Origin of the sequence: Agrococcus sp. UYP10, assembly GCF_040547205.1 — a bacterium.
Lineage (GTDB): Bacteria > Actinomycetota > Actinomycetes > Actinomycetales > Microbacteriaceae > Agrococcus > Agrococcus jenensis.
On the sequence record NZ_JBEPPG010000001.1, the window covers coordinates 2,228,726 to 2,284,684 of the forward strand.

Annotated in this window: 53 protein-coding genes and 3 tRNA genes (2 of these 56 only partly in view); 41 read left to right on the forward strand and 15 right to left on the reverse strand. The window is 72.6% G+C overall.

All coding sequences use genetic code 11. The features are described from left to right. A protein-coding gene (locus ABIB37_RS10970; RefSeq protein ID WP_354260343.1) for a purine-cytosine permease family protein crosses the window boundary here: on the forward strand, positions 1–230 show its 3' portion. Its footprint begins 1,150 nt before the window's first position; only the last 230 of its 1,380 coding nucleotides appear in the window; the start codon falls outside the window, past its left edge; the stop codon is at positions 228–230. Beyond that, positions 220–876: a cyclase family protein gene (locus tag ABIB37_RS10975; RefSeq protein WP_354260345.1), complete on the forward strand. Its 657-nt coding sequence runs from the start codon at positions 220–222 to the stop codon at positions 874–876. The genes ABIB37_RS10970 and ABIB37_RS10975 overlap by 11 nt, the downstream gene beginning before the upstream one ends. 660 nt (positions 877–1,536) lie before the next feature. Here ABIB37_RS10975 and rpsT read toward each other — a convergent pair. Then, positions 1,537–1,797: a 30S ribosomal protein S20 gene (rpsT, locus tag ABIB37_RS10980; RefSeq protein WP_123698118.1), complete on the reverse strand. Its 261-nt coding sequence runs from the start codon at positions 1,795–1,797 to the stop codon at positions 1,537–1,539. 252 nt (positions 1,798–2,049) lie between these two features. On the opposite strand from rpsT, the gene lepA reads away from it, so the two are divergent. Genes lepA through hemW form a run of 3 tightly spaced genes read left to right on the forward strand, consistent with a single transcriptional unit; the run spans position 2,050 to position 5,775 of the window. After that, complete coding sequence (gene lepA / locus ABIB37_RS10985; RefSeq protein WP_354260347.1) at positions 2,050–3,900, forward strand: translation elongation factor 4; 1,851 nt, start codon at positions 2,050–2,052, stop codon at positions 3,898–3,900. A 31-nt stretch (positions 3,901–3,931) separates the two neighbouring features. Beyond that, the gene (locus tag ABIB37_RS10990; protein WP_354260349.1) at positions 3,932–4,567 is read left to right on the forward strand and encodes a DUF1990 domain-containing protein; all 636 of its coding nucleotides are present in this window, start codon (positions 3,932–3,934) and stop codon (positions 4,565–4,567) included. A 2-nt stretch (positions 4,568–4,569) separates the two neighbouring features. Then, positions 4,570–5,775 (forward strand): radical SAM family heme chaperone HemW, encoded by a 1,206-nt coding sequence (hemW, locus tag ABIB37_RS10995; protein WP_354260351.1) that lies wholly within the window; start codon positions 4,570–4,572, stop codon positions 5,773–5,775. Positions 5,776–5,784: 9 nt separating this feature from the next. On the opposite strand, the gene ABIB37_RS11000 is transcribed toward hemW, so the two are convergent. Next, positions 5,785–6,654 carry a DUF4870 domain-containing protein gene (locus ABIB37_RS11000; RefSeq protein WP_354260353.1) on the reverse strand — a complete coding sequence of 290 codons (870 nt, stop codon included), beginning with the start codon at positions 6,652–6,654 and terminating at the stop codon, positions 5,785–5,787. A 181-nt stretch (positions 6,655–6,835) separates the two neighbouring features. On the opposite strand from ABIB37_RS11000, the gene hrcA reads away from it, so the two are divergent. Genes hrcA through era form a run of 8 tightly spaced genes read left to right on the forward strand, consistent with a single transcriptional unit; the run spans position 6,836 to position 13,739 of the window. After that, positions 6,836–7,849 carry a heat-inducible transcriptional repressor HrcA gene (hrcA, locus tag ABIB37_RS11005; RefSeq protein WP_354260355.1) on the forward strand — a complete coding sequence of 338 codons (1,014 nt, stop codon included), beginning with the start codon at positions 6,836–6,838 and terminating at the stop codon, positions 7,847–7,849. After that, entirely contained in the window at positions 7,850–8,938 is a 1,089-nt protein-coding gene (locus tag ABIB37_RS11010; protein WP_354260357.1) for a DnaJ C-terminal domain-containing protein, read from the forward strand. It begins immediately after the preceding gene. After that, positions 8,938–9,663 carry a 16S rRNA (uracil(1498)-N(3))-methyltransferase gene (locus ABIB37_RS11015; protein WP_354260359.1) on the forward strand — a complete coding sequence of 242 codons (726 nt, stop codon included), beginning with the start codon at positions 8,938–8,940 and terminating at the stop codon, positions 9,661–9,663. The genes ABIB37_RS11010 and ABIB37_RS11015 overlap by 1 nt, the downstream gene beginning before the upstream one ends. A 25-nt stretch (positions 9,664–9,688) precedes the next feature. Continuing rightward, positions 9,689–10,036 (forward strand): histidine triad nucleotide-binding protein, encoded by a 348-nt coding sequence (locus tag ABIB37_RS11020; protein WP_123698110.1) that lies wholly within the window; start codon positions 9,689–9,691, stop codon positions 10,034–10,036. A gap of 34 nt (positions 10,037–10,070) precedes the next feature. Continuing rightward, entirely contained in the window at positions 10,071–11,045 is a 975-nt protein-coding gene (locus ABIB37_RS11025; protein WP_354261599.1) for a PhoH family protein, read from the forward strand. Then, positions 11,045–11,521 (forward strand): rRNA maturation RNase YbeY, encoded by a 477-nt coding sequence (gene ybeY / locus ABIB37_RS11030; RefSeq protein WP_123698109.1) that lies wholly within the window; start codon positions 11,045–11,047, stop codon positions 11,519–11,521. Before ABIB37_RS11025 ends, ybeY begins: the two co-directional genes overlap by 1 nt. Then, entirely contained in the window at positions 11,521–12,798 is a 1,278-nt protein-coding gene (locus tag ABIB37_RS11035; protein WP_354260361.1) for a hemolysin family protein, read from the forward strand. The genes ybeY and ABIB37_RS11035 overlap by 1 nt, the downstream gene beginning before the upstream one ends. Beyond that, complete coding sequence (era, locus tag ABIB37_RS11040; protein WP_354260363.1) at positions 12,798–13,739, forward strand: GTPase Era; 942 nt, start codon at positions 12,798–12,800, stop codon at positions 13,737–13,739. The genes ABIB37_RS11035 and era overlap by 1 nt, the downstream gene beginning before the upstream one ends. A gap of 152 nt (positions 13,740–13,891) precedes the next feature. Here the strand turns inward: era and ABIB37_RS11045 are convergent, their stop codons facing one another. Beyond that, positions 13,892–14,668: an FkbM family methyltransferase gene (locus ABIB37_RS11045; protein ID WP_354260365.1), complete on the reverse strand. Its 777-nt coding sequence runs from the start codon at positions 14,666–14,668 to the stop codon at positions 13,892–13,894. 164 nt (positions 14,669–14,832) lie between these two features. Between ABIB37_RS11045 and ABIB37_RS11050 the strand changes: the two genes are divergently transcribed. The 8 genes from ABIB37_RS11050 (at position 14,833) to ABIB37_RS11085 (ending at position 23,344) form a co-directional block, all read left to right on the forward strand. Further along, the gene (locus ABIB37_RS11050) at positions 14,833–16,044 is read left to right on the forward strand and encodes a sensor histidine kinase (protein ID WP_354260367.1); all 1,212 of its coding nucleotides are present in this window, start codon (positions 14,833–14,835) and stop codon (positions 16,042–16,044) included. Beyond that, on the forward strand, positions 16,041–16,691 hold the full coding sequence (locus ABIB37_RS11055) for a response regulator (protein WP_123698103.1): 651 nt from the start codon (positions 16,041–16,043) through the stop codon (positions 16,689–16,691). The genes ABIB37_RS11050 and ABIB37_RS11055 overlap by 4 nt, the downstream gene beginning before the upstream one ends. A gap of 81 nt (positions 16,692–16,772) precedes the next feature. Next, a complete protein-coding gene (locus tag ABIB37_RS11060) occupies positions 16,773–17,594 on the forward strand; it encodes an ABC transporter ATP-binding protein (RefSeq protein WP_354260369.1) in 822 nt (273 codons plus the stop codon). Then, positions 17,591–19,042 carry an ABC transporter permease gene (locus ABIB37_RS11065; RefSeq protein ID WP_354260371.1) on the forward strand — a complete coding sequence of 484 codons (1,452 nt, stop codon included), beginning with the start codon at positions 17,591–17,593 and terminating at the stop codon, positions 19,040–19,042. Before ABIB37_RS11060 ends, ABIB37_RS11065 begins: the two co-directional genes overlap by 4 nt. Positions 19,043–19,213: 171 nt before the next feature. After that, the gene (gene leuA, locus ABIB37_RS11070; RefSeq protein ID WP_354260373.1) at positions 19,214–21,001 is read left to right on the forward strand and encodes a 2-isopropylmalate synthase; all 1,788 of its coding nucleotides are present in this window, start codon (positions 19,214–19,216) and stop codon (positions 20,999–21,001) included. Beyond that, positions 21,001–21,732 carry a DNA repair protein RecO gene (recO, locus tag ABIB37_RS11075; protein WP_354260375.1) on the forward strand — a complete coding sequence of 244 codons (732 nt, stop codon included), beginning with the start codon at positions 21,001–21,003 and terminating at the stop codon, positions 21,730–21,732. Before leuA ends, recO begins: the two co-directional genes overlap by 1 nt. Further along, entirely contained in the window at positions 21,729–22,505 is a 777-nt protein-coding gene (locus tag ABIB37_RS11080) for an isoprenyl transferase (RefSeq protein ID WP_354260377.1), read from the forward strand. The genes recO and ABIB37_RS11080 overlap by 4 nt, the downstream gene beginning before the upstream one ends. After that, positions 22,505–23,344, forward strand: a complete 840-nt coding sequence (locus ABIB37_RS11085) for an endo alpha-1,4 polygalactosaminidase (RefSeq protein ID WP_354260379.1) — start codon at positions 22,505–22,507, stop codon at positions 23,342–23,344. Before ABIB37_RS11080 ends, ABIB37_RS11085 begins: the two co-directional genes overlap by 1 nt. A 102-nt stretch (positions 23,345–23,446) precedes the next feature. On the opposite strand, the gene ABIB37_RS11090 is transcribed toward ABIB37_RS11085, so the two are convergent. Then, positions 23,447–24,046, reverse strand: a complete 600-nt coding sequence (locus ABIB37_RS11090; RefSeq protein WP_354260381.1) for a nucleotidyltransferase domain-containing protein — start codon at positions 24,044–24,046, stop codon at positions 23,447–23,449. Between the two features lie 203 nt (positions 24,047–24,249). Here ABIB37_RS11090 and ABIB37_RS11095 point away from each other — a divergent pair, with 203 nt between their 5' ends. Genes ABIB37_RS11095 through dnaG form a run of 4 tightly spaced genes read left to right on the forward strand, consistent with a single transcriptional unit; the run spans position 24,250 to position 29,903 of the window. Next, positions 24,250–25,629, forward strand: coding sequence for a glycine--tRNA ligase (locus ABIB37_RS11095; RefSeq protein ID WP_123698096.1), 1,380 nt, complete (start codon positions 24,250–24,252; stop codon positions 25,627–25,629). Continuing rightward, on the forward strand, positions 25,626–26,780 hold the full coding sequence (gene dusB, locus ABIB37_RS11100; protein ID WP_354260383.1) for a tRNA dihydrouridine synthase DusB: 1,155 nt from the start codon (positions 25,626–25,628) through the stop codon (positions 26,778–26,780). Before ABIB37_RS11095 ends, dusB begins: the two co-directional genes overlap by 4 nt. Continuing rightward, positions 26,770–28,044 carry a deoxyguanosinetriphosphate triphosphohydrolase gene (locus ABIB37_RS11105; RefSeq protein WP_354260385.1) on the forward strand — a complete coding sequence of 425 codons (1,275 nt, stop codon included), beginning with the start codon at positions 26,770–26,772 and terminating at the stop codon, positions 28,042–28,044. Before dusB ends, ABIB37_RS11105 begins: the two co-directional genes overlap by 11 nt. Positions 28,045–28,052: 8 nt before the next feature. Continuing rightward, positions 28,053–29,903 (forward strand): DNA primase, encoded by a 1,851-nt coding sequence (dnaG, locus tag ABIB37_RS11110; protein WP_354260387.1) that lies wholly within the window; start codon positions 28,053–28,055, stop codon positions 29,901–29,903. A gap of 31 nt (positions 29,904–29,934) precedes the next feature. On the opposite strand, the gene ABIB37_RS11115 is transcribed toward dnaG, so the two are convergent. Continuing rightward, positions 29,935–30,624 carry a hypothetical protein gene (locus ABIB37_RS11115; protein ID WP_354260389.1) on the reverse strand — a complete coding sequence of 230 codons (690 nt, stop codon included), beginning with the start codon at positions 30,622–30,624 and terminating at the stop codon, positions 29,935–29,937. A gap of 110 nt (positions 30,625–30,734) precedes the next feature. Here ABIB37_RS11115 and ABIB37_RS11120 point away from each other — a divergent pair. Beyond that, positions 30,735–30,807, forward strand: a tRNA-Asn gene (locus tag ABIB37_RS11120). Between the two features lie 164 nt (positions 30,808–30,971). On the opposite strand, the gene def is transcribed toward ABIB37_RS11120, so the two are convergent. Next, on the reverse strand, positions 30,972–31,535 hold the full coding sequence (gene def / locus ABIB37_RS11125; protein ID WP_354260391.1) for a peptide deformylase: 564 nt from the start codon (positions 31,533–31,535) through the stop codon (positions 30,972–30,974). 41 nt (positions 31,536–31,576) lie between these two features. On the opposite strand from def, the gene ABIB37_RS11130 reads away from it, so the two are divergent. The 7 genes from ABIB37_RS11130 to ABIB37_RS11160 all read left to right on the forward strand — a co-directional run bounded on the left by ABIB37_RS11130 (position 31,577) and on the right by ABIB37_RS11160 (position 36,931). Next, complete coding sequence (locus ABIB37_RS11130; protein WP_354260393.1) at positions 31,577–32,518, forward strand: DMT family transporter; 942 nt, start codon at positions 31,577–31,579, stop codon at positions 32,516–32,518. After that, positions 32,515–33,714, forward strand: a complete 1,200-nt coding sequence (locus ABIB37_RS11135) for a glycosyltransferase (RefSeq protein WP_354260395.1) — start codon at positions 32,515–32,517, stop codon at positions 33,712–33,714. Before ABIB37_RS11130 ends, ABIB37_RS11135 begins: the two co-directional genes overlap by 4 nt. Before the next feature lie 26 nt (positions 33,715–33,740). Further along, positions 33,741–33,814, forward strand: a tRNA-Ile gene (locus ABIB37_RS11140). A gap of 164 nt (positions 33,815–33,978) precedes the next feature. Beyond that, a complete protein-coding gene (locus ABIB37_RS11145; RefSeq protein ID WP_354261601.1) occupies positions 33,979–34,821 on the forward strand; it encodes an NAD-dependent epimerase/dehydratase family protein in 843 nt (280 codons plus the stop codon). 206 nt (positions 34,822–35,027) lie between these two features. After that, positions 35,028–35,858 (forward strand): phosphatase PAP2 family protein, encoded by an 831-nt coding sequence (locus ABIB37_RS11150; RefSeq protein ID WP_354260397.1) that lies wholly within the window; start codon positions 35,028–35,030, stop codon positions 35,856–35,858. A gap of 94 nt (positions 35,859–35,952) precedes the next feature. After that, positions 35,953–36,147, forward strand: coding sequence for a hypothetical protein (locus ABIB37_RS11155; RefSeq protein WP_354260399.1), 195 nt, complete (start codon positions 35,953–35,955; stop codon positions 36,145–36,147). 109 nt (positions 36,148–36,256) lie between these two features. After that, positions 36,257–36,931 (forward strand): DUF6338 family protein, encoded by a 675-nt coding sequence (locus ABIB37_RS11160; RefSeq protein WP_354260401.1) that lies wholly within the window; start codon positions 36,257–36,259, stop codon positions 36,929–36,931. A gap of 13 nt (positions 36,932–36,944) precedes the next feature. Here ABIB37_RS11160 and ABIB37_RS11165 read toward each other — a convergent pair whose 3' ends face one another. Then, complete coding sequence (locus ABIB37_RS11165) at positions 36,945–38,288, reverse strand: APC family permease (RefSeq protein WP_354260403.1); 1,344 nt, start codon at positions 38,286–38,288, stop codon at positions 36,945–36,947. A 133-nt stretch (positions 38,289–38,421) separates the two neighbouring features. Here ABIB37_RS11165 and ABIB37_RS11170 point away from each other — a divergent pair, with 133 nt between their 5' ends. Continuing rightward, a complete protein-coding gene (locus ABIB37_RS11170) occupies positions 38,422–40,971 on the forward strand; it encodes a hypothetical protein (protein ID WP_354260405.1) in 2,550 nt (849 codons plus the stop codon). A 60-nt stretch (positions 40,972–41,031) separates the two neighbouring features. Beyond that, the gene (locus ABIB37_RS11175; protein WP_354260407.1) at positions 41,032–42,108 is read left to right on the forward strand and encodes an alanine racemase; all 1,077 of its coding nucleotides are present in this window, start codon (positions 41,032–41,034) and stop codon (positions 42,106–42,108) included. Here the strand turns inward: ABIB37_RS11175 and ABIB37_RS11180 are convergent. Beyond that, on the reverse strand, positions 42,105–42,941 hold the full coding sequence (locus tag ABIB37_RS11180; RefSeq protein WP_354260409.1) for an LLM class flavin-dependent oxidoreductase: 837 nt from the start codon (positions 42,939–42,941) through the stop codon (positions 42,105–42,107). The genes ABIB37_RS11175 and ABIB37_RS11180 overlap by 4 nt on opposite strands. A gap of 70 nt (positions 42,942–43,011) precedes the next feature. On the opposite strand from ABIB37_RS11180, the gene ABIB37_RS11185 reads away from it, so the two are divergent. The 3 genes from ABIB37_RS11185 to ABIB37_RS11195 all read left to right on the forward strand — a co-directional run bounded on the left by ABIB37_RS11185 (position 43,012) and on the right by ABIB37_RS11195 (position 46,185). Then, positions 43,012–43,836 (forward strand): DUF1684 domain-containing protein, encoded by an 825-nt coding sequence (locus ABIB37_RS11185; RefSeq protein ID WP_354260411.1) that lies wholly within the window; start codon positions 43,012–43,014, stop codon positions 43,834–43,836. 73 nt (positions 43,837–43,909) lie between these two features. After that, positions 43,910–45,550, forward strand: coding sequence for an HNH endonuclease signature motif containing protein (locus ABIB37_RS11190; protein ID WP_354260413.1), 1,641 nt, complete (start codon positions 43,910–43,912; stop codon positions 45,548–45,550). Positions 45,551–45,657: 107 nt separating this feature from the next. After that, positions 45,658–46,185, forward strand: coding sequence for a DUF3145 family protein (locus ABIB37_RS11195; RefSeq protein ID WP_354260415.1), 528 nt, complete (start codon positions 45,658–45,660; stop codon positions 46,183–46,185). A 120-nt stretch (positions 46,186–46,305) separates the two neighbouring features. On the opposite strand, the gene ABIB37_RS11200 is transcribed toward ABIB37_RS11195, so the two are convergent. The 6 genes from ABIB37_RS11200 to aceE all read right to left on the reverse strand — a co-directional run bounded on the left by ABIB37_RS11200 (position 46,306) and on the right by aceE (position 53,833). Continuing rightward, entirely contained in the window at positions 46,306–47,541 is a 1,236-nt protein-coding gene (locus ABIB37_RS11200; RefSeq protein WP_354260417.1) for a beta-ketoacyl-[acyl-carrier-protein] synthase family protein, read from the reverse strand. 64 nt (positions 47,542–47,605) lie between these two features. Continuing rightward, a complete protein-coding gene (locus ABIB37_RS11205; RefSeq protein ID WP_123698076.1) occupies positions 47,606–47,857 on the reverse strand; it encodes an acyl carrier protein in 252 nt (83 codons plus the stop codon). Between the two features lie 36 nt (positions 47,858–47,893). After that, on the reverse strand, positions 47,894–48,880 hold the full coding sequence (locus ABIB37_RS11210; RefSeq protein ID WP_354260419.1) for a beta-ketoacyl-ACP synthase III: 987 nt from the start codon (positions 48,878–48,880) through the stop codon (positions 47,894–47,896). 5 nt (positions 48,881–48,885) lie between these two features. Continuing rightward, positions 48,886–49,806, reverse strand: coding sequence for an ACP S-malonyltransferase (locus ABIB37_RS11215; protein ID WP_354260421.1), 921 nt, complete (start codon positions 49,804–49,806; stop codon positions 48,886–48,888). 5 nt (positions 49,807–49,811) lie between these two features. Next, positions 49,812–50,975, reverse strand: a complete 1,164-nt coding sequence (locus tag ABIB37_RS11220; RefSeq protein ID WP_123698073.1) for a PucR family transcriptional regulator — start codon at positions 50,973–50,975, stop codon at positions 49,812–49,814. Positions 50,976–51,061: 86 nt separating this feature from the next. Then, positions 51,062–53,833: a pyruvate dehydrogenase (acetyl-transferring), homodimeric type gene (gene aceE / locus ABIB37_RS11225; protein WP_502914046.1), complete on the reverse strand. Its 2,772-nt coding sequence runs from the start codon at positions 53,831–53,833 to the stop codon at positions 51,062–51,064. 65 nt (positions 53,834–53,898) lie between these two features. Here aceE and ABIB37_RS11230 point away from each other — a divergent pair, with 65 nt between their 5' ends. Next, positions 53,899–54,366 (forward strand): peroxiredoxin, encoded by a 468-nt coding sequence (locus ABIB37_RS11230; protein WP_354260425.1) that lies wholly within the window; start codon positions 53,899–53,901, stop codon positions 54,364–54,366. A 134-nt stretch (positions 54,367–54,500) separates the two neighbouring features. Here the strand turns inward: ABIB37_RS11230 and ABIB37_RS11235 are convergent. Continuing rightward, positions 54,501–54,573, reverse strand: a tRNA-Val gene (locus ABIB37_RS11235). 92 nt (positions 54,574–54,665) lie between these two features. Between ABIB37_RS11235 and ABIB37_RS11240 the strand changes: the two genes are divergently transcribed. Both ABIB37_RS11240 and ABIB37_RS11245 read left to right on the forward strand, forming a co-directional pair. After that, positions 54,666–55,442, forward strand: coding sequence for an SDR family NAD(P)-dependent oxidoreductase (locus tag ABIB37_RS11240; RefSeq protein ID WP_354260427.1), 777 nt, complete (start codon positions 54,666–54,668; stop codon positions 55,440–55,442). 42 nt (positions 55,443–55,484) lie between these two features. After that, positions 55,485–55,959: the 5' portion of a Nif3-like dinuclear metal center hexameric protein gene (locus ABIB37_RS11245; protein ID WP_354260429.1), read on the forward strand. Its footprint extends 362 nt past the window's final position; 475 of the gene's 837 nt are visible here — the first part of the coding sequence; its start codon is at positions 55,485–55,487; its stop codon lies beyond the right edge, outside the window.

The following is a 55,959-nucleotide window of genomic DNA, read 5'->3' on the forward strand; positions in this document are numbered from 1 at the left end:
GCCGCTACTGGTACTGGGCGGGCGTCAACTGGGTCGCGGTCGTCGCCTGGGCGATCGGCGCGACGCTCGCCTACGTCTGGGCGTACGTCTGGCCGCTGCCGATCGGCGCGACCGTGCCGGCGTTCATCGCGACGTTCGTCATCTACCTCGCGCTCTCGCTGCCGTTCCGCGGCAAGGTCGCGCCGGCGCCCGCCCGGCACCTGGCGGATGCGTCGTCGGATGCACGCTGACGCCCCGCGGCTCGTCGACCTGAGCCACCGCGTCCGCGACGGCATGCCGGTCTATCCCGGCGACCCCGAGGTGTCGATCGGGCCGGCGCTCACCGTCGACGCCGACGGGGTCGACGTGGCGGGCATCCGGATGGGTTCCCACACCGGCACGCACGTCGACGCGCCGTCGCACACGGTCGTGGGCGGCCGCACGATGGCCGACGTCGGGCTCGACGAGCTCGTCGGCGACGCGATCGTGCTGCGGGTGCCGGGGCTCGCCGACGGCGAGGTCTACGGCTGGGACCGGCTCGAGGCGCGCGGACCGCTGCCGGAGCGGCTGCCGTCGATCGTGCTCATCGACACCGGCTGGGCGCGCTGGTTCGACGACGAGCGGCGCACGCGGCATCCGGCGCTCGCCGCAGGCGCGGCCGAGGAGCTGCTGCGGCGCGGCATGCGCGTGCTCGGCGTCGACACGCTGAGCCCGGACCCGACGGCAGGCGGGGGAGCGGCGTTCCCGGTGCACGAGGCGGTGCTCGGGAGCGGCCGGCTCATCGTCGAGAACGTGACCAACCTGGATGCCGTGCCCGACCGCGTGCGCGTCGGCTTCTTCCCGCTGCGCCTCGCGGGCGACGGCGCTCCCGTGCGCGCGGTCGCCTTCCTCGACTGATCGCCGTGCGGCTGAGTGGTCACTCCGGCACGTGAGTGGTCACTCCGGCGCGTGAGTGGTCGCTGCGGTGGGTGAGTGGTCACTGCGGTGGGTGAGTGGTCACCGCGGTGGGTGAGTGGTCACCGCGGCAGGTGAGCGGTCACTCTGCGAGGTGAGCGGTCACTGCGGGAAGTCAGTGGTCACTCCGGCACGTGAACCGCGAGTCTGCAGGGTGAGTTGCGTGGGCGGTGCGTGCGTCACATCCGGGAGGTGGAAACGTCTGCGCGGTCGCCGGACAATGCCGTCCCTGATGCGCCGCTCATCGGCGCCGGTGACCTCTCGCGCGCGGAGCGACCGCTCAGCTGCGGGAGTGACCGCTGAGCTGCGGGAGTGACCGCTCAGGCGCGGGAGCGACCGCTCGCGCGCGGGAGTGACCGCTCGCGCGCGGGAGTGACCGCTCGCGCGCGGGAGTGACCGCTCAGGCGCGGGAGCGACCGCTCGCGCACGGGAGTGACCGCTCGCGCGCGGGAATGACCGCTCAGGTGAGGGAGTGACCGCTCGCGCGCGGAAATGACAACTCAGGCGCGGGGGTGACCACTCGGGTGCAGGAGGCTCCACCCGCCCGCGCCCAGCAACGACGAAGGGGACCCCCTCGGGGGTCCCCTTCGTGCAGCGGTCAGCTCAGAGCGACGCGGCAGCCTTCGTGATCGACGACTTGCGGTTCGCAGCCTGGTTGCGGTGGATGACACCCTTCGACACGGCCTTGTCGAGCTTGCGGCCGGCGATCGCGACCTTCTCCTGCGCGACGGCCTTGTCGCCGGCGGCGATGGCCTTGCGGGCCTCGCGCACGGCGGTCTTGAGCTCGCTCTTGACGGCGCGGTTGCGGAGCGTCGCCTTCTCGTTGGTGAGGATGCGCTTGATCTGCGACTTGATGTTCGCCACGTGGTGTCCTGTTCTGATTCGAAGAGTGGTTGGCGGCGGCTTCTGCTCGCCTGAGCCGCCGCGACCCGCCCTCGCGCGACGGGCGCGCAGAAGAAGGGGAAGCCAGCGAATGACTCTACCAGCGCGCGGTGGCCGGGCGCAACGCGGCCCCGCCCCTCCGCTGTGGGAGAATGGACCCTTCCGCACCGCACCCCTGCACCGCGTCACCGCGACCGCAGCGGCGCGGCGATCCCCAGCCGACGAGAAGGACCCGTGAGCCCCCGAGCGACCAAGGCACTCGAGCCAGCCTCCACCGATCCGGCGAAGATCCGCAACTTCTGCATCATCGCCCATATCGACCACGGCAAGTCGACCCTCGCGGACCGCATGCTGCAGCTCACCGGCGTCGTCGACGACCGGTCGATGCGCGCGCAGTACCTCGACCGCATGGACATCGAGCGCGAGCGCGGCATCACGATCAAGTCGCAGGCCGTGCGGATGCCGTGGGAGCTCGACGGCGAGACGTTCGCCCTCAACATGATCGACACCCCGGGCCACGTCGACTTCACGTACGAGGTCTCCCGCTCGCTCGCCGCGTGCGAGGGCGCGATCCTGCTCGTCGACGCTGCGCAGGGCATCGAGGCGCAGACCCTCGCCAACCTGTACCTGGCGATGGACAACGACCTCGAGATCATCCCGGTGCTCAACAAGATCGACCTGCCGGCCGCCGACCCCGAGAAGTACGCCGCCGAGATCGCGCGCCTCATCGGCGGCGACCCCGACGACGTGCTGCGCGTGAGCGGCAAGACCGGCATGGGCGTCGACGCCCTGCTCGACCGCGTCGTGCGCGCCGTCCCCGCCCCGACGGGCGACGTCGACGGCCCTGCCCGCGCCATGATCTTCGACTCCGTCTACGACGCCTACCGCGGCGTCGTCACCTACGTCCGGATGGTCGACGGCACGCTGCGCCCGCGCGAGCAGGTCGTGATGATGTCGACCGGCTCGAAGCACGAGGCCCTCGAGGTGGGCGTCTCGAGCCCGGAGCCGCTGCCCTCGAAGGGCCTCGGCGTCGGCGAGGTCGGCTACCTCATCACGGGCGTCAAGGATGTGCGCCTGTCGAAGGTCGGCGACACCGTCACGACCGTGAAGTCGCCCGCCACCACGCCGCTCAAGGGCTACGCCGACCCGAAGCCGATGGTCTTCTCGGGGCTCTACCCGATCGACGGCAGCGACTACCCGGTGCTGCGCGAGTCGCTCGACAAGCTCAAGCTCTCGGATGCCGCGCTCGTCTACGAGCCCGAGACCTCGGTCGCGCTCGGCTTCGGCTTCCGCTGCGGCTTCCTCGGCCTGCTGCACCTCGAGATCATCTCGGAGCGGCTGGAGCGCGAGTTCGGCCTCGACCTCATCGCCACCGCGCCGAGCGTGCCGTACCAGGTGCAGACCGAGGACCGGCAGACGCACGTCGTCACGAACCCGAGCGAGTTCCCCGAGGGCAAGATCCTGTCGGTCGTCGAGCCGATGGTGCGCGCGACGATCCTCGCCCCCAAGGACTACGTCGGCGCGATCATGGAGCTCTGCCAGACGCGCCGCGGCACGCTCGGCGGCATGGAGTACCTCTCCGAGGACCGCGTCGAGCTGCGCTACCGGATCCCGCTCGGCGAGATCGTCTTCGACTTCTTCGACCAGCTGAAGTCGCGCACGCAGGGCTACGCCTCGCTCGACTACGAGGTCGACGGCGAGGAGGAGGGCGACCTCGTCAAGGTCGACATCCTCCTGCAGGGCGAGCAGGTCGACGCGTTCAGCGCGATCGTGCACCGCGACAAGGCCTACGCCTACGGCGTGCTCATGGCCGGCAAGTTGCGCGAGCTCATCCCGCGCCAGCAGTTCGAGGTGCCGATCCAGGCAGCGATCGGCGCGCGGATCATCGCGCGCGAGACGATCCGGGCCATCCGCAAGGACGTGCTCGCGAAGTGCTACGGCGGCGACATCACCCGCAAGCGCAAGCTGCTCGAGAAGCAGAAGGAGGGCAAGAAGCGCATGAAGATGGTCGGTCGCGTCGAGGTCCCCCAGGAGGCGTTCATCGCCGCGCTCTCGACCGGCGAGACGAAGAAGGACGCCAAGTGACGGCGGCAGCCCACGCGAGGAGGACAGCACTGTGAAGCCGATCGGCGAGCGCTCGACGAACTACGGCGCCGTGGGCGCCACCGCGCACTTCGACTTCCACCGGTTCCCGCCGAAGGGCTTCGAGGTCGTGCAGAAGCGCGCCCGCATCGGGCACGGCCGGCCGCGCTACGACGCGGCCGTCGCGGCGCTCCGCACCTGGAAGATCCAGCGGCTCTCGGGCATCGAGGTCGACGTCGTCGGCACCGAGGAGGGCACCGTCTACCGCCCGGTGGGCTTCGAGGGCACCGAGGCGACGCGCGCGGCGAGCATCGAGCTGCAGCAGGACTTCGGTCCCGACGGCGAGCCGTTCCTGCAGCCGGGCGACTCCGTCGACCAGCGCATCCGCGTCGCCGGCATGCAGATCCACGCCCCGATGCGCGTGATCGCGGTCGAGGAGGAGCCGAGCACGCACGTCGTCATCGTCGGCTCGCTCGAGGGCCACCCGCTCGCCGGCGAGGAGCGCTTCACCGTCGAGATCGCCGAGGACGAGACCGTCTTCCTGCACTTCCGGGCCATCGTCCGGCAGGACGTCTGGTGGGCGCGGCTCGGCACGCCGTTCGCGCGCGCGCTCCGGCGCCGCTACCACGACCGGTTCATGGACGTGCTGCGCTCGATCGACGTCCGCTGACGATGGGGCGGCTGCCGGAGGGCGAGGCCGCGCCGACGGACGGCCGGCTGCCGGCGGGCACCGCTGTCGACGGCCCGTTCGGCGTCTACCTGCACGTGCCGTTCTGCTCGGTGCGGTGCGGCTACTGCGACTTCAACACCTACACGGCCGACGAGCTGCGCGGTGCGACGCGCGCCGGCTACCCCGACGACGTCGCCGCCGAGATCGCGCTCGCCGCGGCCTTGCTCGCCGAGCTCGGCCCGCTGCGACCTGCGCAGACGGTCTTCTTCGGCGGCGGCACGCCCACGCTGCTGCCGGCGGGCGACCTGCTCACGATGCTGGCGGGCGTGCGGGATGCCTTCGGGCTCGCCCCGGATGCGGAGGTCTCGGTCGAGGCGAACCCCGACTCGATCGACGCCGCCGGGCTCGCGCAGCTGCGCGCGGGCGGCGTCACGCGCGTCTCGTTCGGGATGCAGTCGGCCGTGCCGCACGTGCTCGCGGCCCTCGACCGCACGCACGACCCCGAGCGCGTGCCGCTCGTCGTCGGCTGGGCGCGCGACGCCGGCCTCGAGGTCTCCGTCGACCTCATCTACGGGGCGCCGGGGGAGTCGCTCGACGACTGGCAGCGGTCGCTCGACGCCGCCGTCGCGATGGAGCCGGACCACATCTCGGCCTACGCGCTCATCGTCGAGGACGGCACCGCGCTCGCCCGGCGCATCCGCAAGGGCGAGCTGGTCGCGCCGGACGACGACCTGCAGGCCGCCATGTACGAGGCGGCGGATGCGACGCTCGGCGCCGCCGGGTTCGACTGGTACGAGGTCTCCAACTGGGCGCGCGGCGACCGCGTCGCCCGCCACAACCTCGCCTACTGGCGCGGCCAGGACTGGTGGGGCTTCGGGCCCGGCGCGCACAGCCACGTCGGCGGCGTGCGCTGGTGGAACGTGAAGCATCCGGCCGCCTACCGCGACCGGCTGCTCGCCGGCGCCTCGCCCGCGCTCGCGCGGGAGGTGCTCGACGACGAGACGCGTCGCGTCGAGCGCGTGCTGCTCGAGTCGCGCATCGTCGACGGGCTGCCGATCACGCTGCTCGAGCCAGAGGGGCGCCGCGAGGTCGCCGGCCTCATCGCCGACGAGCTCATCGACGGAGGAGCCGCCCTCGCCGGCCGGGTGGTCCCGACGCTGCGAGGGCGGCTCCTGGCCGACGCGGTGGTGCGGCGGCTGCTGCCCTGAGGCTGCGGCCTACTTCACGAGCCGCCAGTTGAACGGGTAGCGGTACGAGCCGCCGCTGTTCACGCGCATGGCACCGACGATCGAGAAGATCACCTGGAGCAGGCCCGGCACCCACCAGAGGATGAGCAGGATGAAGCCGATCCCGACGAAGCTCAGGATGGTGCCGACGACGAGCAGTCCGACGGTGACGATCGTCATGAGGATGCCGAAGTTCAGCGCCTCCTTCGACTCCTGCCTCGCGAATGCGCTGCGGTCCTTGTAGATCATGTAGACGATGAGCGGCCCGACCCAGCCGCCGTAGCCACCGGTGACGATCGTCGACAGGCCGGAGAGGTGACCCCACATGCCGGCGTTCTTCTCGTCGACGGGCGACATGGGCGCGGCCGCCGCGTACTGCGGCTGCCCGGGAGCGCCGTACTGCGGCTGCTGGCCGTACTGCTGCGGGCCGCCGTACTGCTGGCCCGACTGCGGCTGGCCGTACTGCGGCTGGCCGTAGGGAGGCTGACCCGGCTGACCCGGCTGCGCCTGGCCGTACTGGCCCTGCCCGTCCTGCCCCTGTCCGTACTGGCCCTGGCCGTACTGCGGGGCGCTCGACGCGGCGCCGCCGAAGGGCTGCTCGCCGGGGCGGGGCGCGGCCGATGCGCCGCCGGACGAGTGCTGGCCCTGCTGCCACTCCTGGCCGGCCTGCGCGGCGCCGCCGAACGCCGGCTGCCCGGGCACGTCGCCGGGGGAGGAGAAGGACTGCGCGGGCTGGCCCACGCCGGGCGCGGGCGCCGCAGGAGCGCTCGGGGCGGCGTGCTGCTCATCGGTGACGTCGAAGCCCTCCGGGTGCTCCGGGGGAACGGGCTGCTCCCCGCGGGGAGCGTTGGGATCGGTCATGGCATGCCTTTCGTGTCGGCCTCGCGGCGCGCGGGGCGTCGCGGGCCCATTGTGCGCCTGATCGGCTGTGCATGGCATCCAAGACTTTTCGCCGCTCGCGATAGGATTGGCAGTCAGACGACGGGAGTGCCAAGGGGTGCGTCCACAGCGGATGCGTCCCTACCGGACGAGAGGAGCGCGGATGGTCTCGGATCGCGGCCTCGATGTGCTGCGGGCGATCGTGCAGGACTACGTGGCCATGCGCGAGCCCGTGGGCTCCAAGTCGATCGTCGAGCGCCACGCGTTCGGCGTCTCCGCCGCCACCATCCGCAACGACATGGCGCTCCTCGAGGAGGAGGAGCTCATCGTCGCACCGCACACGTCCTCCGGACGCGTGCCCACGGACAAGGGCTACCGGGTGTTCGTCGATCGGCTGCAGCGCATGCAGCCGCTCACGGCCGCGCAGCGCGTGGCCATCACGCGCTTCCTCGACGAGGCCGTCGACCGCGACGACGTGCTCGCGCGCACCGCCCGACTGCTCTCGAGCCTCACGAACCAGGTCGCGCTCGTCCAGGTGCCGATGCGCCGCCCCGCGGGGGTGCGCCGCGTCGAGCTCGTCGCGGTCGCCGAGACGCGGCTGCTCGCGGTGCTCATCCTCGACTCCGGCCGCGTCGAGCAGCGAGTGCTCGACGCGCAGCAGCGCATCGAGCCCGAGCAGGCCACCGCGCTCGGCCGCGCCTTCACCGAGACCACCGCGGAGCTGCCGCCGGCCGAGGCCGTCCAGCGGCTGTCGTCGGCAGCCGCATCCGCCCCGCCGTCGCTGTACGCGGCGACCTCGGCGGTCGCGACCGCGCTGACCGAGATGCTGCAGGCCGCCGGCGGCGACCGCATCGTGATGGCGGGCGCCTCGCACCTCGTGCGCGAGGAGCGCGACTTCCACGGCCGGGTGACCCCGGTGCTCGACGCGATCGAGGAGCAGGTCACCCTGCTGCGCCTCTTCGACGAGATGGGCGCGGAGGGCGAGGTCGCGACCCGCATCGGGCGCGAGCTCTCGGGCCCGCTCGGCGAGGCGGCCGTCGTGGCGTCGACCTACAGCGACTCGAGGCTCGAGGGGCATGTCGGCGTACTTGGCCCGACCCGGATGGACTACGCAGGGAACATGGCCGCGGTGCGCGCAGTTGCGCGCTACCTGACGCGGCTGCTGAGCGAGGACTGAGTGACTGACCACTACGAGACCCTCGGCGTCGCGCGCGACGCCGGCCAGGACGAGATCAAGAAGGCGTACCGCCGACTGGCTCGCGAGCTGCACCCGGACGTGAACCCGAGCGCCGACGCGGCGGAGCGGTTCAAGACCGTCACGCACGCGTACGACGTGCTCGGCGACGCCCAGTCGCGCGCGGAGTACGACCGCGGACCCTCGGCGGGTGCCGGAGCCTTCGGTTTCGGCGACATCTTCGAGCAGTTCTTCGGCGGCGGCGGCCGCTCGCAGGGGCCGCGGTCGAGGCGGCAGCCGGGGCAGGACAGCCTGCTGCGCGTCGACCTCGACCTCGCCGACGTCGTCTTCGGCGTGCACCGCGAGCTGCGCGTGCAGACGGCCGTGCTGTGCGAGACGTGCGGCGGGGCGTGCACGGCGCCGGGCACGAGCCCCGAGCGCTGCACGATGTGCGGCGGCTCCGGCCACGTGCAGCGGCAGGTGCGCTCGCTGCTCGGCAACGTCGTGACGAGCCAGCCGTGCGCCGTCTGCCAGGGCTACGGCAGCGTCATCCCCGAGCCCTGCCCGACGTGCGCGGGCCACGGCCGCGTGCGCGCCGAGCGCAGCATCCCGGTCGACATCCCCGCGGGCGTCGACACCGGCCTGCGCATCCAGATGCCCGGCCAGGGCGAGGTCGGCGAGGCCGGCGGACCGGCAGGCACGCTCTACCTCGAGGTGAACGTGCGCCACCACGACGTCTTCAGCCGCTCGGGCGACGACCTGCTCGGCACCCTCGAGGTGTCGATGCCGGATGCGGCGCTCGGCGCGCGCGCGACCGTCGAGGCGATCGACGGGCCCGTCGAGGTCGAGGTGCGGCCCGGCACGCAGTCCGGCGACGTCATCACGATCGGTGACCGCGGTGTCACGCGCCTGCGCGGCGCCGGCCGCGGCGACCTGAAGCTCGGCGTGCAGGTGGTGACGCCGCAGCGCGTCGACCGTCGCACCGAGGAGCTGCTGCGCGAGCTGCGCGACCGCACGAAGGCGCCCGCGCCGCACCTCGCGCAGTTCAAGCAGGGGCTGTTCGCGAAGATGCGCGACCGCCTCCGCCTCTGATGGCCCACTGCTACTGGCACGACGAGCTCGAGGGCTCGGTCGCCGGCGACGTGGTGACGCTCACCGGCGAGGAGGCGCACCACGCCGCCGTCGTCTCCCGCATGCGACGCGGCGAGCGCGTGCTCGTGAGCGACGGCCGCGGCACGCTCGCCGAGGGCGTGATCGACCGCGCCGAGAAGGACGGGGTCGACGTGGTGCTGCACCGCATCGAGCACGTGCCGCCGCCCACGCCCCGCATCGCGCTCGCGCAGGCGCTCGCCAAGGGCGACCGCGCCGAGCTCGCCGTGCAGGCGTCGACCGAGCTCGGCGTCGACGTGATCGTGCCGTGGCAGGCGCGCAGGAGCGTCGTGCAGTGGAAGGGCGACCGCGGCGAGAAGTCGCTCGACCGCTGGCGCCGCGTGGTGCGCGAGGCGGGCAAGCAGGCGCTGCGCCCGCGGCTGCCCGAGGTCGTGCCGGTCGTGGACGCCGACGGGCTCGCGCAGCTCGGCTTCGCGTGGCGCCCGGTCGTGCTCGACCCCACCGCGGAGGCGTCGCTCGCCGACGTGCCGCTCGACCGCGACATCCTGCTGATCGTCGGGCCGGAGGGCGGCATCGACCCGGCCGAGATGGAGCGGCTCGAGGCCGCGGGCGGCGTGCGGGTGCGGATGGGCGACCACGTGCTCCGGACGTCGACGGCGGGGCTCGCGGCGATCGCGGCCCTCAGCGTGCGACTCGGCCGCTGGTGAGCGGCGCGAAGGTAGGCTGACTGCCATGGCTGAGCCCACCGTCTTCGAGAAGATCATCGCCCGAGAGATCCCCGCAGAGATCGTGCTCGAGACCGATCGCATCATCGCGTTCACCGACATCCACCCCCAGGCGCCCATGCATGTGCTCGTCGTGCCGAAGACGCCTGCGTACCGCGACGTCGTCGAGCTCGCGGCCGCCGAGCCGGAGCTGCTCGCCGAGATGATCCAGGCCGCGCAGGCCATCGCGCGCGAGCGCGGCGACGGCGGCGACTTCCGCCTCGTGTTCAACACCGGCGAGCTCGCCGGCCAGACCGTGTTCCACGCCCACGCGCACGTGCTCGCGGGCTCCTTCGGAGAGGGCTCGCTTGCCTGACGCATCACAGTCCATCGAGATCGACGGCATCGAGATGGTGCGGCTGCTGGGTCCGCAGGACCGGCTGCTGACGCGGCTCGAGCACGAGCACCCGGACGTGCGCGTCGCCGTGCGCGGCAACCTGGTCACGCTCGAGGGCCCGGAGGACGACGTGCTCGTCGCGGGCCGGCTCGTGCAGGAGCTCGTCGACATGCTGCGCCAGGGCGCCGACCTCAGCCAGACCGAGGTCGCCGAGGGCACGCGCATCCTGCGCCAGGACTCGACCCACAGCCTGTCGGACGCGATGGGCGAGGCGATCCTCACGTCGCGCGGCAAGTCCGTGCGGCCGAAGACGGAGGGCCAGCGCGCCTACGTCGACGCGATCGATCAGCACACGATCGTCTTCGGCATCGGCCCGGCCGGCACCGGCAAGACCTACCTCGCGATGGCGAAGGCCGTGCAGGCCCTCCACCGCAAGGAGGTCGACCGCATCATCCTCACCCGGCCAGCGGTCGAGGCGGGCGAGCGGCTTGGCTTCCTGCCGGGCACGCTCACCGACAAGATCGACCCCTACCTGCGGCCGCTCTACGACGCCCTCAACGAGATGATGGACCCGGAGCTCGTGCCCAAGCTGCTCGCGACCGGCGTCGTCGAGGTCGCGCCGCTCGCCTACATGCGCGGCCGCACGCTCAACAGCTCGTTCATCGTGCTCGACGAGGCGCAGAACACCAGCCCCGAGCAGATGAAGATGTTCCTGACCCGCCTCGGCTTCGGCTCGCAGATGGTCGTCACCGGCGACGCGACGCAGGTCGACCTGCCGGCGGGCACCTCCGGGCTGCAGGTCGCGCAGCAGGTGCTGGGACGCATCGACGACATCCACTTCTCGATGCTCACGAGCGCCGACGTGGTGCGCCACACGCTCGTCGGCGAGATCGTCGACGCCTACACCGAGCACGACCAGAAGCAGATGGCGAAGCAGGCCCGCAAGGCGCAGGGGCCGCACCACCAGCAGCGCGGACGGGGTCGCTGATGGCGATCGACCTGCTCAACGAGACCGAGGCATCCGTCGACGAGGCGCAGCTCGTGCGGCTCGTCGCGTTCGACCTCGAGCGGCTCTTCGTGCACCCGGATGCCGACGTGTCGATCGTGCTCGTCGACGTCGCGGCGATGGAGCAGCTGCATGTGCAGTGGATGGACGAGCCCGGCCCCACCGACGTGCTGTCGTTCCCGATGGACGAGCTGCGCCCCGGCGCGCACGACCGCCTGACGCCGGCCGGCCTGCTCGGCGACATCGTGCTGTGCCCCGAGGTCGCGCAGGCGCAGGCGACCGAGGCGGGGCACAGCCTCATGACCGAGCTGCGGCTGCTGACGACCCACGGCCTGCTGCACCTGCTCGGCTTCGACCACGCCGAGCCCGCCGAGCGCGACGAGATGTTCACGCTGCAGGACAAGCTGCTCGCGGGCTTCGAGGAGCACGACGCCGGGACGCCCGGCCGCACCCCCTGATGTTCGAGATCCTGCTCTTCCTCGCCGCGGCCGTGCTCATCGCCTTCGGCGCCTGGCTCGCCGCGGCGGATGCCGCGCTCGGCGTCGTCTCGCGCGCCGAGCTGCAGGAGGCGGCCGTCACCGCCCGTCGCGGCTCGGCGATGCTCTCGATCGCCGACGACCTCCGCGGTCACGTCATGACGCTGCAGTTCGGCCGCATCATGTGCGAGACGATCGCCGCGGTGCTCATCACGCTCGGCGTCGACTCGCTCGTCACGGAGTGGTGGATCACGCTGGCCGTCGCGGCCGGGGTGATGATCGTCGTCTCGTTCGTGCTCGTCGGCACGAGCCCCCGCGCCGTGGGCCGCACGCACGCGATCGCGCTGCTGCGCGCATCCGCCCGATTCCTGCGCTTCTGGCGCGTGCTCATGGGTCCGATCGCGAGCCTGATCGCGAGCGTCGGCGACAAGATCACGCCGGGGCGCCAGCGCGAGACCGCGTTCACGACCGAGGCGCAGCTGCTGTCGATGGTCGACGCGGCCGCCGAGTCGGACGTGCTCGAGGACGACGATCGCGAGCTCATCCACTCGATCTTCGAGTTCAACGAGACGCTCGTGCGCGAGGTCATGGTGCCGCGGCCCGACATGATCACCGTCGACCGCGACGCGACCGCGAAGGATGCGCTGCGGCAGTTCCTCGACAACGGCCTGTCGCGGATGCCGGTGGTGGGGGAGTCGACCGACGAGATCCTGGGCATCCTCTACCTCCGCGACGTCGTGCGGAGCCGCACCTGGCGGCCGGAGGCGACCGAGACTGCCGAGGAGCTCGCGCGCCCGGCCATCCTCGTGCCCGAGTCGAAGAAGGGCGACGACACGCTCGCGCTCATGCAGGCCGAGCGCGTGCACGTCGCGATGGTCGTCGACGAGTACGGCGGCATCGCCGGGCTCGTGACGCTCGAGGACCTCGTCGAGGAGCTCGTCGGCGAGATCCGCGACGAGCACGACCGCGGCCGCGCCGAGGTCGTCGACGAGGGCGAGGGCGTGTGGCGGGTCTCCGCCCGCCTGCAGATCGACGAGCTGGGCGACCTGTTCGACCTGTCGCTCGACGACGAGGACGTCGACACCGTCGGCGGCCTCGTGCAGAAGGAGCTGGGGCGCATCGCTGAGGTGGGCGACGTCGTGCACGTCGGCGACCTGCGCATCGCGGTGCGCTCGATCGACGGCCGGGGCCGCAACGCCGGCGAGATGGAGGTCTCGCGCATGGTGCGCGCCGACCACGAGGCCGAGGGGGCCGCTTGATGGACGACACCGCAGACCCCGGGTTCGACTCCGGCGCGCAGGGCCAGCGCGACGCCGCGCACCGCAGCGGCTTCGTGACGTTCGTCGGCCGCCCGAACGCGGGCAAGTCGACGCTCATGAACGCGATCGTCGGCGAGAAGATCGCGATCACGTCGTCGAAGCCGCAGACGACGCGGCACGCGATCCGCGGGGTCGTGCACCGCGACGACGCGCAGCTCGTGATCGTCGACACCCCGGGCATGCACAAGCCGCGCACGCTGCTGGGCAAGCGGCTCAACGCCGTCGTCCAGACGACGCTCGGCGATGTCGACGTGATCTGCCTGTGCGTGCCGGCGAACGAGTCGCTCGGGCCGGGCGACCGCTTCATCGACCAGCAGCTCGAGGGGTTCCCGAGGGCGAAGAAGGTCGCCGTCGTGACGAAGACCGACGCCGCGTCGAAGCAGCGCGTCGCCGAGCAGCTACTCGCGGTCACGGAGCTGCGCGAGTGGGACGCGGTCGTGCCGCTGTCGTCGCTGCAGGGCACCCAGCTCGACGTGCTCGTCGACACGCTCGTCGGCCTGCTGCCGCAGGGACCGCCGCTCTATGAGGCCGAGACGACCACCGAGGAGCCGCTCGACATCCGCATCGCCGAGCTCATCCGCGAGGCTGCGCTCGAGGGCGTGCGCGACGAGCTGCCGCACTCGATCATGGTGACGATCGACGACATCGTGCGGCGCGAGGATCGCGAGCTCACCGACGTCTACGCCAACCTGTGGGTCGAGCGCGACAGCCAGAAGGGCATCGTGATCGGCAAGGGCGGCTCGCGGCTGCGCCAGGTGGGGGCGGATGCGCGCGCCGAGATCGAGCGCATCGTCGGCACGCAGGTGCACCTCGACCTGCGCGTGAAGATCGCGAAGGAGTGGCAGGGCGACCCGAAGCAGCTCGGCCGCTTCGGCTTCTAGCCCCCTCGCCGGTCGAGCAGCCCGCGAAGCCCTCTGCGCTGGTCGAGCAGCCCGCGAAGGCCTCTGTGCTGGTCGAGCAGCACGTGAAGCCCTCTTGCTGGTCGAGTAGCACGCGAAGCGCGCGTATCGAGACCACCCCCGGCGAACCGCCCCTACGCCACCCGGAACAGGTAGTTCCGCGTGCCCAGCACGACTCGCTCCGAGGCCCGCCATCCACCGTCGCGCCACGTCTGCATCGCGTAGCCCCGCTCGCGCATCATCCCGGTCACCTCGTCGGCCGTGCGTCCGTAGCGGCCGAGGTGGCGGTCCTCGATCTCGAGCAGCAGCGCGGGCATGTCGCGCTCGAGCACGCGCGCGGCGCCGTGCAGCACCTCGGGCTCGAAGCCCTCGACGTCGGCCTTGATGAAGTGCACGCGGTCGATCGCGTGCTCGGCGCAGACGTCGTCGATCGTCGTCACCGGCACGTGGATGCGCCGCGGTGCGGGCCCGGCGGTCGCGGCCGGCACGGCGAGGCGGTCCGCGAGGTGCGCGTGCCCGCTGATCCGCACGCCGTAGCGCGACGGCAGCACGAGCGGCAGGTGGCCGGCGCGGCGGCCCATCCCGTGGTCGGACAGCCGCACGTGCGCCGCGCCCACCGCGCGGCGCATCGCCGCGAGCACCGCGCGAGGCCGCGGCTGCGGCTCGAAGCTGTGCACGGCGCCGTGCGGCCCGACGAGCTGCGCCAGCGGGAAGGTGTACATCCCGTAGGCGGCGCCCACGTCGAAGCACACGTCGCCGGCGCGCACGAGGTGATGCAGGCCGCGGATCTCGGGCTCGACCATCCGCAGCCGCGCCGCGGCCCGCAGCGATGCAGCGGCGAGGGCGAGCCGACCGCGGCCGGGCTCGCGCTCGGCGCGTCGCGGCGACGTCTCGACGGTGATCTCGTCCACGGGGCCTCGGTCCTCTGGTGGTGGCTGCGCCGGTGCAGAGGCCGAGCATATCCATGCGGATGCATGCGCCCGTGATGGCGCCGCCTCGCGACGGCCTCCGCCGAGCGGATGATTCCCGGGCGCCGCGCGCGCCCCGCGCGTGCCGCCGACCTACGCTGGATCGCGTGACCACCCTCCCGATCGCCGATCCGACCGCGCCCGCCGCGGCGCCGGCGATCGAGCACGGGTCGCTCCGGTCCGACGCGATCATCGCCGCCGTCACGGCGCTCGTGCTCGCGGTGCCGACGCTCCTCCTCGGCACGGTCGGCTACGGCTGGCACTGGATCATGGCCGGCGTCGTCGCGCTCGCGATCCCCGGCGCGATCCTGCTGCGCCGCTCGCGGCCGGTGCTGGCGATCGCCGGGCTCACTGCGCTCGCCGCCGTGCACGTCGCGGTCGCCGCACCGATGTTCCCGATGTGGTTCGGCGTGCTCGTGCTGCTGTACTCCGCCGGCCGCTTCTCGCGCTGGTCGGGGCGGCTCGCCGCTTTCGGGCTGTCGCTCGTCGCGTCGGTGCTCGCGGCCTACTGGATCACGACCACCGGCGGCCTCGCGGGCTTCGCTCCGGGGGAGCCGGTCCCGCTCGGCGAGACCGTGCGGCTCGTCGCGTTCCTGTGGATCCCGCCGATGCTGCTGTTCTCGATGACGATCCTCGTCGGCTGGGGCGTCGCCGCCGCGGCGCGCACCGAGGCGGCGACCGTCGTCGCGCAGGTCTCGCTGCAGCGCGCCGACCAGGAGGAGGAGCGCGCCGCCCTCGCCCGCGACATGCACGACGTCGTCGCCCACTCGCTCGCCGTCGTCATCGCCCAGGCCAACGGCGCGCGCTACACGGCCGATCCCGCCGCGAAGGACGCATCCCTCGAGACGATCGCCGGCACCGCCAAGCAGGCGCTCGGCGACGTGCGGCTGCTGCTCGCGCAGCTGCGCCACAGCGAGGCGCCGGATCCGGTGGCATCGCTCGACGACGTCGACGCGCTCATCGAGCGGATGCGCGACAGCGGCCTCGACGTGCGGCTCGAGCGGGTGGGCGCGCGGTTCGCGCTGCCGCGCACGGCGGACATCGCCGCCTACCGCATCCTGCAGGAGGCGCTCACGAACGCGCTCCGCCACGGCGACCGGACCGGTCCGGTCCACGTGCGGATGCGTGGCGTCTCGTTCCCAGGCGGGACGGGCATCGTGGTCGACGTGCACAACCGCGTCCTCAGCACGCCGGGCATCGCCGGCCACGGCGTGCGCGGCATGCACGAGCGCGCCCGGCTCTCCGGCGGCGAGCTCTGGACCGGCATCGAGGACGGCTGGTTCCGCGTGCGCGCGGCCTTCCCGGCGGGCGTCGCATGATCCGCGTGCTCATCGTCGACGACCAGGCGCTGTTCCGCGGCGGCATCCGGATGCTCGTCGAGTCGCAGCCTGACCTCGTGTGCGTCGGCGAGGCCGCCGACGGCGCGCAGGCGGTGCGCCTCGCGGAGGAGCAGCAGCCCGACGTCGTGCTCATGGACGTGCGGATGCCGGTGCTCGACGGCATCTCGGCGACCGACCGGATCGTGCGGGCGAATCCGGGCATCCGGGTCGTGGTGCTCACGACGTTCGACCTCGACGAGGCGGCGGCGCGGGCCATCCGGGTCGGCGCCTCCGGCTTCATCCTCAAGGACGCGGAGCCCGAGCTCGTGCTCGCGGCGATCCGCACCGTGCACGCCGGCAACGAGGTCGTCGCCGCGAGTGCGACGCGCGCGCTGTTCAAGGCGTTCGGCCGTCAGCGGCGGACGGCCCCCGCGGCGTTCGGCGAGCTGACCGACCGCGAGCGCGAGATCTTCGCGCTGGCGGCGAAGGGGCTCTCGAACACCGAGATCGCACGCTCTGAGTTCGTGTCGGAGGCGACCGTCAAGACGCACATCTCGCGGATCCTCGCGAAGCTCGGGCTGCGCGACCGCGTGCAGCTCGTGGTCTTCGCCTACGAGCACGGGCTCGTGGGCGACCAGCAGGCCTGAGGGCGGATCATCCGCTCGGATGACCGGGAGTCGGCCTGCAGCCCGACGACGCGGCGCGCGCCGCCGCGTTGACTGATGAGCATGCACCAGCACGCACTCCGGCTCCGCGCCGTCACGAAGCGCTTCGGCCTCGGCGACGCATCCGTCACCGCCCTCGACCACCTCGACCTCGAGATCGCCCCCGGCACGCTCACCGCCGTCATGGGGCAGTCCGGCTCCGGCAAGTCGACCCTCCTCCACCTCGCCGCAGGCCTCGACGCGCCCACGTCCGGCGACGTCGTCATCGGCGGCACCTCCGTCGTCGGGCTCGACGACGACGCGCTCACCGCGCTTCGCCGGCGCGAGGTCGGCGTCGTCTTCCAGTCGTTCAACCTCGTGCCGAGCCTCACCGCGCTCGAGAACGTGCAGCTGCCCGCGCTGCTCGCCGGCCACGAGCCCGAGCACGAGCGCATCCGCACGCTGCTCGACGACCTCGGCATCGCGGGCCTCGCGGCCCGTCGCCCGCACGAGCTCTCGGGCGGTCAGCAGCAGCGCTTCGCCATCGCCCGCGCGCTCGCGCACCGCCCGGCGATCGTGCTCGCCGACGAGCCGACCGGCGCGCTCGACAGCGCCACCTCGCTTGAGGTGCAGGAGATCCTCGTCGCCCAGGCCGCCGCCGGTCAGGCGATCGTCGTCGTCACGCACGACCCCGCGGTGGCCGCTCGCGCCGAGCGCGTCGTGCTGCTGCGCGACGGCCGCATCGACGACGACCTGCCGGCGACGGATGCCGCCACCATCGCCCAGCGGATGCTGCGGCGCGCCGACGCCATGGACCCCGTCCCGGCTGCTGGACCCCAGATCTCGGGTCCAGCAGCCGCAATCGGGTCCGCCAGCGACCGCGCCATCGACGGCGGCTCGCGATGACCGCGACGCTCGCGCCGGCCGAGGCACCCGCGGCCGCGCCCCGCACCACGCGCGCGGCGACCGCGTCCTCGCGCACCGGCGCGGTGCTCGCCTTCGCGGTCGCCGCGCTCGCCGCCGCCTTCGGCACCGCGCTCTCGACGCTCATGGAGCACGCTGCGCTCGCCCTCTACGGCGAGCGGATGGTCGCCGAGAGCGAGACGGCGCGGCTGCTGCTCGCGCTCGCCGGCACGCTGCTCATCGGCGTCTCGGTCGTCGTCGCGGCGATCGTCGTCCGCCAGGCGCTCACGAGCGCCGTCGAGGACCTGCGCGGCGAGATCGCGCTGCGCCGCCTGCTCGGCGCCACCGCGCGTGCCGAGCGGCGACGGATGCTCGGCCGCTTCGTCGGTGTCGGCGTGGGTGGCGCCGCGCTCGGCTGGGGCGTCGGCGTGCTCGCCGCGATCCCGGTCGAGGCGCTGCTCTCGCAGCTCTCCGGCGGCTTCGAGCTCGTCGGCATGCCGCCGGTCATGCCCGCCGCCATCGTGCCGGCCGCGGCGGTGGCCGTCGCCGCCGCCGTCGCCGCGTGGCTCGCGACCGGCGCGGTGCTCGCCGTCACCCCGCTCGAGGCGCTCCGCGGCTCGGGCGTCGATGCCGAGACCACCGGGCGCCGACCGCGCCGCGCCGTCGCGCTCTCCGCGCTCGTCATCGGGGCGCTGCTGCTCGCGGGCGCCGTGCTGCTCGGCGCCGTTACGCCGCTCGCGGTGCTCGTCGGCTTCGCCGGTGGCGTCGTGCTCGTCATCGGCATCGTCGGCATCGCCCCGGTCGTCGCCCCGCCGCTCGTCGCCCTCGCCGGCCGTGCGATGGGCCGCTCGGTGCCCGCGCGCGTCGCCGCCGGGACGCTCGCGACGCATCCCGGCCGCACGGCATCGCTCGTGCTCGCGCTCTTCGTCGGTGCCGCGATCGTCACGATGATGGTGACCGCCGGCGCATCGCTCACGACTGCCGTGCTCACCATCGAGCGCGACCCGGTGTTCCGGGCCGAGCTCGAGGCGCTGCTCACCGGCGTCACGACCGTCGTCACGGCGATCGTCGGGTTCTCGGCGGTGCTCGGCGTGCTCGGCTTCGTCGCCGCGATGCTGCTGTCGGTGCGCCGCCGCACCCGCGAGATCGGCCTGCTGCGGATGCTCGGCATGCGTCGCGCGCACACCATGCGGATGCTGCTGGCCGAGGCGGGCGCGATCACGATCGTCGCCGTGACGACCGGCTTCGGCATGGGCGTGCTGCTCGGGTGGATCGGCGTGCAGTCGATGGTGGGCTCGGTGATCGGGGTCGTCTCGACCGCGCCGACGATCCCGTGGCAGCTGCCGGTCGCGCTCGCGGTCGCCGGACTCCTCGTCGCCGCGACGGCGAGCTGGCCCGCGGGCCGGCGAGCGTCGCGGATCGCGCCGCTCGCCGCCGTCGCGGCCGACTGACGCGCCGCGGCGCCGCCACCCCCGCCCCACCCTGCCCGGGAGGGGCGGGGGTGTACGCTGGCCCCATGCAGAGCGCGCTGCTCCTTCGTCGCCGCGACGAGGCCTGACCCCGGGCTTCCTCGTCGCGGAGGCCGTCCTGCCCGGACACGAGAGCAGCGACAGGAGCGAACGATGAAGAACATGCAGCAGCCGAGCGGGATGCCGGCGCACCGCTACACCCCGTACCACGAGCAGATCCGGGTCGACCTCCCCGACCGGACGTGGCCGTCGAAGCGCATCGAGCGCGCGCCCCGCTGGTGCGCGGTCGACCTCCGCGACGGCAACCAGGCGCTCATCGACCCCATGACCCCCGACCGCAAGCTGATGATGTTCCAGCTGCTGGTGCGGATGGGCTACAAGGAGATCGAGGTCGGGTTCCCGTCCGCGAGCCAGCTCGACTTCGACTTCGTGCGCAAGCTCATCGACGAGGACCTGATCCCCGACGACGTCACCATCCAGGTGCTGACGCAGTGCCGCGACCACCTCATCCGCCGCACGTTCGAGTCGATCGACGGCGCCAAGCAGGCGATCGTGCACATCTACAACTCGACGAGCGTGCTGCAGCGCGACGTCGTCTTCCGCTCCGACCGCGAGGGCGTCAAGCAGATCGCCGTCGACGGCGCGAAGCTGTGCCTCGAGCTCGAGGGCATGCTCGAGCGCACGCAGGTCTTCTACGAGTACAGCCCGGAGTCGTACACCGGCACCGAGCTCGACTACGCCGTCGAGGTCTGCAACGCGATCATCGAGACGTTCGACGCGCGCCCCGAGCGCCCGGTCATCATCAACCTGCCTGCGACCGTCGAGATGGCGACGCCCAACGTCTACGCCGACTCGATCGAGTGGATGCACCGCCACCTCGCGCGCCGCGACTCCGTCATCCTGTCGCTGCACCCGCACAACGACCGCGGCACGGGCATCGCGGCGGCGGAGCTCGGCTACATGGCCGGCGCCGACCGCATCGAGGGCTGCCTGTTCGGCAACGGCGAGCGCACCGGCAACGTCGACCTCGTCGCGCTCGGCCTCAACCTGCTCACGCAGGGCATCGACCCCGAGATCGACTTCTCCGACCTCGACGGCATCCGCCGGGTCGCCGAGCACTGCAACCAGCTCAAGGTGCACGAGCGCAGCCCCTGGGCCGGCGACCTCGTCTACACCGCCTTCTCGGGCTCCCACCAGGACGCCATCAAGAAGGGCTTCGAGCGGATGGCCGACGACGCGGCCGCGCAGGGCAAGAGCGTTGACGAGATCACCTGGGCCGTGCCCTACCTGCCCATCGACCCGAAAGACGTCGGCCGCAGCTACGAGGCCGTCATCCGCGTGAACTCGCAGTCGGGCAAGGGCGGCGTCGCCTACCTGCTGAAGGCCGACCGCGGGCTCGACCTGCCGCGCCGCCTGCAGATCGAGTTCTCGAACATCGTGCAGGGCCGCACCGACAGCGAGGGCGGCGAGGTCACGAGCGACGCGATCTGGACGATCTTCAGCGACGAGTACCTGCCCAACCCGTCGCGCGAGGCGGAGGACCAGTGGGGCCGCTTCGAGCTGCGCGAGGTCGGCTCGTCGTCGTCGCTCGGCGGCGAGACGCGCCTGACGGTCGTGCTGCGCGACGAGCAGACGCTGCGCGACGTCGAGTCGGCCGGCAACGGCCCGATCGATGCCCTGCTGTCGCTGCTGCGCGCCGAGGGCGTCGAGGTCTCGCTCATCGACTACGTCGAGCACACGCTCGCCGAGGGCCAGGACGCCCAGGCGGCGTCCTACGTCGAGCTCGAGCTGGGCGGGGTGCGCTACTGGGGCGTCGGCATCGACCACTCGTCGACGAACGCGTCGCTGCGGGCGATCGTCTCGGCCGTGAACCGCGGGCTGCGCGCCGCGGGCCCTGTGCAGGCGGAGGAGCGCGCGACCGCCGAGCACGTCTCCGCCTAGTGCCCACGTACCGCGACGAGGGGGTCGTCCTCCGCACCCACCAGCTGGGGGAGGCCGACCGCATCGTCACGCTGCTGACGCGCGAGCACGGCAAGGTCCGTGCCGTCGCCCGCGGCGTGCGGCGCACCTCGTCGCGGTTCGGGGGGCGGCTCGAGCCGTTCATGGTCGCCGACCTGCAGCTCGCGGTCGGCCGGAGCCTCGACATCGTCACGCAGGCGGTGACGCTCGGCAGCTACGCGCCGGTGATCGTCGCCGACTACCGCAGCTACACCGCGGCGGCTGCGATGGTCGAGACGGCCGACCGGCTCACCGACGAGGACGCCTCCCGGCAGCAGTACCTGCTGCTCGTCGGCGCCCTGCGGTCGCTCGCGCGTCAGGAGCACGACCCGTCGCTGACGCTCGACTCCTACCTGCTGCGGGCGCTCTCGGTCGCCGGATGGGCGCCGTCGTTCGGCGACTGCGCCGTCACCGGCGCGCCGGGTCCGCATCGCGCGTTCGTGCCGCGGCTCGGCGGCATGGTCGCCGACCAGGCGGCGCCTCCTGGGTCGCTGCGCATCGACGAGCCGACGCTCGACCTGCTGTCGGCGCTGCTGACGGGCGACTGGGCGCACGCGGAGGCCGCACACCAGGGCGTGCGCACCCGCGCATCCGGTGCCGTCGCCGCCTACGTGCAGTGGCACCTCGAGCGCGGTCTGCGCAGCCTCGAGCACGTCGATCGCGGCGTGCAGTGAGCGAGCCGCTGCGGCCCGTCGACTGGACGGGCGAGCACCCGCCGGCCTACGAGCCGGGCACCGTGCCTGCGCACGTCGCGATCATCATGGACGGCAACGGCCGATGGGCGAACCAGCGCGGGCTCACGCGCACGCAGGGGCACGCCGCCGGCGAGGCCGTGCTGCTCGACGTCGTCGCGGGCGCGCTGCAGGCGGGCGTGCAGCACCTGTCGGTCTACGCCTTCTCGACCGAGAACTGGAAGCGCAGCCCCGACGAGGTGCGCTTCCTGATGGGCTTCAACAAGGACGTGCTGCGCCGCCGCCGCGACCAGCTCGACGCCTGGGGCGTGCGCGTGCGCTGGGCCGGACGCCGGCCGCGGCTCTGGACCTCGGTGATCCGCGAGCTCGAGGAGGCGGAGCGCCGCACGGCCGGCAACTCGACGATGACGCTGCAGATGTGCGTGAACTACGGCGGCACGCACGAGATCGCGGATGCGGTGCGGTCGATCGCCGACGACGTCGCGGCCGGGCGCCTCAAGCCCTCCGGCGTGACCGACCGGCTCGTGCGCAGCCGCATGTACAACCCCGACGTGCCGGACGTCGACCTCTACATCCGCTCGTCCGGCGAGCAGCGTATCTCCAACTTCCTGACCCTGCAGGGCGCCTACGCCGAGATGGTGTTCCTCGACCGGCTGTGGCCCGACTTCACGCGCCGCGACCTGTGGCGGGCGCTCGACGTCTACACCGGACGGGACCGCCGCTTCGGCGGCGCCGTCGACGCGCCCAAGGCGTGATGCGCCGCGCGATCGCCGCCGCGGCGGCCGTGCTGCTCGCGGTGATCGGATGCGCGCAGGCCGATCCCGAGCCGGCGCCGGCGGGCGCGTTCGACGAGGCCGCCTTCGCGGCGCTCTGGGCCGAGGCCGAGGCGGGCGCGCTCGACTACCAGCTCGGCGGCGCGTACGAGCCGGGCGACGGCGTGACCGTGGTCGTGCGCGACCGCGAGGCGGCGCCCGCGGGCGTCGCCATCGACGTCTGCTACGTGAACGGCTTCCAGACGCAGCCGGGTGAGCTCGACTGGTGGCTCAGCGAGCACCCCGAGCTGCTGCTGCGCAGCGACGACGGCGAGCCGGTGGTCGATCCCGCCTGGCCGGACGAGCGCATCCTCGACACGTCGACGGCCGCCGCGCGCGACGCGGTCGCCGGCGTCGTCGGCGGCTGGATCGACGGCTGCGCCGACGCCGGCTACGAGGCGGTCGAGCTCGACAACCTCGACTCGTGGACGCGTGCCGATGGCCTCGACGCAGAGGGCAACCTGGCGCTCGCCGCGCTGCTGACCGCCCGCGCGCACGCGGCGGGCATCGCGGTGGCGCAGAAGAACGCGCTCGAGGCGGGAGACGCCGGGCCCGCCGCGGGCTTCGACCTCGTGGTCACCGAGGAGTGCGCGCGCTTCGACGAGTGCGACGACTACGGCGCGCTCTACGAGCGCCACCTCGCGGTCGAGTACGAGGGCGAGCTGCCCGAGGGCGGCTTCGCGGCCGTCTGCGAGCGCGCGGACCAGCCGCCGCTCACCGTCCTCCGCGACCTCGACCTCACCACGCCGGACGACCCGGCCCACGTCGTCGAGCGCTGCTGACCGACCTCGTCCGCCGAAGTTCCCCGAACTCGGGGTTTTCGAGCCGAGAACTCGCAGTTTCGGGAAGCTCGGCGCTCCGCACTCGGCGGGCCGGGCGGTGCGTCAGGTGAGGCGGGCGCGCCAGGGGTGGTCGTCGGCGAGGCGCTCGGCGAGCCACGCGCGCGCGTCGGCGTCGAGCGAGGGCAGCGCCTCGTCGAGCCACGCGACGTCGGCGTGCTCTGCCGCTGCGTAGGCCAGCACGATCTGCGGCTTCGCGAACCGGATGCCGTCGACGGTCACGAGCGCGTCCTCGAGCGGCATCGTCACGGCCGTGTCGCGGCGGAACCGCCACGACTCGCTGTCGCTCGGGTCGAGCAGCACCTCGTACTCCCACTGGCCGTAGGCGCTGTGGCGCAGCCAGATGCTCGTCGTGCCGATCGGCAGCACGTCGGAGTCGTGGGGGAGCAGCGGCTTGAGCGCGCCCTGGAACGTGGACCACAGCTGCCACTTGCCGCCGAGCCAGCCGCGCAGGAGGCTGAGCTCGCTGCGGGGGATGACGATGTCGAGGTCGCCGTGCTCGCGCCGGCGGCCGGTCGCGACGTCGATCGCCCAGCTGCCGCCGATCCACCACGCACCGGAGTAGCCGTCGAGCAGCTCGGCTGCATCGCTGGGCCAGCGCTCCGCCCAGGCCCCGTAGAGCTCCCGCCGCTCCTCGCTCCGCATCAAGCCTCCTCGCACGCGATCGGGGCGCTGACGCCCCGAGGGATGAGCCTATCCCAGCGCCGTCTCGCACCACGTGCACACCGGCGCCGGCGTGCGCCGCGATCGCGCCCCGCGCTCGGTAGAATCGAGGTTCACGTGCCGCGCGCGCGGCTCGGGCTGACCGGCCCGGGCGGTCGGCGCGCGACCGATCTCAAGGAGCCCCCGTGGTGCAGAACCGTCTCGACGCCGTCATCAACCTCGCGAAGCGACGCGGCTTCGTGTTCCAGGCGGGCGAGATCTACGGCGGATCCCGGTCGGCGTGGGACTACGGGCCCCTCGGCGTGGCGCTCAAGGAGAACATCAAGCGCCAGTGGTGGAAGACGTTCGTGCAGGGCCGCGACGACATGGTCGGCCTCGACTCGTCGATCATCCTGCCCTCGGCCGTGTGGCAGGCATCCGGTCACGTCGCGACCTTCACCGACCCGCTCGTCGAGTGCCTGCAGTGCCACAAGCGGCACCGCCAGGACCACCTCGAGGAGGCGTTCGAGGCCAAGAAGGGCCGCGCCGCCGCCTCGATGGAGGAGATCACCTGCCCCGACTGCGGCACGACCGGCAAGTGGACCGAGCCGCAGATGTTCTCGGGCCTCATGAAGACCTACCTCGGCCCGGTCGACAACGAGGCCGGTCAGCACTACCTGCGCCCCGAGACGGCGCAGGGCATCTTCGTCAACTTCTCCAACGTCCTCACGGTCTCGCGCAAGAAGCCGCCGTTCGGCATCGGCCAGGTCGGCAAGGCGTTCCGCAACGAGATCACGCCCGGCAACTTCATCTTCCGCACGCGCGAGTTCGAGCAGATGGAGATCGAGTTCTTCACCGCGCCCGACGACGCCCCCGAGTGGTTCGACCGCTGGGTCGAGGCGTGCTGGTCGTGGTTCGTCGACCTCGGCGTCGACCCGGCCAACATGCGCCGCTTCGAGGTGCCCGAGGACGAGCGCGCGCACTACTCGGCCGGCACGATCGACGTCGAGTACCGCTTCGGGTTCCAGGGATCCGAGTGGGGCGAGCTCATGGGCATCGCGAACCGCACCGACTTCGACCTCTCGTCGCACTCGAAGGCGTCCGGCAAGGACCTCGTCTACTTCGACCAGGCCACGGGCGAGCGCTACACGCCCTTCGTCATCGAGCCGTCGTTCGGCCTCACCCGCAGCCTGATGGCGTTCCTCGTCGACGCGTACGCCGAGGAGGAGGTGCCGAACGCCAAGGGCGGCACCGACACCCGCACCGTGCTGCGCCTCGACCCGCGCCTCGCGCCCGTCAAGGTCGCCGTGCTGCCGCTGTCGCGCAACGAGCAGCTGTCGCCGCTCGCCCGCGAGATCGCCGGCCGCCTGCGCAGCCTCTGGGCGATCGACTTCGACGATGCCGGTGCGATCGGCCGCCGCTACCGCCGCCAGGACGAGGTGGGCACGCCGTTCTGCGTCACGATCGACTTCGACTCGCTCGAGGACGGCGCCGTGACCGTGCGCGAGCGCGACTCGATGGCGCAGACCCGCGTCAAGGTCGACGAGCTCGAGGCGCACCTCGCGCAGGGGCTCATCGGGGCGTGAGCACTCCAGTGCGCACCACGCCGGCGCTGTCGATCGGGCCCATCGCCCTCGACGCGCCGGTCGTGCTCGCGCCCATGGCCGGCATCACGAACACCGCCTTCCGGCGGCTGTGCCGCGAGTTCGGCGCCGGCCTGTACGTGAGCGAGATGATCACCTCTCGCGCGCTCGTCGAGCGCACGCCCGAGACCATGCGGCTCATCAGCCACCACGAGTCCGAGTCGCTGCGCTCGGTGCAGCTGTACGGCGTCGACCCGCGCACGATCGAGCAGGCCGTCGGCATCCTCGTCGACGAGGACCGCGCAGACCACATCGACCTCAACTTCGGCTGCCCGGTGCCGAAGGTCACCCGTCGCGGCGGCGGCAGCGCCCTGCCGTGGAAGCGCGACCTGTTCGCCGCGATCGTGACCCGCGCGGTCGAGCGGGCCGGCGACATCCCCGTGACGGTCAAGATGCGCAAGGGCATCGACGACGACCACCTGACGTTCCTGGATGCGGGCCGCATCGCCGAGGACGCGGGCGTCGCCGCCGTCGCCCTGCACGGCCGCACCGCCGCGCAGCACTACTCCGGCACCGCCGACTGGTCGGCGATCGCCAAGCTCAAGGAGGCCGTCACCTCGGTGCCGGTGCTCGGCAACGGCGACATCTGGCAGGCGGAGGACGCCGTGCGGATGATGCGCGAGACCGGCGTCGACGGCGTCGTGGTCGGCCGCGGCTGCCTCGGGCGCCCGTGGCTCTTCGGCGACCTCGCCGCCGCCTTCGCAGGCAGCGACGCACGCCACCGCCCGACCCTCGGCCAGGTCGCCGACGCCTTCCGCCGCCACGCCGAGCTGCTCGTCGAGTTCTTCGACGAGGAGGATCGCGCGTGCCGCGACATCCGCAAGCACGTCGCCTGGTACTTCAAGGGCTACCCCGTCGGCGGTGACGCGCGCCGCGCGCTCGCGGCCGTCGAGTCGCTCGCGCAGCTCGACGACCTGCTCGGCGCGCTCGACCGCTCCGTGCCCTACGTCGCCGACGGCATCGAGGGCCAGCGGGGCCGCGCGGGCAGCCCCAAGAAGCCCGCGCTGCCCGACGGCTGGCTCGACAGCCCCGAGCTCACGACCGCGCAGCGCGCCGCGCTCATCGAGGACGAGAGCGACACCCGTGGCGGCTGAGCGAGCCGGCGCCGACCGCGACGTGCGCGGCTCGGTGTCGCCCGGCTACACCGCGCACGACGCCGAGCGGCGCCTGCCGGAGACGCACGCCTCCGCGCGCACCGACTTCGCGCGCGACCGGGCGCGGCTACTGCACTCGAGTGCCTTCCGCCGGCTCGGGCAGAAGACGCAGGTGCTGTCGCCGACGATGGGCTTCGACGACTCGCGCACGCGGCTCACGCACTCGCTCGAGGTCGCGCAGATCGGCCGCGAGCTCGCCGGCGAGCTCGGCCTCGACCCCGACGTCGTCGACACCGCGTGCCTCGCCCACGACATCGGGCATCCGCCGTTCGGCCACAACGGCGAGCGCGGCCTCAACGAGTGGGCGCTGTCGATCGGCGGCTTCGAGGGCAACGCGCAGACGCTCCGCGTCATCACGCGGCTCGAGCCGAAGGTCATCCGCGACGAGCCGTTCGGCCTCAACCTCACGCGCGCCTCGGTCGACGCCGCGTGCAAGTACCCGTGGCCCGCCGGCGACGTGCACGACGCCTCCGGCCGCATCAAGTTCGGCTTCTACGAGTCCGACCGCGAGGCGTTCGAGTGGATGCGCGAGGGCGCGCCCGAGGGACGCCCGAGCGTCGAGGCGCAGGTCATGGACCTCGCCGACGACATCGCCTACTCGGTGCACGACTTCGAGGACGCGGTCGTGGGCGGCTACGTCGACGTCGCGAAGCTGCAGAGCCGCGTCGGCCACGACGAGCTCGTCTCGACGATGCTCACGTGGGTGGGTCCGGAGTTCACGCGCGACGAGCTGCTCGCCGCCTTCGACCGGCTTGACGACCTCGACACCTGGCTGCGCTCGTTCGACGGCTCCCGCGCCGACCACGCGCGGCTCAAGAACCTCACGTCGAAGCTCATCGGCCGCTTCGCGAACGCGGCGAGCCGGCTGACGCGAGAGACGCACGAGGGGCCGCTCGCGCGCTTCGGCGCCACCGTCGAGGTGCCGCGCGAGGTGCGCGCCGAGATCGCGGTGCTCAAGGGCACGGCCGCGAGCTTCATCCTGGCCGAGCGCCGGCAGCCGATCTACGCGAGCCAGCGGCGCATCCTGCAGGAGCTGTGCGACGCGCTCGTGCGGATCGGCCCCGAGGCGCTCGACCGGGCGTACGCGGATGACTGGGCGCAGGCGCCCGACGACGCCGCGCGCGCCCGCGTGGTCGTCGACCAGGTGTCGAGCCTCACCGACCGCGGCGCGTTCGCGTGGCACGAGCGCCACGTCGGGGACTGAGGGCGACCATGGCGGGGCGGATCCGGCGCGAGGACATCGACGAGCTGCGCGCTCGCATCTCGATCGTCGACGTCGTCGGCGCCCACGTCACGCTGAAGACGGCGGGCGTCGGCAGCATGAAGGGGCTCTGCCCGTTCCACGACGAGCGCTCCCCGTCGTTCCACGTGCGGCCAGCCGTCGGCCGCTACCACTGCTTCGGCTGCGGCGAGGACGGCGACGTCTTCCAGTTCGCGATGGCGATGGACCACACCTCGTTCGCCGAGACCGTCGAGCGCTTCGCCGCACAGGCCGGCTTCACGCTCCACTACGAGGACGGCAAGCCGCAGGAGGAGACGAGCGGCCGGCTGCGCCTGCTCGAGGCGAGCCGCGCTGCCGAGGCGTACTTCCGCGAGCAGCTCGTGACGCCCGCCGCGGCGCTCGGGCAGCGGTTCCTGGGGGAGCGGGGCTTCGACCTCGCCGCCGCCGAGCGCTTCGGCGTGGGCTTCGCCCCCGCATCCTTCGACGCGCTCGGCCGGCACCTCAAGGGCCGCGGGTTCACCGAGGCCGAGCTGCTCGGCGCCGGCCTCCTGAGCGAGGGCCAGCGCGGCAGCTACGACCGCTTCCGCGGCCGCCTCATCTGGCCCATCCGCGACGTCGCCGGCGCGACCGTCGGGTTCGGCGCGCGCCGGCTGTCGGACGACGACAAGGGCCCGAAGTACCTGAACTCGCCCGAGACGCCCATCTTCCGCAAGAGCCAGGTGCTCTACGGGCTCGACCTCGCGAAGCGCGACATCGCCCGCGGGCACGAGGCGGTCGTGGTCGAGGGCTACACGGATGTCATGGCGTGCCACCTCGCGGGCGTCACGACCGCGGTCGCGACGTGCGGCACGTCGTTCGGCGTCGACCACATCAAGGTGCTCCGGCGCGTGCTCGGCGACGTGTCGACGACCGACACGCGCTCGCTCGGCCGCGTCGTCTTCACCTTCGACCCGGATGAGGCGGGCCAGCAGGCGGCGGCCCGCACGTTCGCGGAGGAGCAGCGCTTCGCCGCGCAGACGTTCGTCGCGGTGCCGCCCGGCGGCCTCGACCCGTGCGACCTGCGGCTCGAGCGGGGCGACGACGCCGTGCGACGGCTCGTGCAGCAGCCGCGGCCGCTGTTCGAGTTCATGCTGCGCCGGATCGTCGCGCAGCACGACCTCGAGACCGTCGAGGGCCGCGTCGCGGCGATGCGCCGCGCAGCGCCCGTGCTGCAGTCGATCCGCGACCGCGCGCTCGCCGATGGCTACACGCGCACGGTCGCCGGATGGCTCGGCGTCTCGCCCGACGAGGTGCGCTCGGCGGTGCGGCAGGCCGGGCCGCGCCCGGCTGCCGTCGCAGAGGGTGCCGCCGCCGCGCATCCGCCCGCCGACGTCGCGCTGCGCCAGCTCGAGCGCGACCCCGCATCGCGGCTCGAGCGCGACGCCATCTCGGCGCTGCTGCAGCAGCCCGCGGTGCTCGGCCGCGACCTCGCCGTGCGCGGCGCCACCGCCTACATCGCGAACCCGTCCCTCGCGGTCGTGCGCGACGGCGTGCTCGCCTCGCTCGACGCGATCGAGGCGACCGACTTCTCCGAGCGCGTCGCCGAGGCGGTGCCGGCCGAGATCGTGCCGCTCGTGCGCACCCTTGCGATGGCGCCCATCCCGCAGTCGACGAACGAGGGCGTCAAGGCGTACGTGCGCGGCATCGTCGGCTCGCTCGTCGACCGCGACATCCTGCGCCGCAAGGCCGAGCTGCTCGGCAGCCTGCAGCGCATGGGCGGCGCCGATCCGGAGGGATCGAAGCGCCTGCAGGAGCAGCTGCTCGAGCTCGAGCGCGAGCGGCGGTCGCTGCGCTCGGAGTGACCGCCGCCTGTGCTCGGCTGCTGCGCTGCCGCTACGGGACCAGGAAGTTGATCTGGAAGTGCTCGGCGATGATGTCGTCGATGTGGTCGATGCCGCCGGCCGCGCCGCCGCAGGTCGCGCGGATCGAGCTCGTCGACTGGCTCGACTGGAAGTTGCGGGCGAAGTACGCCTCGGCGTCGCCGGTCGCCTCGTCCTCGGTGTAGATCGAGAGGAAGGCGACCGTGACGCCCTGCGTCGAGGGGCTCAGGTCGAGCGTGTCGGGGTCCCAGTCGTCGGTCGTCGTGCCGGAGAGGGCGGCGAGGGTCGCCTCCGAGCTCGCGTACTCGTCGGTGTCCGCGCTGTCCTGGGCACCCTGGTAGGCCCAGATGTCGCAGCCGGTGGCGGTCTCGATCACGTGGATCGTCGGGCCGACCGGGAAGTCGGAGTCGCCCTGCACCGCGAAGGCGTCGTCGACGATGATGCTCGTCTCCCAGCCGGCGAGCGTGCCGGGCTCGAGCTCGGTGCCGAAGTCGACGTACTCGGGGAGGTCGCCGCTGCCCGCGTCGGGCGTCGGCTCGACGTCTTCCGTCTCGGTCGGCTCGGGCGCTGCCTGGCTCTCGGTCGGCGCGGGCGGCGGCGGGAGCGTCGGCACGGCCGGGGGCAGCACGATGCAGCCCGAGAGGGTGAGCGCGGCGCCGGCGGCGACGACGAAGAGCGGCAGGCGGAAGCGGGACGAGGGCATGGATGCTCCAGGGCGTGCAGGCGGCAGTGGTGCTCGAACGCTAGCGCGGAACCGCAGCGTGCGACCGGTGGCCGCGCGGGATGCTACGATTGTCGTCGCTGCTGCAGCGATCCTCGATAGCTCAATTGGCAGAGCAGCCGGCTGTTAACCGGCAGGTTGATGGTTCGAGTCCATCTCGGGGAGCGACAAGGCCCCGCCTCACGGCGGGGCCTTTCTCGTGCTCGGAGCGGTGGTCTCGACTCGGGCGGCGCGCAGAGCGCGCCGACCGGCTCGACCCGCAGCTGCTGGTCGAGCCGCACGGCCGCCCTGCGGCCGCGCGAGTCGAGACCACCCAAACGAGGGGAGCGTCAGCCCTCCAGGTCGTCCACGCCCGGCAGCCAGCTGAGGCCCTCGACGCCCCACTTGTTGCGCTTGATCGCCTTCTGCACGCCCTTCGTGCCGAACGCATCCAGCCGGTCGGCGTAGAGCACGCCGTCGAGGTGGTCGAACTCGTGCTGCAGGATGCGCGCGAGCCACCCCGATGCCTCGAGCTCGTAGTGCTCGCCGTGCTCGTCCTGCGCGCGGAGGATCGCTCGCTCGGCCCGCAGCAGCGCGAAGCGCTCACCCGGGATCGAGAGGCAGCCCTCCTCGTCGTCGTCCCCGGGCACGCCGATCGGCAGCGGGGTGATCCACAGCTCCGGGTTCACCGCGACGCCGCGCGTCTGCACGCCGTCCTCATCCGTCCAGTCGTAGACGAACACGCGCTTGCCGATGCCGACCTGCGGTCCGGCGAGGCCGACGCCCGGCGCAGCCTCCATCGTCGCGAACATGTCGGCGACGAGGGTCGCGAGCTCCGCATCGAAGTCGGTGACGGGCTCGGCAACGCGGTGGAGCACCGGCTCCCCGGTGATGCAGATGGGCAGAACAGTCATGTCCTCCAGGCTATCGAGGCCCGCGGCGGTAGGTTCGACACGTGCTGTCCACCTCGCTCGACGACCTCGCGGCGGAGATATCCCTCACGCCGCTGCAGGCCGTGGGCATCCCGCTCGCGATCGTGGGCGCGGTCTTCCTGTCGGTGGGCACCCAGTTCCAGCATCGCGGGGTCGGCCACTTCCAGGGCGGCGACCAGCGCGGCGCCGCGCTCGGTGGCAAGGCCGTCCTGAAGATGCTGCGCGAGCCGGCCTGGGTCGTCGGCACGCTGCTGCTCGGCCTCGCGATCATCTTCCAGCTCGGTGCGCTCGCTTTCGCCCCGCTCATCGTCGTGCAGCCGCTCGGCGCTGTCGCCCTCGTCGTCACGGCGCTGCTCAACGCGCGCCTCGCCGGCATCCGGCTCGACCACCGCACCGTCCGCTCGATCGTGCTGTGCCTCATCGGCATCGGCATCTTCGTGTTCATCGCCGCGATCTTCGCGATCGAGCGCCCGATCCGCGACCAGCAGCTGCTCACGGTGCTGGCCCTGCTCGTCGTCGCCCTCGGCGGTCTCGGCGCGCTCTGGTGGTTCTTCCGCTCGCGGGCCAACGCCGTCTTCTACATCGTCGCCGCCGGCGTGCTGTACGGATTCGTCGTGACGCTCTCGAAGGTCGTCATCAACCGCATCATCTCCGGGCAGTTCGAGTGGCTGACGGTCGTCTGCGCCGTCGCCATGCTGGTCGCGGTGCTGGCCGGCAGCTATGCGGTCCAGCTCGCGCACGCCTCGGGCCCGCCCGACCTGGTGATCGCCGGCCTCACCGTCATCGACCCGCTCATCGCAGTGCTCATCGGCGTCACCGTGCTCGGCGAGGCGGCCGCGACGCCGCCGTGGGCGATCATCGTCTACGCGGGCGCCGGTGCGCTCGCCGTCACCGGGGTCTTCCAGCTCGCCCGGCACCACCCCCAGATCCGGATGCCCGGTGCGGCATCGGAGGAGGACGAATGACCGACCGACCGCTGCGCATCCTCATCGCGACCGACACCTTCGCGCCCGACGTCAACGGCGCCGCGAAGTTCACCACCCGGCTCGCCGCGCGACTCTCGAAGCGGGGCCACGAGGTGCACGTCGTCGCGTCGGCGCTCGGCCGCGGCAAGCAGGGCACGCACATCGAGGAGCACGAGGGCCAGCGCTTCACGGTGCACCGCCTCCGCTCGATGCTCTATCCCGGCCACGAGTGGCTGCGCTTCGCGGAGCCGTGGCGGATCTGGCAGAACGCCGCGTCGCTGCTCGACGCGCTGCGGCCGGACGTCGTGCACTTCCAGTCGCACCTCGTGCTCGGACGGGCGTTCTCGACCGAGGCGAAGAAGCGCGGCATCCGCGTCGTCGGCACCAACCACCTGATGTTCGAGAACCTCATGGACCACTCGAACATCCCGCGCGCGATGCACGGCAAGGCGGTGGACTTCGCCTGGCACGACGCCGCCACCGTGTTCGGCCGCTGCGATGTCGTGACGACGCCGACGCGACGCAGCGCCGACTACCTCGAGCGGAAGACCGGAATCACCGGCGTGCACGCGATCTCGTGCGGTCTGCCCGGGGACGAGTACCTGCCCAACCCGGAGCGCCAGCGCGGACGGATCGTCTTCGTCGGCCGCGTCACGAGCGAGAAGCGGCTCGAGACGCTCGTGCGAGCTGTCTCGCAGCTGCCGACGGATCTCGAGTGGCACCTCGACATCGTCGGCGGCGGCGACCTCATCGACGAGCTGGGTGCGCTCGCGCGCGACCTGCGCGTCGCCGACCGCGTCACGCTCACCGGCTTCGTGAGCGACGACGAGTTGCGCGAGCGCCTTCGCTCCGCCGAGGTCTTCGCGATGCCGTCAACCGCTGAGCTGCAGTCGATCGCGACGATGGAGGCGATGGCGACCGGTCTGCCGGTCGTGGCGGCGGATGCGATGGCCCTGCCGCACCTGGTGCGGGACGGCGCGAACGGCTGGCTCTTCCGGCCGGACGACGCGACCGACCTCTCGAAGAAGCTCGAACGCATCCTGCGGCTCGACGACGACGAGTACCGCGCCTTCCAGCAGCACAGCCTCGACATGGTCGCGCCGCACGACATCGAGCGGACGATCACCGCGTACGAGCGGCTCTACCGCGGCGAGGAGATCCGCGACCCGGAGACCCGCGTCGAGCTGCACGGCTAGGCTCGATCTCCGGGCCGGAAGGCCTCGGGGCGGTAGCTCAGCTGGTCAGAGCAGGGGACTCATAATCCCTCGGTCACGGGTTCAAGTCCCGTCCGCCCTACTGCGTCGACGCAGAGCGTCCCCCCGACCAGATCACGGAGCCCTTCGCATGAGCACAACGCAGGTGTCAGACCGTGGGGCATCTCACCTCCGCGGATCCGGCCAGACCAGAGTGCTCGTTGCGGACCGACAGTGCTGCACGAGGGGCGGTCACCGATGACCGCGCTGTCGATCGCGGTCACCGGCGGCTCGGGCAAGCTCGGCCGAACCGTCGTGCGCGTGCTCCGCGAGGCCGGCCACGAGGTGACGAACCTCGACCGGACCGGGGAGCGAGGTCCCGGGTTCGTGCAGGTCGATCTCACGGACTACGGCCAGACGATCGACGCCCTGACCGGAGTCGATGAGCATGCCAAGGCCTTCGACGCAGTCGTGCACCTCGCCGCGATCCCGGCGCCGGGGCTCCTGACCGATGCCGCCACGTTCCACAACAACATCACCGTGACGTACAACGTCTTCCGAGCGGCGATCCGGGCCGGCGTCCGCACCATCGTCGCCGCGTCGAGCGAGACCGTGCTGGGACTGCCGTTCGACGTCCCGCCGGCCTACATCCCGGTCGACGAGCACTCGACCCGTCCCGAGACCAACTACTCGCTCGCGAAGCACCTGGAAGAGCAGCTCGCCATGCAGCTCGTGCGCTGGCACCCCGATCTCTCGATCCAAGCGCTGCGGTTCTCGAACGTGATGGAGCCGGCCGACTACGCCGAGTTCCCTTCGTTCGACGCCGACGCTCGGCTGCGCAAGTGGAACCTCTGGGGATACATCGATGCACGCGATGGCGCCCAAGCAGTGCTCAAGGCGATCGATCGCGGTCGGCGCGAACCCGGCTTCGAGCACTACATCATCGCTGCGGCCGACACGGTCATGTCGCGCTCGAACGCAGACCTCGTCGGCGAGGTGTTCCCGGATGTCGAGATCCGCGGCGACCTGGGAGTGAACGAGACCCTGCTCTCGATCGACAAGGCTCGCGCACTGCTCGGCTTCGAACCCATCCACTCCTGGCGCTCGTAGGCTGCCGGAGCAGCCGTGCTGCCTCGGCAGCCTCTCGCCCCAAGGGCGCTCACGGGTGACCGGCGACCGAACCTTCGACGATGCGATCGGCTTCGAGCTGCTCGAGTGCCGTCGTCACGAACCACTCCCATCGCCTGGAGGGGTACAGCAGGGATGACGCGGGAGGATGAGCACATGAGCTACACACCCCACGTCGAGGTCGCCGCATGACGGTCGAGCCTCGCCCGGCCGAGCACGGGCCCGCAGCCGAGCGCGAGCAGGACACCCAGGTCGGCGACGTCGAGCTCACGCGCTGGCGAACGCAGCTCGGTCGCTGGCTCGCGAGCTTCGCGCGGTGGCTCGCCGACACGGTCGGTCCCTACGGCACGCTGCTGCTCACGCTCGCCATCGGCGCAGCCATCGCCGGGCTGCTCAGCGTCGTCGCAGTGCTCGTGTACGACGCGGTCACCGATCAGGACGGCGTCGCGGGCATCGACCGCCCGCTCCTCGACGCCATCCTCACGATCCGCAACCCCGCCGTCGACCCGTACATCACGAGCTTCACCGACCTCGCGGGCACGGTCGGGATGCCGCTGGTCGCCATCGCGGCGATCCTCATCCTCAGCATCCGGCGCCGATCGTGGACGCCCGTGGTGCTCATCGTCGCCGCGGGTGGCGGCTCGCTGCTCATGACGATCGCCGGCAAGGTGCTGATCGGCCGCGAGCGGCCGCCGCTCAGCGATGCCGTGCCGCCCTATGAGGTCTCGGCCTCGTTCCCGAGCGGCCACACGCTCAACGCGGTCGCGATCCTCGGCGTGATCGCGTACCTGCTCGTGCTCCGGCGGCAGAGCAACGCGGCCCGCGCCGCCATCATCGCGGTCGCCGTCATCGCGACGATCTTCGTCGCGGGGAGCCGCGTCTACCTCGGCCACCACTGGGTCACCGACGTCATCGCCGGCTGGGCGCTCGGCGCCGCGTGGCTCGCGCTCGTGATCACGGCGCATCGCCTCTACCTGACGTCCCGGCTCCGACGCGACGAGCAGCGCGCCGTCGCCTGAGCCGCCCGAGGAGCGCTGGCGGAGCACGTCCGCGCCTAGCGGGTCAGCGGACCCGCGTGCTAGACCGAAGCCTCAGCGACCCCCGGAGGCTCCCATGGCACCTGACACCGTCGACGATGCCAAGCGAGCCGCCAAGGAGGCTGCCGAGCAGGCCGAGCGAGCCGCCGAGGCCGCGCAGCACGCGGCGGCGGAGCTGGACCAGCAGCGGCGGAGTCAGGATGCCGACGGCGCTTCCGACGACATCGGCCGCGGCGGCGATGGCATCGGCACGGGGGAGGCCCGCGGATGAGCGCGCCGCGCGACGGCGCGCCCGACGAGCGCGCCGAGCCGTCCAGGGAGGCGCCGGACGTCGGCAAGGGCGGTGACGGCACCGGCTCCGGCCAGGCGATCGGCGGGCGATGATCCCCGAGGGGTTCGCGACCGTCTACGCCTTCCTCGGGCTGGTCGCGCCAGGGCTGCTCTTCGAGATGCGGCGCGAGCGGCGACGGCCATCGCTCGAGCAGTCGAGCTTCCGGGAGGCGAGCCGCGTCGCGCTCATGAGCCTCGTGTTCACGACCGCGTCGATCCTGATCCTCATGGTGGTCGCGCTCGTGGTGCCGGGAGCACTGCCCGACCTCGCGGCGTGGGTGGGCGACGGCGATGGGTATGCGCGCGAGCACTTCTGGCGCATCGTCGCCGGCGTCACGGCCGAGGTCGTGATCGCGTGCCTGCTCGCGCTCGGCGCCGACCGCTACCTGGGCCGCGGTGACACCGCCGCGCATCCGATCGGCCACGGCGACCTCTGGAACTCGCTCTTCTCCGCCGACCTGTCACGGGACCAGGTCGCGTGGGTGAAGGTCGAGCTCAGCTCGGGAGCCCAGTACTGGGGCTACGTCGACTACTTCACCATCGGGAAGCCCCCGTCGGAGCGGGAGATGGTGCTCAAGGGCCCGCGGATGCAGTCGCGCGACGCGGGTGCGATCACGCCGGCGGAAGAGGAGTACTGGGCGTACGTCGTCGTGAAGTACGCCGACGTGCGCCTGCTGAAGGTTCGGTACGAGCCGCGGGCGAAGGCATCCGCGCCGCCGCTGTGAGCGGCGCCCGGCCTCAGCGGCGCGACGCGGCCGAGCGGCCGAACCGCGTCGCGGCGTAGGCGACGAGCCCCACGCCGATCGCGATCCCGCCGAACAGCCACACGTGCGGCTCCTGCTGCGTCAGGAGCAGCACGCACGAGCCGATGCCGAGCACGGGCACCCACGTCCACACGCGGAAGTGGTCGTGCTCGACGCGCTCGCGCCGCAGCACGAGCACCGCGACGTTCGTGCTGAGGAACACGAACAGCAGCAGCAGCACGACGGTCTCGGCGAGCGTGCCGAGGTCGCCGACGAAGGTGAGACCGATCGCGATCGCGGTCGTCACGAGGATGGCGACCCACGGCGTGCGGCGCCGCGGCAGCACGCGACCGAGCACGGCGGGCAGCAGACCCTGCTCCGCCATGCCGTAGGCGAGGCGGCTCGCCATGATCATCGTCAGCAGGGCGCCGTTCGCGACCGCGACGAGCGCGATCACGCTGAAGACCCAGCCCGGCAGCGGGGCACCGGTCGCGGCGAAGACGTCGAGCAGCGGCGAGCTCGAGCCCGAGAGCTCGTCGGCGGGCAGCGCGATCGCGCTCGCCAGTCCGACGAGCAGGTAGACCACGCCGGCGACGAGCAGCGAGCCGATGAGGGCGCGCGGGTACACCTTCGCCGGGTCCTTGATCTCCTCCGCGACGTTCGCCGACGTCTCGAAGCCGACGAACGAGTAGTAGGCGATGATCGCGGCGGCGAGCGTCGCGAGCGCCGGGTTCGCGCCGGCCGGGAACTCGCCGACGCGGCTCACATCGCCACCGCCGCCGAGCACCATGAAGGCGACGGCGACGATGATGAGCAGCAGTCCGGTGAGCTCGACGATGGTCATGACGACGTTGCCCGCCATCGACTCGCGGATGCCGCGCGCGTTGAGCGCGGCGACGAGCAGCAGGAACACGGGGGCGGCGATCATCGGCGCGATCGGCACGAGCGCCGCGAGGTAGTCGCCCGCGAAGGCGAGCGCGAGCCCGGCCGCGCTGACGACGCCGGCGGCGAGCATGCAGAAGCCGACGAGGAAGGAGACGATCGGGCTGCCGAAGGCGCGCTGCGCGAAGACGGCTGCACCGCCGGCACGCGGATGCTTCGTCACGAGCTCGGCGTACGACCCGGCGGTGAGCAGGGCGAGCAGCAGGGCGAGCAGCAGCGGCAGCCACATGGCGCCGCCGACCTCGGCCGAGAGCTCGCCGGTGAGCGCGTAGACGCCGGCGCCCAGCACGTCGCCGAGGATGAAGACGAACAGCAGCGGCCCGGTGATGCCGCGCTTGAGCTTGCTCGGGGTCTCGTGGTCTGCCGTCGTCGTCGCCCGTGCATGCTCGCTGGTCATCGTTCCAGGCTAGGTGAACGCACGCAGGCAGACCGCCATCGCACCGGTCGTGCGCGTCGGAAGTGGGCACTTCTGCCACCCACGGGCCGGGCGTACAGTGCGCACGGGGTCATCGTGCACGACGGGGGACGCCATGTCAGACCTGGTGGATGCGGCTGCCGCGAGCGAGCCGCGCGTGCTCGAGCTGCGGGTCCACGGCGTCAACAACACGACGCCCGCCGCGCTGCTCGACCTGCCGCAGGACGACATCCAGTGCCTGCGCGGTGATGCAAAGGCCGCGTTCTGGCTCGCTGCGCCGCGGCAGAACCCTCCGAACCGCGCGCGCGGGCACATCCCCGCCGGGATCCGACGCGAGGCGTACTCGTGGGGCGGGCTCGTGCGGTCGGAGACGGCCAAGCACACGGCGAGCCGCTCCATCGCGCTCGCCTTCCAGGTGCTCGCCCTCCCGTTCAGCATCGGCAACGGCGCCATGTGGACGCGCCGCCTGCCCCATGACAGCGACACCGGTGCCACCCGGCTCCGGGCGAACATCACCGCGGCGGCCGCGCGGCTCTTCGGGTTCGTGCTCACCCTGCTCTTCACGACGACCGCGGTGACCGTCGCCGTCGACCTCATCGCGCTGCAGTGCTCGATCGGCGGCGAGTGCTCAGCCTGGCCGTCCGACCTGCTCGGGAGCGCGGTGGCATCGATGCCGGGACTCGCCGCGCTGCTCACGCCCGGCCGTGTGCTCGCGCTGCTCGCGATCGTGCCGGTGCTCGGCGTCGGGCTGCTCGTGCTCTTCGCGCGCATCGCGCGCATGCGCTACGACACCCTGCACACGCACGAGACGGCTGCCGGCGCCAAGGCCAGGGAGGCCATGGAGGCGGCGAAGGCGAAGGGGAGCCCGGCGCAGCCCGATCGTCGCGCCGTGCTCGCGCAGCCCGCGTTCTGGTCGAACCGCACCACCGCCCACCTCGCGCTCGTGCACTTCGCGGGCGCGACGGCGCTGACGACGGCGCAGGTGTCGTGGCACCTCGTGGCGTTGAAAGCGTCTGCGGGCTTCCCCGCGATCCTCTGCTGGGCGGCCGTCGTGCTCCTGGTGCTCTCGGCCGTCGCGGCGGCGATCCTGCCGACCATGACGATCACGCCGAGCGCGCCGGAGGGCCCGCGGTGGAGCGCCTGGCTCGCGCAGGGGCTGCTCGTGCTCGCGATGCTCTGCTTCGCGCTGCTGCTCGTGCTGCTCGTGCTCCCGTCGGCGCCCGACCTGTCGTCCACCGACGGCCTCGCCGGCGACGAGCTGCCGCCGCTGCTCATCATCACGCTCGGCGGGGTGCTCGCGCTCTCGGGCGTCGCGTGGCGGCCTCGCGGCTTCCGCGCCGGCACCGCGTGGCTCGGCTCCACGCCAGCGGTGTTCATGCTGCTGTCGCTCACGGTCGGCGTGCTGACGAGCTCGGCCGTCATCGCGCTGACCACGATCGTCGTCGCGGGCTGGGGCGGTCCGGCAGCGCTGGTCGCGGGCGCCGCGACCCGCTCTGGCCTCCACGCGCCGGATGTCTTCCTCGCCCTCGGCGGGATGATCGCGGTCGCGCTGCTGCTGAGCCTCGTCGTGCTCGTGACCTTCCTCATCCCGCGGAAGCTGCTCGCCGACCGCGCGAAGACGTGGCTCGTGCAGGACGAGGACGACCCGCTGCGCGCACGGCTCGAGCGCGACCGCCGACGTGCGGCGTTCATCCACCTCATCGAGCCGGCGACCGGGACCATCGCGACGCTCATGGCGGTGGCGATCGGCCTCGCGCTGACGTGGGTCTGGGCGGGCGTGCTGTGGCAGGCACCGCTGCCCGGTGTCGCGAGCGGCACGGCGAGGGTGCTCGGCATCCGCGTCGCCGACATCCTCGTGCTCACCACCTGGTCGCTCACGGTGGTCGGCGTCGCGCTCGCGGGCATCGTCGCCCTCGGGGTGCTGCTGCGGAAGCCGGGGCTGCTCGCGATCGTGTGGGACGTCACCTGCTACCTGCCGCGCACGGCGCAGCCGTTCGGGCCGCCGTGCTACGCCGAGCACGCGGTGCCCGACATCGCGCAGGAGCTCGACGAATGGCTCTGCGAGCACCCCGAGCGGCGTGCGGTGCTCGCCGCGCACAGCATGGGCGCCGTGATCGCGGTCTCCGCCCTCGGGCTGCTGGCGGCGACCACGCGCGATCCGACGGTGGTCGACCGCGTCGCGCTCCTCACCTTCGGGTCCCAGTTGCGCACCTACTTCGGCCGGCTGATGCCAGAGCTCGTCGGGCCGGCGGTGCTCGGCACCTATCCCGCGCGAGGGCCGCGGCCGTGGAAGCGCGACCCGTGGTCGACGGATGCGCTCGACGACGACCGCGCCTGGGACGCGCCCCCGCCACAGCCGTCGATGACCAGGCTCGGCGGTGCACTGCTGCCGGGCGACGGGGTGCCGTGGATCAACCTCTGGCGGCTGAGCGACTACCTCGGCTTCCCGGCGGTCGCCGGGCGGACGAGCCTGCGCCGAGCGGAGACGACCTACGAGAACGCCATCGATCGCTACGCGCAGGAGATCGACCGGACGATCGATCCGCCGGTGGTCGTGACGCACAACGACTACTTCCGTGTGCCCGCGTACCAGGACGCGCTGCTCGAGCTGCTGGGCGGCCCGGAGATCGCGGAGCGCGTGGACGGCGGCTCGGCGGCGCGCTGACGCCATGCGTCCGTGCGTCAGCATCCGCTGGTGGCCGCGTCGGCGGGTACGCTCCGGAGCATGAGCCCGAGCACGCCGTTCCTCTCGGTCGACCTCGAGCGCATGCAGGCGAACATCGCCCGCACCGCCGACGCCGCCACCGCACGCGGGCTCGCGCTGCGGCCGCACGCCAAGACCCACAAGTGCATCGAGATCGGGCGGATGCAGCTCGCGGCCGGCGCCGTCGGGCTCACGGTCGCGACCGTGGGGGAGGCCGAGGTCTTCGCGGCAGCCGGGCTCGACGACCTGTTCATCGCCTACCCGCTCTGGGTCGACGCCGACCGCGCGGCGCGGCTCAGCCACCTCGCCGCGATCGGCGCGAACATCGCGATCGGAGTCGACTCGGTCGAGGGCGTCCAGCGCCTGACCCGCGGAGGCCTCGCTGGTCGCGTCGCCGTGCGCGTCGAGATCGACGCGGGCCACCACCGGTCCGGATGCGAACCGACGGCCGCGGCCGACGTCGCGATCGCCGCCGCGCGCGCCGGCTTCGACGTCGAGGGCGTCTTCGCGTTCCCCGGCCACGCCTACGCGCCCGGCGCCGGACATCCGGCCGCCGTCGACGAGGCGCGGGCGCTCACGATCGCGGTCGCGGCGATGCATGACGCGGGCATCGCGCCGCGCGTGGTCTCGGGCGGCTCCACGCCGAGCTTCGACGCCGCGCTCGCCATCGACTCGCCGGTGACCGAGCTGCGACCCGGGGTCGGCGTGCTGGGCGACGCGCAGCAGTGGGAGCTCGGGACCATGCCGGCGACCGACCTCGCCCTCACCTGCCACGCGACGGTCGTCTCGCACGCCGGCGGTCGGCTCGTGCTCGACGCCGGCTCGAAGGTGCTGGGTGCCGACCGCCCTGCTTGGGCCACCGGTCACGGACGGCTGCTCGACCACCCCGACGCGCGCATCGTGCTGCTGAGCGAGCACCACGCCGTCGTCGACATGGGCGACGAGGCGCTGCCCGCGCTCGGCAGCATCGTGCGGGTCGTGCCCAACCACGTGTGCACCGCCATCAACCTCGTCGACGAGCTCGCGGTGCACCACCACGGCACGGACGCGCAGCCTGCCGCCGCGTGGCGCGTCGCGGCGCGCGGCCGCAACAGCTAGCTGGCCTGCGCGCGCGCAGCGTCGCCGATCGTGGCTGCCAGCTGCAGGATGCCGTCGCCGGCCTCCGGCTCGCCGTCGGGGCCGAGCGCGATGAGCGGCACGCTCGTCACGCCCAGCTCGCCCAGCGCGGCGGCGAACGACGAGACCTCGTCGACCGACGCGTCCGAGCGGATGCCCGCGAACTGCACGACGTCGAACGCGCCGTGCAGCCCCGCGGCCGCCCGCGCGTCGCGCACGACCTGGATGGCGTCGCGCGTCACCGAGCGATCGGCGTCGGGGGTGAGATCGCCGGCGAGGATGACACCGTCGCCGAGCTCGCCCGCGAGCCCGAGCGTCTTCGGCTTGCCGCCACCGATGAGCAGCGGCGGCACGGGCTCGGGCAGCCAGCGCAGCCGCACGCGGTCGAGCCGCACGTAGCGGCCCTCGACGCTCAGCTCGTCGCCGGCGAGCAGCGTGCGCAGCGCGGTGGCCTGCTCGGTGAGCAGCGTCAGCGGCGACTGCGCGCGCACGCCGGCCTGCGCCATCCACTCGAGCACGCCGTGGCCGATGCCGGGCAGCAGGCGGCCGGGGAACATCCGACCGAGCGTCGCGATCTCCATCGCGGTCAGCGCGACGTTGCGCAGCGGCACGGGCATGAGGCCGATGCCGACGCGGATGCGCTCGGTCGCGGCGAGCACGGCGGCGGCGGTCGACGTGCCGGACTGCCCGAAGCAGTCCTCCCACAGCCAGACCTCGTCGACGCCGGCCTGCTCGGCGGCGCGGGCGACCGCGAGGAAGCGCTCCGGGGCCTGGTCGGGCGGGATGATGAGGCCGATCGTCGGTGCAGCGTGCATGGGTCGAATGTACGACGCGGCACCCACGCGTGCGCTGTCGGTCCGGCGGGCCTCGTTTAGGCTGGGGTGCATGAGCGACACGGCCCAGACGGCGCCTGACGACGCCGCCATCGCGCAGCACGAGGCATTCCGACGCAAGCGCGAGCAGAGCGTGCGCGCCCCGCAGGGGTCGCTCGCACTCGTCGCCACCGCCTGGATCTCCGAGCCCACGACCGTCGACGGCGTGCCCGGAACGTGGTCGGCATCACCCGCCGGCGACGGGCTGCAGGTCTCGGCGGATGCCGCAGACGAGATCACCGTCGACGGCCAGGTGGTGGACGGGGCCGCGATCGTCTACGGCCACGACTCGATGACGCCGAGCTCCGTGCGGTTCGACGACCGGCGCACGGCGTTCGCCATCGGGCCCGACTTCCACGGCCGCTTCGCGCTGCAGGTGTGGGACGCCGACGCCGCCGAGGAGCGCGGCTTCCAGGGCATCGACGCCTACCCGTACGACCCCGCGTGGGTGAAGCAGGGCACATTTGAGGCCGTCGAGGGCGGTGTGGGCTTCGAGTACGAGAAGTCGCGCGGCGGCTCGCTGCGCCAGGCGGTATCGCCCGGACGCATCCGCTTCGAGCACGAGGGCGCCGAGATCGAGCTGCTCGCGCTGCCCGACGGCGACAGCCTGCAGATCGTCTTCGCCGACGCCACGACCGGCGACGAGACGTACGACGTCGGCCGCTTCCTCTTCGTGAAGCCACGCCACGACGGCACCGTCGTGCTCGACTTCAACCGGGCCATCGTGCCGCCCTGCGCGATGAGCGACCTCTTCAACTGCCCGCTGCCGCCCGCCGGCAACCGCCTCGCCATCGCCCTCCGGGCGGGGGAGCAGCGACCGAGGTTCGCGCAGCCGTAGGCATCCGACCTGCCGCGGCCGCAGGGATCCACAGCAGGGGGTCCATGTCAGTGGCCCATGGTGTGATGCGCACATGGACGACTGGGGCATCGACGCAGAGGGCTACATCGCAGCCGTCCGCGCGGGTGCGCTCGACCCCTATGGGCAGACCGCCGACGAGCTGCAGGCGTCGCTCGACGCGTTCGACCGCGAGCTGACGGCGCGCATCATGGCGATGACGCCCGACGAGGTCGAGGCGGGTGCCGACCTGCCGCCGATGCGTCGGGAGGCGGAGTCGCCAGCGCAGGAGCGACTGCGGTTCGACGACGAGTTCGCGACGCGGATGCGGGCACTCGAGACCCAGTCGGCGCGGGTGGAGGGGTCGCGGCGTGCGCTCATGGCCGAGCACATGCAGCGGTTGCTCGACCTGCCCGGTGACGCCGGCCCGAAGGTCAAGGAGCTCGCGTCGTTCGCGGCGGTCGAGGTCGGCCTCACGACCGGCGGGATGCAGCAGCGGATGACCCAGGCGTGGACGATCGTCACGGAGCTGCCGGCGGCGCACGAGGCGGCCTCCGCAGGACGGATCACCACCGCGCACCTCCGGGTGATCGAGTCCGAGACGCGCGCGGCGCGGCTCGACCCTGGCGTCGATGCCGGGCAGCGGGCGCGCGTGGTCGAGGCGCTCGTGGCGGTCGCGGAGCGCTCGAGCACGAGCGAGCTGCGCGCGCGTGCGAAGCGGATCGTGAACGAGGTGCTCAGCGAGCCGCTGCAGGTGCGCCACGACGCCGCCAGGCAGCAGCGCCGGGTGGAGCTGTTCGATGCGGGCGATGGCATGGGCGACATCGTCGCACGGGTGCCGATGCTCGAGGGGACGGCGATCCTCGACCGGCTCACGCAGGCCGCGCGCGGCAAGCCGAAGGACGATGCGCGCACGTTCGACCAGTTCCGCGCCGACGCGTTCCAGGAGCTGATGCTCGCCGGCGTCGTCCCCGAGGACCTCCATGGCGTCTCGCCGATCACGGCGCACGTCTCGATCCTCATCCCGGCGACGACGCTGCTCGACGACGATGGCCAGGACCCTGCGCTGCGGGCGCTCGACTTCCCGGCGTCGCTCGATGGCAAGGTGCTCGTCGACCGCGACACGGCCCGCCGCATCGCCGGCACCGCGTCGGTCTGGGAGCGGCTGTTCACCGACCCCGTCACCGGCGTCGCGGTCACGGTCGACACCTACCGCGTGCCGCGGCAGCAGAGGCTCTGGCTGCAAGCCCGCGACGGCGGCTGCCGCGGCCCCGGCTGCGCGAGACCAGCGCTCCGCTCCGATGTCGACCACACCATCGACTGGGCGAAGGGCGGCACGACGACCCTCGGCAACCTCGGTCACCTCTGCCGCAACTGCCACACGCTCAAGCACGACTCCCGCTGGGCGGTGCGGCAGCTGCCCAGCGGCGTGTTCGAGTGGACCTCACCCATCGGGCGGGTCATCACGGACGTTCCGGAGCCGATCGGGCCCGTCTTCACCGACACGCCGCGGCGCAGCCCGCCGTCGACGGAGACGCGCGCGGAGCGCCGCCGCCGCACACAGGAGGCGGTCGATCGCATGGCCGCCGACCGCGACCGGATGCTCGCGGGCCTTCCACCGGATCCCGACGCGTCCCCGCCGCCGCTGCCGCCCGACCCGCTCGGCATCTGGACGGCCGAGGGCACGCACGTGCTCGGGCCGCCGGCTCCCTTCTGAGCCGCGGAATCACACGGTTGTCACTCATCAGCGGGCTGTGGCAGACTCGTCACGTCGTCAACGCTCGTTCGACCGATGGGGAAGTCGCATCGAACGAGGGAGAGACGATGACTGCCGCGAATACGCTCAGACGACGTCCCGCATCCACGACGGGGGTCGTCTGGATCCACGCGTCCCCGCGCGCCATGCGCACCCACCTCGAGTGGGCCGTCGGGCATGCCGTCGGCGACGCGCTCCGCTTCGTCTGGCAGCCGCAGCCCGTCGCGCCCGGCCTGGAGCGAACCGAGGTGCACTGGACCGGCGCCGCCGGCACCGGAGCAGCGATCGCGAGCGCCCTCGCCGGCTGGCGCGACGTGCGCTTCGAGGTGTCGGAAGACCCCACGCCCGGCAGCGACGGCATGCGCTGGATGCACACGCCGGAGCTCGGCATCACCTCCCGGCGGATCGACGCAGGCGGCTCCCTGGTCGTGCCGGAGGACCGCATCCGCAGCGCGATGGAGGCTGCGGGCACCGACCCGAAGGCGCTGCTCGCCGAGCTCGACGACGCACTCGGCGGCGCATGGGACCGCGAGCTCGAGACCTACCGCCACGCGTCCGATGCGTCGCCCGTCATCTGGCTGCACCGTGTCGGCTGACGACCGTGTCGGCTGACCATCGCGTCGGCTGACCAGCGCGTCTGACCAGCGCGTCGACCACACGCCCACGAACGGCTGAGGGCCCCGCTGCGTACAGCGGGGCCCTCGGCGTTGCGTCGGTCAGACCGAGCGGATCGCGATCACGGCGTTGTGGCCGCCGAAGCCGAACGAGTTCGAGATCGCGAGCTGCGGCTCGTCGCCGAGCGGCATCGGCGTGCCCGAGATGCGCAGCGGCGCCTCGGGGTCCTGCTCGGTGACGTTGATCGTCGGGGGAGCGACGCGCTCGTTGAGCGCGAGCGTCGTGAAGACGGCCTCGAGCGCGCCGGTGCCGCCGAGCAGGTGCCCGTGCGCCGCCTTCGTCGCCGAGACCGGGATCTCGCGGATGCGCTCGCCGAAGATGCGGTGCATCGCGCGCACCTCGGCCACGTCGCCGACCGGGGTGGACGTCGCGTGCGCGTTGATGTGCGTCACGTCGTCGGCGGTCGCGCCGGCAGCCGAGAGCGCGAGCCCCACCGCGCGGCTGGCGCCGAGGCCCTCGGGCTCGGGCGCGGTGATGTGGTACGAGTCGGCGGTCACGCCGCCGCCCGCGAGCTCGGCGTAGATGCGGGCGCCGCGCGCGAGCGCGTGCTCCTCCGTCTCGAGCACGAGCGCAGCCGCGCCCTCGCCCATGACGAAGCCGTCGCGAGTGATGTCGTAGGGGCGGGATGCCGTCGCCGGGTCGTCGTTGCGGCGCGAGAGCGCCTGCATCGAGGCGAACGCGGCGAGCGTCATCGGGTGGATGGCCGACTCGCTGCCGCCCGCGATGACCACGTCGGCGAGGCCCTCCTGCAGGTGCGCGTACGCGTGCACGAGCGCCTCGGTGCTCGACGCGCACGCGGAGGCGACGGTCTGGGCGTAGGCGCGCGCCTCGAAGTGCATCGAGATCGCGGCGGACGGCGCGTTCGGCATGAGCATGGGCACCGTCATCGGCATGACGCGGCGCGGGCCCTTCTCGCGGAGCGTGTCCCACGCGTCCAGCAGCGTCCAGAGGCCGCCGATGCCGGTGGCGAAGTCGACGCCGAGGCGCTCAGGGTCGAGCTCGGGGGAGCCGGCGTCGGCCCACGCCTCCTTCGCCGCGACGAGCGCGAACTGGCTCGACGGGTCGAGGCGCTTCGCGACCGGGCGCTCCAGCACCGTGTCGGTGCGCACCTTCGCCTGCGCGGCGAAGGTGACGGGCAGCTCGTACTTCGCGACCCAGTCGTGCTCGAGCGTGCTCGTGCCGGACTCGCCGGCGAGGAGCGCGTCCCAGCTGGCGCGCGCTGTGCCGCCCAGCGGCGACGTCGCGCCGATGCCGGTGATGACGATCTTGTGCGTCATGGGATCCCTCCGTAGATGGCGCGTGCGGCCGGTCGCCCGGCCGCACGCGTGTCGCAGCGAAGGCTCAGGCCGCCTGCGCGCCGGTGATGTAGTCGACCGCGTCCTGCACGGTCTTGAGGTTCTTGACCTCGTCATCGGGGATCTTGACGTCGAACTTCTCCTCGGCGTTCACGACGATCGTCATCATCGAGATCGAGTCGATGTCGAGGTCGTCGGTGAACGACTTCTCCATCTGCACGTTCTCGGTCGCGATGCCGGTCTCGTCGTTCACGAGGTCGGCGAGCCCTGCCAGGACCTCGTCCTTGGTGAATGCCATCGGGTGTCTCCTTCTGTCTGGTGGACGGGTTGAAGTCTAGGGGAGGACGACGACCTGGGCGCCGTACACCAGGCCCGCGCCGAAGCCGATCTGCAGCGCGAGGCCGCCCGAGAGCTCCGGCTGCTCCTCGAGCAGGCGGTGCATCGCGAGCGGGATCGAGGCCGCCGAGGTGTTGCCGGTGGTGGCGATGTCGCGCGCGATCGCGACCGAGTCGGGCAGCTGCAGCTGCTTCGCGAACTCGTCGATGATGCGCATGTTCGCCTGGTGCGGGATGAACGCGGCGAGGTCGCCGGGCTCGATGCCGGCGGCGTCCAGCGCCTCGCGCGCCTTCTTCGCCATCTCCCAGACCGCCCAGCGGAAGACCTTCTGGCCGTCCTGCCGCAGCGTCGGCCAGGCGGCGCCCTCGCGCATCGAACCGAGCGGGTTCGTCATGCGGATGGTGTCCCACTGCGAGCCGTCGGAGCCCCAGACGGAGGGGCTGATGCCCGGCTCGTCGGACGGGCCGATGACGACCGCGCCGGCGCCGTCGCCCAGCAGGAAGCTGATCGAGCGGTCGGTCGGGTCGACGATCTCGGAGAGCTTCTCGACGCCCACCACGAGCACGTGCTCGGCCATGCCGCTGCGCACGAGCGCGTCGGCCTGCGCGACGCCGTAGGCGTAGCCGGCGCACGCCGCCGAGATGTCGAACGCCGGCGCGGGCGTCGCACCGAGCCGCTCGGTGAGCAGCGCGGCCATCGACGGCGTCTGCACGGTGTTGCTGATCGTCGAGACGACGACGGCGTCGATGCGGGAGGCATCGATGCCTGCGCGCTCGAGCGCCTCGCGCGACGCGGTCTCGGCGAGGTCGACCGCCTCGATGCCCTCGGACGCGCGGACGCGGCTGATGATGCCCGTGCGCTGCCGGATCCACTCGTCCGACGAGTCGATGGGGCCGATGAGGTCCTCGTTCGGCACCACGAGGTCGCCGCGGGCGGCTCCCACTGCGAGGATGCGCGCGCCGGCGCGGGTGGGGAGGCTCGTCATCCTGGTCATGCTGCGGCTCCGCTCTCCAGCAGCGCCACGGCTGCGTCCAGGTCGTCAGGGGTGGTGATGCCGACGGACGGCACGCCGCGCAGGCCGCGCTTCGCGAGCCCGATGAGTGCGCCTGCGGGCGCGAGCTCGACGATGCCCGTCACGCCCGCGTCCTGGAACGCCGCCATGCAGCGGTCCCAGCGCACGGGGCTCGAGACCTGCCCGACGATCAGCTCCAGGAAGTCGGCGCCGGATGCGACGACGCTGCCGTCCCGGTTCGTCCAGAGCGTCGTGGTAGGGTCGCTCGTCGCCGTCGCGGCGGCCGCGGCGCGGAAGCGCTCGACGGCGGGCGCCATGTAGCCGGTGTGGAACGCGCCTGCCGTTTGCAGCGGGATGACCCGCGCGCGCTCGGGCGGCGCCTCCGCCAGCGCGGCGAGCGCGTCGACGGCTCCGGCGACGACGATCTGGCCGCCGCCGTTGTAGTTCGCGGGCTCGAGCCCGAGCTCGGCGAGCCGGGCCTCGAGGACTGCCTCGTCGGCGCCCAGCACGGCGGCCATGCCGGTCGGGGTCGCGGCGGCGGCGTCCGCCATCGCGCGGGCGCGCTCGCCGACGAGCGCCATCGCGTCCTCGGCGCTCAGCACGCCGGCGGCGACCGCGGCGGTGATCTCGCCGACGGAGTGGCCGGCGACGCCGCCGGCGAGCCGGGCGCGGTCGCCGAGCGCGTCGAGGGCGAGGATGCCCGCCGCGACGATGAGCGGCTGCGCCACGAGGGTGTCGCGGATGGTGTCGGCGTCGCTCACCGTGCCGTGCTCGACGAGGTCGATGCCGGCGGCCTCACCGAGGGCGCCGAGCCGCTCGGGCACGCCCGGCAGCTCGAGCCACGGAGCGAGGAAGCCTGGCTTCTGCGAGCCCTGTCCGGGGGCGACGATCACGATCACGTCGTTCATCCTTCCACTGGGGACCTGCCCCGGCTTGCATGCCGGGTGGAGGCGGCACCGCGCTGCGTGCGCTCGCGCGACGCGTCGTGGATCGAGCCGAGGATGATCGCGGTGTGGAGGGCGAGCGCCTCGCGCGCACCGGTCGCGTCCCAGCCGATGATCTCGCTGATGCGCTTCAGGCGGTACCGCACGGTGTTCGGGTGCACGAAGAGCTCGCGGGCGGTCGCCTCGAGCGAGCGGCCCGTGTCGAGGTAGCAGGCGAGCGTCGCGAGGAGGTCGCTGGAGTGGTCGCGGAGCGGCTGGTAGACGCCGCGCACGAGCTCCTGGCGGGCGAGCGGGTCGCCCGCGAGCGCCCGCTCCGGCAGCAGGTCGTCGGCGCGCACGGGCCGCGGCGTGCGCCGCCACGCGTCGGCGACGGCGAAGCCCGCGAGGGCCGCCTTCGCGCTCCGCGCCGCCTCGACGATGCTCGGCACCACCGGCCCCAGCACGAGGTGGCCCTCGCCGAAGGCCTCGGAGAGCTCACCGGCGATCGCGAGGAAGGCGATGGGCTCCTCGGCCGCGTCCTCGCTCTCGGCGGCGGCGCGGCCGATCACGACGACGAGCCGGGTGCCCTGCACGCCGACGAGCACGTCGCATCCGGCATGCCGCGCACGACGGCGGATGACGTCGACGTCGAGCACGCGCGGCGCGGTGCCGACGAGCACGGCGCACTCGCCGCGGCCGTGCCAGCCGAGCGCGGCCGAGCGGCTCGGCAGCTCGTCGTCGTGCTCGCCGGTGAGGATCGAGTCGACGACGAGCGCCTCGAGCCGCGCGTCCCACAGGCCGCGCGACTCGGCGGCGCGGGCGTAGACGTCGGCCGCCGCGAAAGCGATCTCGCGGGAGTACCGCAGGATCGGCTCGCGCATCACCGGGTCGGCGTCGCCGATCCGCTCCTCGAAGACCGACACGACGGTGCGGATGAGCTGCAGCGTCTGCTGCAGGCTCACGCTGCGCAACAGCTCCCTGGGCGCCGCTGCGAAGACGTCGGCGGCGATCCAGGGCTGCGCCTCAGGATCCTCGTGCCACGCGATGAACGAGGTGATGCCCGACTGCGCGACGAGCCCCACCGCGCTCCGCCGCGACGGCGGCATCGTGCGGTACCAGGGCAGCCGGTCGTCGAGCGCCCGCATCACCTGCGTCGCGAGGTCGCCCGAGGTGCGCCGCAGCCACGCGAGCTGCTGCGCCTTGAGCTCCGCCTCGGCGGACAGCGCCGGCCCTAGGACTCGCCGCCGGCGTTGCCCGACTGGCCGGCGTTCACGTCGTGGAGGCTGTACTTGTCGATCGCCTGCATGACCATGCCGAGCGGCACCTTGCCCTGCTTCGCGAGCGCCTCGAGGGCGCGGACGACCACCGAGTGGCTGTCGATCGTGAAGAAGCGGCGGGCAGCGGCACGGGTGTCGGCGAAGCCGAAGCCGTCGGCACCGAGCGTCGCGTAGTCGCCGGGCACCCACTCGCGGATCTGGTCGGGCACGGCGCGCATGTAGTCGCTCGTCGCGATGAACGGGCCCTCCGCCTCGGACAGGCGCTGGGTGACGTACGGCACCTTCGCGTGGTCCTGCGGGTGCATCCAGTTGTGCTCGTCGGCGGCGAGGCCGTCGCGGCGCAGCTCGCTCCACGACGTGACCGACCAGATGTCGGCCGAGATGCCCCAGTCGCTGCCGAGCAGCTCCTGCGCGTGGTGGAGCCACGGCAGCGCCACGCCGGAGCCGAGCAGCTGCACCTTGATCGGGTGGTGGTCGCTCACCGAGACGCGGTGGATGCCGCGGCGGATGCCCTCGACGTCGACGCCCTCGGGCTCGGCCGGCTGCACGTAGGGCTCGTTGTAGACGGTGAGGTACATGATGATGTCCTCGGGGCTGTCGCCGTACATCCGCTCGAGACCCATCTGGGTCAGGTGCGCGATCTCGTAGCCGTATGCCGGGTCGTACGCGAGCACAGCGGGGTTCGTCGACGCGATGAGCGGCGAGTGGCCGTCGGCGTGCTGCGTGCCCTCGCCCGCGAGCGTCGTGCGGCCCGCGGTGGCGCCGATGAGGAAGCCGCGCGTCATCTGGTCGGCTGCCGCCCAGATCGAGTCGCCGGTGCGCTGGAAGCCGAACATCGAGTAGAAGACGTAGATCGGCACGAGCGGCTCGCCGTGCGTCGAGTACGACGACCCGGCGGCGATGAACGCCGCCATGGCGCCGGCCTCGTTGATGCCGACGTGCACGATCTGCCCGTCGGGCGCCTCGCGGTACTTCAGCAGCAGGTCGCGGTCGACCGACGTGTAGTTCTGGCCGTGCGGGTTGTAGATCTTCGCCGTCGGGAAGAACGCGTCGATGCCGAAGGTGCGCGCCTCGTCGGGGATGATCGGCACGATCCGCTCGCCCCAGCCCTTGTCGCGGAGCAGGTCCTTGAGCAGGCGGACGAACGCCATGGTGGTGGCGACCTGCTGCTTGCCCGAGCCCTTCTTGGGCATGTCGTAGGTCTTCGCCTCGGGCAGCGGGATGATCGTGTGCTTCGAGCGGCGCTCGGGCGTGAAGCCGCCCAGCTCGCGGCGGCGCTCCAGCAGGTACTGGATCTCCGGCGACTCGGTGCCCGGGTTGAAGTACGGCGGGTTGTACGGGTCAGCGTCGAGCTGCTTGTCCGAGATGTCGAGCTGCAGGTAGTCGCGGAACGTCTTCAGATCGTCGATCGTCAGCTTCTTCATCTGGTGCGTCGCGTTGCGCGCCTCGAAGGACTTGCCGAGGCCGTAGCCCTTGATCGTCTTCGCGATGATGACGGTCGGCTGGCCCTTGTGCTCGGCGGCTGCCTTGTAGGCGGCGTACACCTTGCGGTAGTCGTGGCCGCCGCGCTTCATGCTCCAGATCTCGTCGTCGGTCATGTGCTTGACCATCTCGAGCGTGCGCGGGTCGCGGCCGAAGAAGTGCTCGCGCACGAACAGGCCGGACTCCGCCTTGTACGTCTGGTAGTCGCCGTCCGGCGTGACGTTCATGAGGTTGCGGAGCGCGCCGTCGTGGTCGTTCTCGAGCAGCGAGTCCCACTCGCGGCCCCAGACGACCTTGATGACGTTCCAGCCCGCGCCGCGGAAGAACGACTCGAGCTCCTGGATGATCTTGCCGTTGCCGCGCACCGGGCCGTCGAGGCGCTGGAGGTTGGCGTTGATGACGAAGTTCAGGTTGTCGAGGCCGTCGTTCGCGGCGAGCTGGAGCGCGCCGCGCGACTCGACCTCGTCCATCTCGCCGTCGCCGAGGAACGCCCACACCTGCGAGTCGGCGACGTCCTTGATGCCGCGGTTCGCGAGGTAGCGGTTCGCCTGCGCCTGGTAGATGGCGTCGATCGGGCCGAGGCCCATCGAGACGGTCGGGAACTGCCAGAAGTCGGGCATCATCCGCGGGTGCGGGTAGGAGGGGATGCCGTTCGGCGCCTTCGACTTCTCCTGGCGGAACGCGTCCATCTGGTTCTCGCTCAGGCGGCCCTCGAGGAAGGCGCGGGCGTACATGCCGGGGGAGGCGTGGCCCTGGTAGAAGATCTGGTCGCCGCCGCCCGGGTGGTCCTGGCCGCGGAAGAAGTGGTTGAGGCCGACCTCGTAGAGGGCAGCCGACGACGCGTAGGTCGAGATGTGGCCGCCGACGCCGATGCCGGGCGCCTGCGCGCGGTGCACCATGATCGCCGCGTTCCAGCGGATCCAGCGGCGGTACGTGCGCTCGATCGCCTCGTCGCCGGGGAACTCCGGCTCGTTCTCGGGCGCGATCGTGTTGATGTAGTCGGTCGTCGGCACCATCGGCACGCCCAGGTGCAGCTCCTTGGAGCGCTTGAGCAGGCTGAGCATGATCTCGCGGCCGCGCTCGTGGCCATTGGCCGCGACGAGCTGCGACAGCGACTCCTGCCACTCAGCGGTCTCGCTGGGGTCCACGTCGTCCGTGTGGCCCGAGTAGGGGTCCTGGTCGTTCAGCACCGATGCTCCTGACGTCGATATCTCGCGGCGGCCTGGGTGCGCGCGCCCGAGCATCCACCCTATCGACCGCGGCGTGCATCCATCGCAGTGCCGCCATCGGCTCTGGCACGATGGGATGCATGGCACAGGATGTGCTCCAGATCGGCGCCGAGGCGCCCGACTTCACCCTCATCGACCACACCGGCGAGGCGGTCACGCTGTCGGCCCTGCGGGGCCGCCCCGTCGTGCTCGTCTTCTACCCTGCGGCGTTCACCGGCCGCTGCACCGGGGAGCTGTGCGCGATCCGCGACGAGCTCGCCGCGTTCGAGGACGCGGACGCGGAGGTGCTCGCCATCTCGGTCGACACCGCCGCATCGCTGCGCGTCTTCGCCGAGCAGGAGGGGCTGTCGTTCCGGCTGCTGAGCGACTTCTGGCCGCACGGTGCCGTCGCCCAGGCCTACGACGCGTTCCTCCCGGAGCGGGGCACGGCGACCCGCGCGACCTACGTCATCGACCGCGAGGGCAGGATCGCCGCGCACTTCCGCGTGAGCCCGTCGGCGTCGCGCGACATGGACGCGTACCGCGAGGCGCTCGCCGGCGTCGCCTAGCGGCACCCCGAGCGCCAGCGGCTCGCGGCGCCCGCTGCGCTGCTCGCTCCATCGCGGAGCGTCGGGTTGTCGCTGCAGTGTCGCGACACTCGAGCAGCAGGTCGACACTCGTGCGGTGACCGCGAGCCGCGTCGTGGGCGGTGCCGGGCTCGAACCGGCGACCCCTTCGGTGTAAGCGAAGTGCGCTACCAGCTGCGCCAACCGCCCGCCGGCCATCCTGCCATCCCGTGCGAGCGGATGCCGCGGGCGCGGGCGGTAGCGTGGCCGAGCGCCGATCGGCGCGCGACGAGGAGGTCGATGTGGAGATCCGTGGTGCTGCCGCGCTCGTGACGGGCGCCGCGTCCGGGCTGGGCGCCGCGACTGCCGCCGCGCTCGCCGCTCGGGGCGCGCTCGTCGTCGGGCTCGACCTGCCCGCGGCGATCGAGCGCGCGCAGTCGGCGCCGGACGGGCCGCAGGACGGCATCCGCCTCGTGCCGGGCGACGTGACATCCGAGGCCGACGTGCAGCGCGCGGTCGACGAGGCTTCGGCGCTCGGGCCGCTGCGCATCGCGGTCTCGTGCGCCGGCATCGCGACCGGGAAGCGGCTCATTGGCCGCGACGGCCCGCACGACCAGGCCGCGTTCGAACGCACGATCGCCGTCAACCTCTTCGGCACCTTCCAGGTGCTGCGGCTCGCGGCCGCGCGGATCGCCGAGACCGACCCGCTCGACGGTCGGGACGGCCAGCGCGGCATCGTCGTGCAGACCGCATCGGTCGCCGCGTTCGACGGCCAGATCGGGCAGGCCGCCTACAGCGCCTCGAAGGGCGCGGTCGCCGCGATGACCCTCCCGGCCGCGCGCGACCTGGCCCGGCACGGCATCCGGGTGATGACCGTCGCGCCGGGCGTCGTCGACACTCCGATGATGGCCGGCATCGGCACCGAGGTGCGCGACGCGCTCGAGGCGACCGTGCCGTTCCCCGCTCGGCTCGCACGACCGGACGAGTTCGCCCAGCTCGTCGTCGCGGTCGTCCAGCACGACTACCTCAACGGCGAGACGATCCGCATGGACGGTGCGCTGCGGATGCCGCCCCGTTGACCGCGGCAAGCACGCCGGGCGCGCGTCCGTAGGATGGGGCGCATGACGAGCGTCGCGGAGGTCCAGCGCGCGGTCGAGTCGCTCTGGCCGGCTGCGACCGCCGAGGACTGGGACGCGGTCGGGCTCATCGCCGGCGATCCGGCCGACGCCGTGTCGCGCGTGCTGCTCGCCGTCGACGCCGTCGCCGCGACCGCCGCAGAGGCCGTCGAGCGCGGCGCCGACCTGCTGCTCGTGCACCACCCGCTGCTGCTCCGCGGAGCGACGAGCGTCGCCGCGACCACTCCCGCAGGCCGGGTCATCACCCGGCTCGTGCGCGAGCGGGTCGCGCTGCTCGCCGCCCACACGAACGCCGACGCCGTCGACCGCGGCACGAGCGGCGAACTCGCGACGATGCTCGGCCTCACCGACCTCGCACCCATCGTCGTCAACCGCGTCGACGCGTCGCTCGGGCTCGGCCGCGTCGGCGACCTGCCGCAGCCCATCGCGCTCGGCGACCTCGTCCGCACGCTCGCGAGCC

Coding starts and splice junctions, on each gene's coding strand:
- ABIB37_RS10975 (WP_354260345.1), top strand. CDS start 220: ATGCACGCTGACGCCCCGCGGCTCGTCGACCTGAGCCACCGCGTCCGC.
- hemW (WP_354260351.1), top strand. CDS start 4,570: ATGGGGCGGCTGCCGGAGGGCGAGGCCGCGCCGACGGACGGCCGGCTG.
- ABIB37_RS11000 (WP_354260353.1), bottom strand. CDS start 6,654: ATGACCGATCCCAACGCTCCCCGCGGGGAGCAGCCCGTTCCCCCGGAG.
- hrcA (WP_354260355.1), top strand. CDS start 6,836: ATGGTCTCGGATCGCGGCCTCGATGTGCTGCGGGCGATCGTGCAGGAC.
- ABIB37_RS11015 (WP_354260359.1), top strand. CDS start 8,938: ATGGCCCACTGCTACTGGCACGACGAGCTCGAGGGCTCGGTCGCCGGC.
- ABIB37_RS11020 (WP_123698110.1), top strand. CDS start 9,689: ATGGCTGAGCCCACCGTCTTCGAGAAGATCATCGCCCGAGAGATCCCC.
- ABIB37_RS11025 (WP_354261599.1), top strand. CDS start 10,071: ATGGTGCGGCTGCTGGGTCCGCAGGACCGGCTGCTGACGCGGCTCGAG.
- ybeY (WP_123698109.1), top strand. CDS start 11,045: ATGGCGATCGACCTGCTCAACGAGACCGAGGCATCCGTCGACGAGGCG.
- ABIB37_RS11035 (WP_354260361.1), top strand. CDS start 11,521: ATGTTCGAGATCCTGCTCTTCCTCGCCGCGGCCGTGCTCATCGCCTTC.
- era (WP_354260363.1), top strand. CDS start 12,798: ATGGACGACACCGCAGACCCCGGGTTCGACTCCGGCGCGCAGGGCCAG.
- ABIB37_RS11055 (WP_123698103.1), top strand. CDS start 16,041: ATGATCCGCGTGCTCATCGTCGACGACCAGGCGCTGTTCCGCGGCGGC.
- ABIB37_RS11060 (WP_354260369.1), top strand. CDS start 16,773: ATGCACCAGCACGCACTCCGGCTCCGCGCCGTCACGAAGCGCTTCGGC.
- ABIB37_RS11065 (WP_354260371.1), top strand. CDS start 17,591: ATGACCGCGACGCTCGCGCCGGCCGAGGCACCCGCGGCCGCGCCCCGC.
- leuA (WP_354260373.1), top strand. CDS start 19,214: ATGAAGAACATGCAGCAGCCGAGCGGGATGCCGGCGCACCGCTACACC.
- ABIB37_RS11085 (WP_354260379.1), top strand. CDS start 22,505: ATGCGCCGCGCGATCGCCGCCGCGGCGGCCGTGCTGCTCGCGGTGATC.
- ABIB37_RS11090 (WP_354260381.1), bottom strand. CDS start 24,046: ATGCGGAGCGAGGAGCGGCGGGAGCTCTACGGGGCCTGGGCGGAGCGC.
- dnaG (WP_354260387.1), top strand. CDS start 28,053: ATGGCGGGGCGGATCCGGCGCGAGGACATCGACGAGCTGCGCGCTCGC.
- ABIB37_RS11115 (WP_354260389.1), bottom strand. CDS start 30,624: ATGCCCTCGTCCCGCTTCCGCCTGCCGCTCTTCGTCGTCGCCGCCGGC.
- def (WP_354260391.1), bottom strand. CDS start 31,535: ATGACTGTTCTGCCCATCTGCATCACCGGGGAGCCGGTGCTCCACCGC.
- ABIB37_RS11135 (WP_354260395.1), top strand. CDS start 32,515: ATGACCGACCGACCGCTGCGCATCCTCATCGCGACCGACACCTTCGCG.
- ABIB37_RS11150 (WP_354260397.1), top strand. CDS start 35,028: ATGACGGTCGAGCCTCGCCCGGCCGAGCACGGGCCCGCAGCCGAGCGC.
- ABIB37_RS11155 (WP_354260399.1), top strand. CDS start 35,953: ATGGCACCTGACACCGTCGACGATGCCAAGCGAGCCGCCAAGGAGGCT.
- ABIB37_RS11160 (WP_354260401.1), top strand. CDS start 36,257: ATGATCCCCGAGGGGTTCGCGACCGTCTACGCCTTCCTCGGGCTGGTC.
- ABIB37_RS11165 (WP_354260403.1), bottom strand. CDS start 38,288: ATGACCAGCGAGCATGCACGGGCGACGACGACGGCAGACCACGAGACC.
- ABIB37_RS11170 (WP_354260405.1), top strand. CDS start 38,422: ATGTCAGACCTGGTGGATGCGGCTGCCGCGAGCGAGCCGCGCGTGCTC.
- ABIB37_RS11175 (WP_354260407.1), top strand. CDS start 41,032: ATGAGCCCGAGCACGCCGTTCCTCTCGGTCGACCTCGAGCGCATGCAG.
- ABIB37_RS11180 (WP_354260409.1), bottom strand. CDS start 42,941: ATGCACGCTGCACCGACGATCGGCCTCATCATCCCGCCCGACCAGGCC.
- ABIB37_RS11185 (WP_354260411.1), top strand. CDS start 43,012: ATGAGCGACACGGCCCAGACGGCGCCTGACGACGCCGCCATCGCGCAG.
- ABIB37_RS11190 (WP_354260413.1), top strand. CDS start 43,910: ATGGACGACTGGGGCATCGACGCAGAGGGCTACATCGCAGCCGTCCGC.
- ABIB37_RS11195 (WP_354260415.1), top strand. CDS start 45,658: ATGACTGCCGCGAATACGCTCAGACGACGTCCCGCATCCACGACGGGG.
- ABIB37_RS11200 (WP_354260417.1), bottom strand. CDS start 47,541: ATGACGCACAAGATCGTCATCACCGGCATCGGCGCGACGTCGCCGCTG.
- ABIB37_RS11205 (WP_123698076.1), bottom strand. CDS start 47,857: ATGGCATTCACCAAGGACGAGGTCCTGGCAGGGCTCGCCGACCTCGTG.
- ABIB37_RS11210 (WP_354260419.1), bottom strand. CDS start 48,880: ATGACGAGCCTCCCCACCCGCGCCGGCGCGCGCATCCTCGCAGTGGGA.
- ABIB37_RS11220 (WP_123698073.1), bottom strand. CDS start 50,975: ATGCGGGCGCTCGACGACCGGCTGCCCTGGTACCGCACGATGCCGCCG.
- aceE (WP_502914046.1), bottom strand. CDS start 53,833: ATGCTCGGGCGCGCGCACCCAGGCCGCCGCGAGATATCGACGTCAGGA.
- ABIB37_RS11230 (WP_354260425.1), top strand. CDS start 53,899: ATGGCACAGGATGTGCTCCAGATCGGCGCCGAGGCGCCCGACTTCACC.